Annotated in this window: 62 protein-coding genes, 1 tRNA gene and 1 riboswitch (2 of these 64 only partly in view); of the genes, 33 read left to right on the top strand and 30 right to left on the bottom strand. The window is 71.2% G+C overall.

Features of this window, described 5'->3' with window-relative positions:
* The 3 genes in view from araD to ACZ7CH_RS21860 are tightly spaced (each overlapping or abutting the next) and all read right to left on the bottom strand, a layout consistent with a single transcriptional unit that may run on beyond the window.
* A protein-coding gene (gene araD, locus ACZ7CH_RS21870; RefSeq protein WP_470370876.1) for an L-arabinonate dehydratase crosses the window boundary here: on the bottom strand, positions 1-509 show its start. Its footprint begins 1213 nt before the window's first position; only the first 509 of its 1722 coding nucleotides appear in the window; its start codon is at positions 507-509; the stop codon falls past the left edge of the window.
* Positions 506-1411, bottom strand: coding sequence for a dihydrodipicolinate synthase family protein (locus ACZ7CH_RS21865; RefSeq protein ID WP_470374703.1), 906 nt, complete (start codon positions 1409-1411; stop codon positions 506-508). The genes araD and ACZ7CH_RS21865 overlap by 4 nt, the downstream gene beginning before the upstream one ends.
* The gene (locus ACZ7CH_RS21860; RefSeq protein ID WP_470370878.1) at positions 1398-2045 is read right to left on the bottom strand and encodes a GntR family transcriptional regulator; all 648 of its coding nucleotides are present in this window, start codon (positions 2043-2045) and stop codon (positions 1398-1400) included. Before ACZ7CH_RS21860 ends, ACZ7CH_RS21865 begins: the two co-directional genes overlap by 14 nt.
* Before the next feature lie 291 nt (positions 2046-2336).
* Here ACZ7CH_RS21860 and ACZ7CH_RS21855 point away from each other — a divergent pair, with 291 nt between their 5' ends.
* From ACZ7CH_RS21855 to ACZ7CH_RS21840, 4 genes are all read left to right on the top strand, one after another.
* A complete protein-coding gene (locus tag ACZ7CH_RS21855) occupies positions 2337-2720 on the top strand; it encodes a hypothetical protein (protein ID WP_470374702.1) in 384 nt (127 codons plus the stop codon).
* Positions 2721-2834: 114 nt separating this feature from the next.
* Positions 2835-3776 (top strand): DUF1996 domain-containing protein, encoded by a 942-nt coding sequence (locus tag ACZ7CH_RS21850; protein ID WP_360392475.1) that lies wholly within the window; start codon positions 2835-2837, stop codon positions 3774-3776.
* Positions 3777-3918: 142 nt separating this feature from the next.
* Entirely contained in the window at positions 3919-4470 is a 552-nt protein-coding gene (locus ACZ7CH_RS21845; RefSeq protein WP_360392473.1) for a sigma-70 family RNA polymerase sigma factor, read from the top strand.
* Entirely contained in the window at positions 4467-5180 is a 714-nt protein-coding gene (locus tag ACZ7CH_RS21840; protein WP_360392470.1) for an anti-sigma factor family protein, read from the top strand. The genes ACZ7CH_RS21845 and ACZ7CH_RS21840 overlap by 4 nt, the downstream gene beginning before the upstream one ends.
* A 49-nt stretch (positions 5181-5229) precedes the next feature.
* On the opposite strand, the gene ACZ7CH_RS21835 is transcribed toward ACZ7CH_RS21840, so the two are convergent.
* The 4 genes from ACZ7CH_RS21835 to speB form a co-directional block, all read right to left on the bottom strand.
* Positions 5230-6174, bottom strand: a complete 945-nt coding sequence (locus tag ACZ7CH_RS21835) for a zinc-binding dehydrogenase (protein WP_470374701.1) — start codon at positions 6172-6174, stop codon at positions 5230-5232.
* Positions 6175-6219: 45 nt separating this feature from the next.
* A complete protein-coding gene (locus tag ACZ7CH_RS21830) occupies positions 6220-7608 on the bottom strand; it encodes an aminobutyraldehyde dehydrogenase (RefSeq protein WP_470374700.1) in 1389 nt (462 codons plus the stop codon).
* Positions 7605-9212: a thiamine pyrophosphate-binding protein gene (locus ACZ7CH_RS21825; RefSeq protein ID WP_470374735.1), complete on the bottom strand. Its 1608-nt coding sequence runs from the start codon at positions 9210-9212 to the stop codon at positions 7605-7607. Before ACZ7CH_RS21825 ends, ACZ7CH_RS21830 begins: the two co-directional genes overlap by 4 nt.
* A gap of 180 nt (positions 9213-9392) precedes the next feature.
* Positions 9393-10331, bottom strand: a complete 939-nt coding sequence (gene speB / locus ACZ7CH_RS21820) for an agmatinase (RefSeq protein ID WP_470374699.1) — start codon at positions 10329-10331, stop codon at positions 9393-9395.
* A gap of 169 nt (positions 10332-10500) precedes the next feature.
* Here speB and ACZ7CH_RS21815 point away from each other — a divergent pair, with 169 nt between their 5' ends.
* The 9 genes from ACZ7CH_RS21815 (at position 10501) to ACZ7CH_RS21775 (ending at position 17007) form a co-directional block, all read left to right on the top strand.
* Complete coding sequence (locus ACZ7CH_RS21815) at positions 10501-11850, top strand: PucR family transcriptional regulator (protein ID WP_470374698.1); 1350 nt, start codon at positions 10501-10503, stop codon at positions 11848-11850.
* Positions 11851-11993: 143 nt separating this feature from the next.
* Positions 11994-12065: transfer RNA gene (locus tag ACZ7CH_RS21810), tRNA-Glu, on the top strand.
* A 119-nt stretch (positions 12066-12184) separates the two neighbouring features.
* Positions 12185-12862, top strand: a complete 678-nt coding sequence (locus ACZ7CH_RS21805; RefSeq protein ID WP_360392455.1) for an SAM-dependent methyltransferase — start codon at positions 12185-12187, stop codon at positions 12860-12862.
* A 26-nt stretch (positions 12863-12888) separates the two neighbouring features.
* Positions 12889-13017, top strand: a complete 129-nt coding sequence (locus tag ACZ7CH_RS21800) for a hypothetical protein (RefSeq protein ID WP_360392453.1) — start codon at positions 12889-12891, stop codon at positions 13015-13017.
* A complete protein-coding gene (locus ACZ7CH_RS21795) occupies positions 13014-13316 on the top strand; it encodes a hypothetical protein (protein WP_470374697.1) in 303 nt (100 codons plus the stop codon). The genes ACZ7CH_RS21800 and ACZ7CH_RS21795 overlap by 4 nt, the downstream gene beginning before the upstream one ends.
* A gap of 36 nt (positions 13317-13352) precedes the next feature.
* Positions 13353-14015, top strand: coding sequence for a DUF4383 domain-containing protein (locus tag ACZ7CH_RS21790; protein WP_470370884.1), 663 nt, complete (start codon positions 13353-13355; stop codon positions 14013-14015).
* 107 nt (positions 14016-14122) lie between these two features.
* Complete coding sequence (locus ACZ7CH_RS21785; protein ID WP_470374696.1) at positions 14123-14806, top strand: M50 family metallopeptidase; 684 nt, start codon at positions 14123-14125, stop codon at positions 14804-14806.
* 88 nt (positions 14807-14894) lie between these two features.
* Positions 14895-16628, top strand: a complete 1734-nt coding sequence (gene argS / locus ACZ7CH_RS21780; protein WP_360392443.1) for an arginine--tRNA ligase — start codon at positions 14895-14897, stop codon at positions 16626-16628.
* Positions 16629-16710: 82 nt separating this feature from the next.
* Positions 16711-17007 (top strand): WhiB family transcriptional regulator, encoded by a 297-nt coding sequence (locus ACZ7CH_RS21775; protein WP_360392440.1) that lies wholly within the window; start codon positions 16711-16713, stop codon positions 17005-17007.
* 113 nt (positions 17008-17120) lie between these two features.
* Here ACZ7CH_RS21775 and ACZ7CH_RS21770 read toward each other — a convergent pair whose 3' ends face one another.
* Together ACZ7CH_RS21770 and ACZ7CH_RS21765 are read right to left on the bottom strand one after the other, a co-directional pair.
* Positions 17121-17852, bottom strand: coding sequence for a SigB/SigF/SigG family RNA polymerase sigma factor (locus ACZ7CH_RS21770; protein WP_360392696.1), 732 nt, complete (start codon positions 17850-17852; stop codon positions 17121-17123).
* Positions 17853-17989: 137 nt separating this feature from the next.
* Positions 17990-18370, bottom strand: coding sequence for an ATP-binding protein (locus ACZ7CH_RS21765; RefSeq protein ID WP_360392437.1), 381 nt, complete (start codon positions 18368-18370; stop codon positions 17990-17992).
* 176 nt (positions 18371-18546) lie between these two features.
* Between ACZ7CH_RS21765 and ACZ7CH_RS21760 the strand changes: the two genes are divergently transcribed.
* On the top strand, positions 18547-19230 hold the full coding sequence (locus ACZ7CH_RS21760; RefSeq protein WP_360392435.1) for an ATP-binding protein: 684 nt from the start codon (positions 18547-18549) through the stop codon (positions 19228-19230).
* A gap of 80 nt (positions 19231-19310) precedes the next feature.
* Here ACZ7CH_RS21760 and ACZ7CH_RS21755 read toward each other — a convergent pair whose 3' ends face one another.
* Together ACZ7CH_RS21755 and ACZ7CH_RS21750 are read right to left on the bottom strand one after the other, a co-directional pair.
* Positions 19311-19661, bottom strand: a complete 351-nt coding sequence (locus tag ACZ7CH_RS21755; protein ID WP_360392432.1) for an STAS domain-containing protein — start codon at positions 19659-19661, stop codon at positions 19311-19313.
* Between the two features lie 147 nt (positions 19662-19808).
* Positions 19809-20477: an ANTAR domain-containing protein gene (locus ACZ7CH_RS21750; RefSeq protein ID WP_360392430.1), complete on the bottom strand. Its 669-nt coding sequence runs from the start codon at positions 20475-20477 to the stop codon at positions 19809-19811.
* 253 nt (positions 20478-20730) lie between these two features.
* Between ACZ7CH_RS21750 and ACZ7CH_RS21745 the strand changes: the two genes are divergently transcribed.
* From ACZ7CH_RS21745 to gcvP, 7 genes are all read left to right on the top strand, one after another.
* Complete coding sequence (locus ACZ7CH_RS21745) at positions 20731-20934, top strand: hypothetical protein (protein WP_360392427.1); 204 nt, start codon at positions 20731-20733, stop codon at positions 20932-20934.
* Positions 20935-21055: 121 nt separating this feature from the next.
* A complete protein-coding gene (locus ACZ7CH_RS21740; protein ID WP_360392425.1) occupies positions 21056-21637 on the top strand; it encodes a CDP-alcohol phosphatidyltransferase family protein in 582 nt (193 codons plus the stop codon).
* 42 nt (positions 21638-21679) lie between these two features.
* Entirely contained in the window at positions 21680-22063 is a 384-nt protein-coding gene (gcvH, locus tag ACZ7CH_RS21735) for a glycine cleavage system protein GcvH (protein ID WP_360392422.1), read from the top strand.
* Positions 22064-22176: 113 nt separating this feature from the next.
* Positions 22177-22635 carry a glycogen accumulation regulator GarA gene (gene garA / locus ACZ7CH_RS21730; RefSeq protein ID WP_360392419.1) on the top strand — a complete coding sequence of 153 codons (459 nt, stop codon included), beginning with the start codon at positions 22177-22179 and terminating at the stop codon, positions 22633-22635.
* 424 nt (positions 22636-23059) lie between these two features.
* Positions 23060-23533 (top strand): bifunctional nuclease family protein, encoded by a 474-nt coding sequence (locus ACZ7CH_RS21725; protein ID WP_030468959.1) that lies wholly within the window; start codon positions 23060-23062, stop codon positions 23531-23533.
* Between the two features lie 306 nt (positions 23534-23839).
* On the top strand, positions 23840-24406 hold the full coding sequence (locus ACZ7CH_RS21720; RefSeq protein ID WP_360392417.1) for a MerR family transcriptional regulator: 567 nt from the start codon (positions 23840-23842) through the stop codon (positions 24404-24406).
* Between the two features lie 98 nt (positions 24407-24504).
* A riboswitch (glycine riboswitch) is annotated at positions 24505-24600 on the top strand.
* Positions 24601-24750: 150 nt separating this feature from the next.
* Positions 24751-27642, top strand: a complete 2892-nt coding sequence (gcvP, locus tag ACZ7CH_RS21715; protein WP_470374695.1) for an aminomethyl-transferring glycine dehydrogenase — start codon at positions 24751-24753, stop codon at positions 27640-27642.
* 45 nt (positions 27643-27687) lie between these two features.
* Here the strand turns inward: gcvP and ACZ7CH_RS21710 are convergent, their stop codons facing one another.
* From ACZ7CH_RS21710 to ACZ7CH_RS21695, 4 genes are read right to left on the bottom strand one after another with little or no spacing between them, the layout of a single operon-like run.
* The gene (locus ACZ7CH_RS21710) at positions 27688-27870 is read right to left on the bottom strand and encodes a hypothetical protein (protein ID WP_360392411.1); all 183 of its coding nucleotides are present in this window, start codon (positions 27868-27870) and stop codon (positions 27688-27690) included.
* Positions 27871-27882: 12 nt separating this feature from the next.
* On the bottom strand, positions 27883-28488 hold the full coding sequence (locus tag ACZ7CH_RS21705) for a class I SAM-dependent methyltransferase (protein ID WP_458430956.1): 606 nt from the start codon (positions 28486-28488) through the stop codon (positions 27883-27885).
* A 9-nt stretch (positions 28489-28497) separates the two neighbouring features.
* Positions 28498-29157 (bottom strand): maleylpyruvate isomerase family mycothiol-dependent enzyme, encoded by a 660-nt coding sequence (locus ACZ7CH_RS21700; protein ID WP_360392406.1) that lies wholly within the window; start codon positions 29155-29157, stop codon positions 28498-28500.
* A gap of 4 nt (positions 29158-29161) precedes the next feature.
* The gene (locus ACZ7CH_RS21695) at positions 29162-29539 is read right to left on the bottom strand and encodes a DUF3224 domain-containing protein (protein WP_360392403.1); all 378 of its coding nucleotides are present in this window, start codon (positions 29537-29539) and stop codon (positions 29162-29164) included.
* A 49-nt stretch (positions 29540-29588) separates the two neighbouring features.
* On the opposite strand from ACZ7CH_RS21695, the gene ACZ7CH_RS21690 reads away from it, so the two are divergent.
* Both ACZ7CH_RS21690 and ACZ7CH_RS21685 read left to right on the top strand, forming a co-directional pair.
* Positions 29589-30560: a helix-turn-helix transcriptional regulator gene (locus tag ACZ7CH_RS21690; RefSeq protein WP_458430958.1), complete on the top strand. Its 972-nt coding sequence runs from the start codon at positions 29589-29591 to the stop codon at positions 30558-30560.
* Positions 30548-31360, top strand: a complete 813-nt coding sequence (locus tag ACZ7CH_RS21685) for an aldo/keto reductase (RefSeq protein ID WP_360392398.1) — start codon at positions 30548-30550, stop codon at positions 31358-31360. Before ACZ7CH_RS21690 ends, ACZ7CH_RS21685 begins: the two co-directional genes overlap by 13 nt.
* A gap of 39 nt (positions 31361-31399) precedes the next feature.
* Here ACZ7CH_RS21685 and ACZ7CH_RS21680 read toward each other — a convergent pair whose 3' ends face one another.
* Positions 31400-31966: a TetR/AcrR family transcriptional regulator gene (locus ACZ7CH_RS21680; protein WP_360392395.1), complete on the bottom strand. Its 567-nt coding sequence runs from the start codon at positions 31964-31966 to the stop codon at positions 31400-31402.
* Positions 31967-32073: 107 nt separating this feature from the next.
* Between ACZ7CH_RS21680 and ACZ7CH_RS21675 the strand changes: the two genes are divergently transcribed.
* Positions 32074-32775 (top strand): SDR family NAD(P)-dependent oxidoreductase, encoded by a 702-nt coding sequence (locus tag ACZ7CH_RS21675; RefSeq protein WP_470374694.1) that lies wholly within the window; start codon positions 32074-32076, stop codon positions 32773-32775.
* Positions 32776-33418: 643 nt separating this feature from the next.
* On the opposite strand, the gene ACZ7CH_RS21670 is transcribed toward ACZ7CH_RS21675, so the two are convergent.
* Positions 33419-35125, bottom strand: coding sequence for a substrate-binding domain-containing protein (locus ACZ7CH_RS21670; protein ID WP_470374693.1), 1707 nt, complete (start codon positions 35123-35125; stop codon positions 33419-33421).
* Positions 35126-35190: 65 nt separating this feature from the next.
* Positions 35191-36063 (bottom strand): 3-methyladenine DNA glycosylase, encoded by an 873-nt coding sequence (locus ACZ7CH_RS21665; RefSeq protein ID WP_470374692.1) that lies wholly within the window; start codon positions 36061-36063, stop codon positions 35191-35193.
* Between the two features lie 19 nt (positions 36064-36082).
* On the opposite strand from ACZ7CH_RS21665, the gene ACZ7CH_RS21660 reads away from it, so the two are divergent.
* A complete protein-coding gene (locus ACZ7CH_RS21660; RefSeq protein WP_470374691.1) occupies positions 36083-36523 on the top strand; it encodes an iron chaperone in 441 nt (146 codons plus the stop codon).
* Here ACZ7CH_RS21660 and ACZ7CH_RS21655 read toward each other — a convergent pair.
* Both ACZ7CH_RS21655 and ACZ7CH_RS21650 read right to left on the bottom strand, forming a co-directional pair.
* The gene (locus tag ACZ7CH_RS21655) at positions 36520-36765 is read right to left on the bottom strand and encodes a hypothetical protein (protein ID WP_360392385.1); all 246 of its coding nucleotides are present in this window, start codon (positions 36763-36765) and stop codon (positions 36520-36522) included. The genes ACZ7CH_RS21660 and ACZ7CH_RS21655 overlap by 4 nt on opposite strands.
* Positions 36766-36822: 57 nt before the next feature.
* A complete protein-coding gene (locus tag ACZ7CH_RS21650) occupies positions 36823-37269 on the bottom strand; it encodes a winged helix-turn-helix transcriptional regulator (protein ID WP_470374690.1) in 447 nt (148 codons plus the stop codon).
* 79 nt (positions 37270-37348) lie between these two features.
* Between ACZ7CH_RS21650 and ACZ7CH_RS21645 the strand changes: the two genes are divergently transcribed.
* The gene (locus tag ACZ7CH_RS21645) at positions 37349-38005 is read left to right on the top strand and encodes an SDR family oxidoreductase (protein ID WP_470374689.1); all 657 of its coding nucleotides are present in this window, start codon (positions 37349-37351) and stop codon (positions 38003-38005) included.
* 82 nt (positions 38006-38087) lie between these two features.
* On the opposite strand, the gene ACZ7CH_RS21640 is transcribed toward ACZ7CH_RS21645, so the two are convergent.
* Together ACZ7CH_RS21640 and ACZ7CH_RS21635 are read right to left on the bottom strand one after the other, a co-directional pair.
* Complete coding sequence (locus ACZ7CH_RS21640) at positions 38088-38678, bottom strand: dihydrofolate reductase family protein (protein WP_470374688.1); 591 nt, start codon at positions 38676-38678, stop codon at positions 38088-38090.
* Between the two features lie 96 nt (positions 38679-38774).
* Positions 38775-39455, bottom strand: coding sequence for a DUF2848 domain-containing protein (locus ACZ7CH_RS21635; protein ID WP_470374687.1), 681 nt, complete (start codon positions 39453-39455; stop codon positions 38775-38777).
* 46 nt (positions 39456-39501) lie between these two features.
* On the opposite strand from ACZ7CH_RS21635, the gene ACZ7CH_RS21630 reads away from it, so the two are divergent.
* On the top strand, positions 39502-40833 hold the full coding sequence (locus ACZ7CH_RS21630) for an MFS transporter (RefSeq protein WP_360392374.1): 1332 nt from the start codon (positions 39502-39504) through the stop codon (positions 40831-40833).
* Here ACZ7CH_RS21630 and ACZ7CH_RS21625 read toward each other — a convergent pair.
* Positions 40794-41456, bottom strand: coding sequence for a GntR family transcriptional regulator (locus ACZ7CH_RS21625; protein ID WP_458430967.1), 663 nt, complete (start codon positions 41454-41456; stop codon positions 40794-40796). The genes ACZ7CH_RS21630 and ACZ7CH_RS21625 overlap by 40 nt on opposite strands.
* On the opposite strand from ACZ7CH_RS21625, the gene ACZ7CH_RS21620 reads away from it, so the two are divergent.
* The gene (locus ACZ7CH_RS21620) at positions 41455-42231 is read left to right on the top strand and encodes a carbon-nitrogen hydrolase family protein (RefSeq protein WP_470374686.1); all 777 of its coding nucleotides are present in this window, start codon (positions 41455-41457) and stop codon (positions 42229-42231) included. The two genes, ACZ7CH_RS21625 and ACZ7CH_RS21620, sit on opposite strands and share 2 nt — an antisense overlap.
* Complete coding sequence (locus ACZ7CH_RS21615; protein ID WP_470374685.1) at positions 42231-42575, top strand: cupin domain-containing protein; 345 nt, start codon at positions 42231-42233, stop codon at positions 42573-42575. Before ACZ7CH_RS21620 ends, ACZ7CH_RS21615 begins: the two co-directional genes overlap by 1 nt.
* A 391-nt stretch (positions 42576-42966) precedes the next feature.
* Here the strand turns inward: ACZ7CH_RS21615 and ACZ7CH_RS21610 are convergent, their stop codons facing one another.
* The 3 genes from ACZ7CH_RS21610 to ACZ7CH_RS21600 form a co-directional block, all read right to left on the bottom strand.
* Positions 42967-43992 carry a hemolysin family protein gene (locus ACZ7CH_RS21610; protein ID WP_360392362.1) on the bottom strand — a complete coding sequence of 342 codons (1026 nt, stop codon included), beginning with the start codon at positions 43990-43992 and terminating at the stop codon, positions 42967-42969.
* Positions 43989-45296, bottom strand: a complete 1308-nt coding sequence (locus ACZ7CH_RS21605) for a hemolysin family protein (protein ID WP_360392359.1) — start codon at positions 45294-45296, stop codon at positions 43989-43991. The genes ACZ7CH_RS21610 and ACZ7CH_RS21605 overlap by 4 nt, the downstream gene beginning before the upstream one ends.
* 108 nt (positions 45297-45404) lie before the next feature.
* Positions 45405-46427 carry a LacI family DNA-binding transcriptional regulator gene (locus tag ACZ7CH_RS21600; protein ID WP_360392357.1) on the bottom strand — a complete coding sequence of 341 codons (1023 nt, stop codon included), beginning with the start codon at positions 46425-46427 and terminating at the stop codon, positions 45405-45407.
* A 122-nt stretch (positions 46428-46549) separates the two neighbouring features.
* Here ACZ7CH_RS21600 and ACZ7CH_RS21595 point away from each other — a divergent pair, with 122 nt between their 5' ends.
* Genes ACZ7CH_RS21595 through ACZ7CH_RS21585 form a run of 3 tightly spaced genes read left to right on the top strand, consistent with a single transcriptional unit; the run spans position 46550 to position 49492 of the window.
* Positions 46550-47692 carry a Gfo/Idh/MocA family protein gene (locus ACZ7CH_RS21595; RefSeq protein ID WP_470374684.1) on the top strand — a complete coding sequence of 381 codons (1143 nt, stop codon included), beginning with the start codon at positions 46550-46552 and terminating at the stop codon, positions 47690-47692.
* Positions 47685-48704: a dihydrodipicolinate synthase family protein gene (locus ACZ7CH_RS21590; RefSeq protein WP_470374683.1), complete on the top strand. Its 1020-nt coding sequence runs from the start codon at positions 47685-47687 to the stop codon at positions 48702-48704. The genes ACZ7CH_RS21595 and ACZ7CH_RS21590 overlap by 8 nt, the downstream gene beginning before the upstream one ends.
* On the top strand, positions 48686-49492 hold the full coding sequence (locus tag ACZ7CH_RS21585; protein ID WP_470374682.1) for a sugar phosphate isomerase/epimerase family protein: 807 nt from the start codon (positions 48686-48688) through the stop codon (positions 49490-49492). The genes ACZ7CH_RS21590 and ACZ7CH_RS21585 overlap by 19 nt, the downstream gene beginning before the upstream one ends.
* Before the next feature lie 214 nt (positions 49493-49706).
* On the opposite strand, the gene ACZ7CH_RS21580 is transcribed toward ACZ7CH_RS21585, so the two are convergent.
* Positions 49707-50741: a serine hydrolase gene (locus tag ACZ7CH_RS21580; RefSeq protein ID WP_470374681.1), complete on the bottom strand. Its 1035-nt coding sequence runs from the start codon at positions 50739-50741 to the stop codon at positions 49707-49709.
* A 50-nt stretch (positions 50742-50791) separates the two neighbouring features.
* Here ACZ7CH_RS21580 and ACZ7CH_RS21575 point away from each other — a divergent pair, with 50 nt between their 5' ends.
* A complete protein-coding gene (locus ACZ7CH_RS21575; RefSeq protein ID WP_458434349.1) occupies positions 50792-51475 on the top strand; it encodes an SDR family oxidoreductase in 684 nt (227 codons plus the stop codon).
* Positions 51476-51497: 22 nt separating this feature from the next.
* Here the strand turns inward: ACZ7CH_RS21575 and ACZ7CH_RS21570 are convergent, their stop codons facing one another.
* The 3 genes in view from ACZ7CH_RS21570 to ACZ7CH_RS21560 are tightly spaced (at most 10 nt apart) and all read right to left on the bottom strand, a layout consistent with a single transcriptional unit that may run on beyond the window.
* Positions 51498-52301 (bottom strand): alpha/beta fold hydrolase, encoded by an 804-nt coding sequence (locus tag ACZ7CH_RS21570; RefSeq protein WP_470370897.1) that lies wholly within the window; start codon positions 52299-52301, stop codon positions 51498-51500.
* Between the two features lie 10 nt (positions 52302-52311).
* Positions 52312-52743 (bottom strand): cupin domain-containing protein, encoded by a 432-nt coding sequence (locus tag ACZ7CH_RS21565; protein ID WP_470374680.1) that lies wholly within the window; start codon positions 52741-52743, stop codon positions 52312-52314.
* Positions 52740-53847, bottom strand: partial view of a diguanylate cyclase domain-containing protein gene (locus ACZ7CH_RS21560; protein WP_458430974.1) — the 3' portion only. 380 nt of this gene lie beyond the right edge of the window; only the last 1108 of its 1488 coding nucleotides appear in the window; the start codon falls outside the window, past its right edge — the gene reads right to left on this strand; its stop codon occupies positions 52740-52742. Before ACZ7CH_RS21560 ends, ACZ7CH_RS21565 begins: the two co-directional genes overlap by 4 nt.

Raw genomic sequence — 53847 nt, 5'->3', positions numbered from 1 at the left:
CAGAACCGCCACATGTCGGTGCCGGAGGCGAGCCGCTGCCCGCGCCAGTTCCCGCGCAGCATCGGCCCGGCCGGCACGAAGATCGCGGGCAGACCGGCGGAGGCCGCCCCCATCAGCAACGCCGGCGTGGTCTTGTCGCACCCGCCCATCAGCACCGCGCCGTCGACCGGGTAGGAGCGGAGGATCTCCTCCACCTCCATGGACAGCATGTTGCGGTACAGCATGGGCGTCGGTTTCTGGTACGTCTCCGACAGCGTGGACACCGGGAACTCCACCGGGTACCCGCCCGCCTGCCACACGCCGCGTTCGACCTGCTGCGCGCGCTCCCGCAGATGCATGTGGCACGGGTTGATGCCGCTCCACGTGTTCAGGATCGCGATGACCGGCTTGCCGAGGTGCTCCTGCGCGTTAAGCCCGAGCTGGCGCATCCGGGCGTTGTGCGAGAACGCCCGCAGCCCCTCGCCCTCGAACCACGCGGCGCTGCGCAACCTCCTCCCGGAAGGCGTCACAGCAGGCTCCACGAGCTCAGCACCACACCCACGGCCGACCGGCCTGCCTCGTCCAGCACGCTCGCGGGCGGGCGCACGTCCCGGCGGCACACACCCAGCTGCGCCAGCGCTTCCTTCACCACGGACACGTTGTTCGCCGACCCGTCCGCCGCCCGCAGCTCCTCGAACCCGCGCACGAACTCCCAGAGCTGCATCGCCGCACCGGGCTCACCGGCCTGCAGGCAGCGCAGCAGCTGCACGGCCAGCTGCGGGGACACGTTCGCGAGCCCCGAGGTGAAACCCGTTGCGCCGACGGCGAAGCAGGCCGGTGCGGACAGCTCCGCGAGCCCCGCCACCCAGGTCAGCCGGTCCAGGCCCGCGTCCCGCGCCACCGCGGCGAACCGCACCGGGTCCGGCACCGCGTACTTCACGCCCACCACGTTCGGGCACGCGTCCGCGAGCGCGGCGATCTGCTCGCCGCCGATCCGCGGGTCCCGCACGTACGGCACCACGCTCAGCTCGGGCACGGCGTCCGCGATCACCCGGTGGTAGCCGACCCACCCCTCCAGCGACAGGTACGGGTGCACCGGCTGGTGGACCATGACCCCGTTCGAGCCGTGCGCGTCGGCGAACCGGGCGGCCCGCACGGCGGTGTCCAGGTCGTGCCCGACACCGGCGAGCACCGAGGCCCGTCCGGCGGCGGTGTCGACGGTGACCCGCAGCACGCGTTCGGTCTCCGCCGGGGACAACGCGTAGAACTCGCCGGTGTTGCCGTTCGGCGTGACGACGGTGATCCCGCCGTCGACCACCCGGTCGACCACGGTCGCGCAGGCCTTCTCGTCCACGGCCCCCTCGGCGTCGAACGGCGTCACCGTGACCGCCACGACGGACGCGAGCTGTTCGGACAGGTCATCGAACGACATCGGCGAGCTCCTGGGTCACTCGGTCGGCGAACGTCTTCAGGTGGTCGCGCAGCAGCACGGCGGCGCGGCTGCTCTCACCGGCCACGGCGGCGGCGAGGACGGCGCGGTGCTCGGCGGCCTCGGCCTCCCAGGTCGGGCGGATGCCCCACCCGGCGACGGTGACGAGCGCCGCCTGGTCGTGCAGCCCGTCGAGGATCTGCACCATCAGCGGGTTGCCGCAGCCGGCGTAGAGGGCGCGGTGGAACCGCCGGTTGGCGAGGCTGCGGCGCGCGAGGTCGCCGGTGTCCTCCAGCGCGAGCCCGGCCTCCTCGAACGACGCCCCGAGCACCACCGCGCGGCGCAGCGCCTCGGGTTCCAGCTGCACCCGCACGTCGTACACCGCGGTGGCCAGCGCGGCGTCGACCGTGCGCACGGCGACGCCCTTGTACGGGCTCTGGACGACCAGCCCGGACCCGGCCAGGGTCTTCAGCGCCTCCCGCACCGGCGTCTTCGACACGCTCAGCCACGCGGCGAGATCTGTTTCCACGAGCGCCTGACCGGGCTTCAGGTTTCCGTTGAGAATTGCTTCTTTGATCGATTCCAGAACGAAGTCCGTGCGCGACGCGGGAGGTGCTCCCGGCCGGTCATATATCATATATGACACCGTATGGCCTGCTCAGCGGCTTGGTCAAGAACGCACATCCGGCCTGATCACCTCTCTGTGCCCACGGTGAACCAACTTCCTCCGCGACCCGTTCTGAAGGTGTCGGTCACCGCGAGAGCGCGGTACTGCGGAAGAGGAGAAGAAGTGCGGCGTTCCCGCGTTCCGTGCCCGTTGCCGAGGGATGAGCTACCACCGGAGGCCTCGCTCGACGGTCCACCGCCGAACGCGGACCACGTCCTGCAGCGCACGTTGGGCACGGTTCGCCAAGAGAGAGATCACGCCGTGCGGCGCCGAGGACGCATCACGGCACTGACGACGACCTTCGTGGTCACGGGTGTGCTGGCTGGGGGAGTGTGGCTGGGACACGGCTCCGAGGCCGCTGACGCGGTCCTGCGGGGCACCTCGTCCGAGGGGGCGCATCTGGCCGTGGCGGTCACCGACACCGAGGGCGGGCTGCGGCTCGTCGCGACGGTCGACGGCGTGCCGGACGGGAAGGCCTGCTGGCTGGTCGTGCACACGACGGACGGCCGGACGTTCACCGCCGGCTCCTGGCGTGCGGACGAGGGCGAGGTCACGCTGGCCGGGTCGGCGATGGTCCGCGCGGCGGACGTGTCCGGGGTGAGCGTGGTCGACCACGACCGGCAGCCGCTGATCACGGCGGGCTGACCTCGGCGTTCCTGACCGCACGGGCGGATCTCCCACGCCACCCGGCCGGTGTGGGAGACCCCGGGGCGGAACCCCGGTCTGTCGCCGCCGCACCGCACAGGGCAGGCTGGTGCCGTGGCACCGACCAGACCGACGACCGTCGTCGTCGCGGTGCTCGCGGTGATCGTCGTCGTGGCCGCCGGGGTCGTGCTCCTGGGCGGCACCTCGAACGGCACGCCCGGCGCCGACATGTTCGTGAGCGAGCTCGACCACGCGTGGACCGAGCCGGACACCCCCGGCGTGGTGATCCGCTGCGGCACCAACGAGAAGCGCCACCTCAACGCCGACAACCCGGTCGTGTCGCCCGGCATCCCGTTCGGCGCGCACCACACCCACGAGTACGTGGGCAACGAGTCGGCCGACGCGATGTCGACGAACGCCTCTCTCGCGCAGGCCTCGTCCACGTGCGAGGAGGACGACCGCTCCACCTACTACTGGCCGGTGCTGCGGCTCACCGACGGAACGGGTCACGACGCGCACGCCGACGGCGGTGGCCTGCACGGCAACACCGGCGAGGTGCTGCCCCCGGCGAGCGTGGAGGTCCGCTACGACGGCAGCCCGGTCAGCGACGTGCTGCCGATGCCGCGGTTCCTGCGCCTGATCACCGGTGACCCGACCGCGTTCACCACCGGCTACGGCCCGAACGCGCGGGCCAGGTGGGGCTGCGCCGACCAGCCGGACCGGTACACGACGAAGTACCCGCTGTGCGCGCCGGGCGTGCGGACCCTGCGCACCTACGACTTCCCGAGCTGCTGGGACGGCAACAACACCGACAGCGCCTCGCACCGCACGCACGTGGTGTTCGCGTCGGCCGGGGGCGCGTGCCCGCCCAAGACGTTCCCCGTTCCGCGCCTGCACGTCACCGTCGGCTACGAGATCCCCGCGGGCCGCCCGTTCGCGATCGACAGCTTCGCCGAGGAGCTGCGCGACCCGGCGACCGACCACGGCATGTTCATCAACGTCATGCCCGACGCGGCGATGCGGGAGCTGGCCGCGCACCTGAACCGGATGCGGTGAGCCGCGGCACCGCCACCGCTACCATCCGCCTCACTTTCGTCGGAACTCCGTTGAACCGAAGCCCGTGCCCGCTCGTGTGTCGGCTGAGGTCTTGGAACAGGACGCCCACACGAGGTGTTCGTGGGCGGGGAGGAGTGGGTGGATGGCGGCTTTGTTCTCCCGCAAACGGGAGACAGCGGCCGACGAGGCACTGATCCGGTCGCTCTACGAGGAGCACGGTCGGGCGCTGCTGGCGTACGCGACGCGGTTGACCGGCGACCGGGCGGCGGCCGAGGACGTGGTCCAGGAGACCCTCGTCCGCGCGTGGCGCCACCCCGACGCCCTCGTGAACGGCAAGGGATCGGTGCGCGGCTGGCTGTTGACCGTCGCGCGCAACATCGTCACCGACCGGGTGCGCGCGAAGGCGGCGCGCCCGCAGGAGGTGGCCGAGTCGCCGGCCACGCCCCCGGTCGAGCGCGACCACGCGGACCAGGTGGTCGACTCGGTGGTGGTGCTCGAAGCGCTCGACCGGTTGTCGTCCGACCACCGGGACGTGCTGATGGAGATCTACTTCCGCGGCCGCAGCGTCACGGAGGCGGCACAGGCCCTGGGGGTGCCACCGGGAACGGTGAAGTCCAGGTCGTATTACGCGTTGCGGGCCCTGAGGGAGACGTTCGGCGGTCAGCAGGTCGCACTGAAGGGGGTGGCCGGATGACCACGCAGCACGATCCGCAGCTGCTCGGTGCCTACGTCCTCGGAGCACTCGACGAGCAGGAGGTGCGCGAGGTGGAGCAGCACCTGGCGTCCTGCCCCGGCTGCACCCGTGAGCTGGAGGACCTCCGCGCCATGGAGGCCTTCCTCGGCGAGGTGCCACCGGAGGCGATGCTCGACGGCCCGCCGGAGGGCGGAGATCTGGTGTTGCAGCGCACCTTGCGCCAGGTGCGCTCGGAACGCGGTGGTGTCGCCCGCCGCCGTCAAATCACCCTGGGAGCCGCCGCCGCGGTGGTGGCCGCCCTGGTCCTGGGTGCCGGTGTCTTCGTCGGCAAGGCCACCTCGCCCGGCGGCGACGGCGGCATCGCCCAGCCGACCCAGAGCGTCGCCCCCGACCCGGCGGGCACGAAGCTCGCCACGGCCACCGACGCGGTGACCGGTGCGTCGATGACCGTGAAGGTCGTCCCGGCCACCGGCTGGGTGCGGACCAACTTCGCGATCGCGGGCATCCCCGAGGGCGAGAAGTGCCGCATCTTCGTGGTGGCCAAGGACGGCACCCGGCAGGAGGCGGGCTCCTGGCTCGTCTCGAAGAAGGGTGCGGCCGAGGGCACGAACCTCGACGGGTCCGCGCTGGTCGCGCCGAACGACGTCAAGTCCGTCGTCGTCGAGAACACCGCGGGCAAGAAGTTCGTCGAGGTGCCGGTCCAGGCCTGACGGAGCGCTGGTGCAGGGGCCGTTCCCGTTCGCGGGAACGGCCCCTGCTTCACGGCTTGAGCACCACTTTGCCCACGGTGGCACGGGACTCCAGCGCCTCGTGCGCCCGTGCCGCGTCCTTGAGCGCGAACGGCGGGTTGACCGAGGGCACGAACCGCCCGCTCGCCAGCCCGGCCATCGACTCGTCCTCCAGCGCCCGCAGCCCGCGCCGCAGCAGCCCCGGCCCCAGCGCGACCACCGCGGTCAGCGACTTCGGGTACAGGTTGTCGACGCTGGTGTCGGTGGCCGTTCCGGACGCCCAGCCGTAGATGATCGTGCGCCCGCCGACGCCGAGCGTCCTCAGCGCCGCCGTGCCGACCTCGCCGCCGACGCCGTCGAGCACGACGGTGATGTCCTTGAGCGCGTCGCCCCAGCCGGGCCGGGTGTAGTCGATGGCGGCGTCGGCGCCGTTGGCCATCACGTGGTCGAGCTTCGTGCCCGACGCGAGCCCGATCACCTGGGCGCCGATGGCGCGCGCCTCCTGCACGAACAACGTGCCCATGCCGCCCGCCGCGGACGTCACCAGGACCACGTCGTCCGCCGTCAGCCGGGCCACGTCCAGCACGCCGACCACCGTGCGGCCGGTGCCGATCATCGCGACGGCCGCCTCGAACGAGACGTCGTCGGGCACCGGGTGCAGCGCCTCCACCGCGGCGACGGCGAGCTCGGCGTACCCGCCACCGCCCATGCCGAGGTGGGTCACGACCCGGCGCCCGACCCAGTCGCTCGTCACCCCGGCACCGACCGCGGTGACGACGCCCGCGACCTCGCGCCCCGGGGTCGTCGGGAAGTCGACGGGCCCGAACGCGCCCTTGCGGATGATGGTGTCGACGAAGTGGACGCCGGCGGCGGCCACGGTGACGCGCACCTGACCGGGACCGGGCTCCGGGTCGGGCACCTCCTCGAAGCGCAGGTTCTCCGCCGGACCGAACTCGTGCTGCCGAATCGCGAACATGGCACGAACGCTAGGAGCTCCAGCTAAGTGGAGGTCAACAGCGCGTCAGTGCGCGATCATCACGTGCTTCACGCGCGTGTAGTCCTCCAGGCTGTGCACCGACAGGTCCTTGCCGTAACCGGAAGCCCCGAACCCGCCGTGCGGCATCTCCGACGCCACCAGTCCGTGCGTGTTCACCCACACGATGCCGAAGTCGAGCCGGGCGCTCACCGCGGTGGCACGGCCGACGTCCCGCGTCCACACGGACGACGCCAGTCCCTGCGGGACGCCGTTGGCCAGCGCCACGGCCTCGTCGTCGGAGGTGAACGGCTGCACGGTGATCACCGGCGCGAACGCCTCCTCCTGGACGAGCTCGTCGTCCTGGGACAGGCCGGACACCACCGTGGGCTCCAGGTGGAACCCGGCAGAGCCGTGCCGCTTCCCTCCACAGTGGACCGTCCCGGTGGTCCGGGAGAGCAGCCCGAGCACGCGGTCGAGCTGGGCCTGCGAGTTCAGCGGTCCGAAGTCCGTTCCGGGCACCTGTGCCGAGGCGGCCCGCACCAACGCCGTGACGAGCTCGTCGTGCACCGCGGTGTGCACCAGCACGCGGGACGCGGCGGTGCAGTCCTGCCCGGCGTTGTAGAACGCCGCTGCCACAACGCCTTCCGCCGTCGCGGTGACGTCCACGTCGTCGAAGACGAGCACCGGCGCGTTGCCGCCGAGCTCCAGGTGCAGGCGCTTCACCGTCGTGGCCGCGGACCGGGCCACCTCGACGCCGGCGCGGGTGGAGCCGGTCAGCGACACCATCGCCGGGACCGGGTGCTCGACCAGCAGCCGGCCGGTGTCGCGGTCGCCCAGGACGACGTTGAACACGCCCGGCGGCAGCACCCGTGCGGCCAGCGACGCGAGCAGCACCGTGGACGACGGGGTGGTGTCGGCGGGTTTGAGGACCACCGTGTTGCCCGCGGCCAGCGCCGGGGCGATCTTCCACACGGCCATCATCAGCGGGTAGTTCCACGGGGTGATCTGCGCGATCACCCCGACCGGCTCGCGGCGCTGGTAGGAGGTGTGGCCCGGCAGGTACTCGCCGGCCGCGGCGGTGCCCAGCGCACGGGCAGCGCCCGCGAAGAAGCGGAGCTGGTCGGCGCACTGGGGGACCTCCTCGTCCAGCAGCACCGAGCGGATCTTGCCGGTCTCGCGGACCTCGGCGTCGGCGAGGGCCTCCGCGTTCGCCTCGACCAGGTCGGCGAGTTCCAGCAGGGCCCGCTGGCGGTCCGCCGGGGTGGTGCGCGACCAGCCGGGGAACGCGGCGGCGGCAGCAGCGACGGCGGCGTCGACCTCGGCGGCGCGGGAGACGGCGGCGCGGCCGGTCTCCAGGCCCGTCGCGGGGTCGACGAGCGGCGAGGTGGCCGCGGCCGGGGCGGAGGTGCCGTTGACGAGGTTCGCGACGATCACGGGTGCTCCAGGTGCGTGGGGGCGAACATGCGCAGCACGGCGGGCAGGACCACCACGTGCGGGCCGCCGTCCGCGAAGGCCTTGGCGAGGTCCTCCCGCAGCGTCCCGGGGGTGCTGCGGGTGGCGGGCACGCCGAACGACGCGGCCAGCGCGACGAAGTCCGGGCGGGCCAGCTCGGTGCCGGTGGCCTGGCCGAAGGCGTCGGTCATGTACTCGCGCAGGATGCCGTAGCCGCCGTCGTCGACGATCAGCCACACCACGCGCGACCCGTGCTGGGCGGCGACCGCCAGCTCGGAGATGCCGTACATGGCACCGCCGTCGCCGGAGACCGCGAGCACCGGTCCGCCGCCCGCCGCTGCGACCCCGAGTGCGGCGGGGAAGCCGTAGCCGAGGCCGCCCGCGCCCTGGGCGGAGAGCTGCGCACCACCGCGCGGGTCCCAGGCCGACCAGGCCCAGTAGCCGAGGATCGTCATGTCCCAGCAGGTCGGGGTGCCGTCGGGCACGGCGGCGCGCACCGCGTGCAGCACCTCCAGCTCCAGGTCGAGGTCCTGACCGCGCAAGCGTTCGCGCACCCAGGACAGCAGCTCGGCGACGCGGCGCTCGGCAACGCCGTCGGCGGCCCTGGCCGTGACACCGGAGACCAACGCGCGCAGGGCGAGGCGTGCGTCGGCGTGGATGCCCAGCGCGGGGTAGTTCGCCTCCAGCTTGCCGAGGTCCGCCTCGACCTGGACCACCGTGCCGCGCGGCCGGAACGTGCGGTAGTTGCTGGACAGCTCGCCGAGGCCGGAGCCGGCCACCAGCAGCACGTCCGCGTCGGCCAGGAACTCCGTGGTGTGCCGGTCCTCCAGCCACGACTGCGCCGACAGCGGGTGCTCCCACGGGAAGTTGCCCTTGCCGCCGAACGTGCTGACGACCGGCGCGCGCAGCTTCTCGGCCAGCTCCACCAGCTCCGGCCCGGACGCTCCACCGCCGGCCAGGATCACCGGCCGTTCAGCACCGTCCAGCAACCGCACCGCTTCCGCGACCAGCTCCGGCCGCGGGGGCAGCGCGCGCGGCGACCACGACACCGACGTCACCGGCGGAACCCCGGCCGGTCCGAGCAGCACGTCCTGCGGGATCTCCAGCCACACGGGCCCGTGCGGTGCCGTCAGCGCGATCTCCCACGCTTCGGTCAACGCCGACGGGATCTGCGACGCACGCCGGACAACGCGCGCGTGCTTCACGATGTGGCGGAACGACGCCAGCTGGTCCGTCAGCTCGTGCAGGTACCCGCCGCGCACGCCACCAAGGCCCGCCAACGGGATCTGCGACGAGATGCCCAGCACGGGCGCCGATGCGGCCGCTGACTCCTGCAGTCCGGCCAACGTCTGCAGGGCACCCGGCCCGGTCGACACGAGCAACGGCGTCACGGACCTCGTGATCCGCGCGTGGCCGTCGGCGGCGAACGCGGCGTTGACCTCGGTCCGGCTGCCGACGTACCGCAGCTTCGAGCGCCGCACCGCGTCGAACAGGCCGAGGGCGTGCTGGCCGGGGATGCCGAAGACGGTGCTCGCGCCCAGAGCCTCCAACGTCTCGACGACGACATCACCGCCGTTGCGGGACACGGTCACGCGCTCTCCTTCAACGACATCAGCGACACCAGGTCGTAAGCCACCGTGTGCACTGTCTGCCACAGACGTGATGGTCGCGTGGTGATCACGTGCTCTCCTTCAAGGACATCAGCGACACCAGGTCGTAGGCCACCGTGTGCACTGTCTGCCACAGACGCGATGGTCGCGTGGTGATCACGCGCTCTCCTTCAAGGACATCAGCGCCACCAGGTCGTAAGCCACGTGCGAGGCTGCCACAGACGTGATGTCCGCGTGGTCGTAGGCCGGGGCGATCTCGACCACGTCCGCGCCGACCAGGTTCAGCCCCCGCAGCCCGCGCAGGACCTCCAGCAGCTCCCGCGACGTCATCCCGCCGGCCTCGGGCGTCCCGGTGCCGGGGGCGTGCGCCGGGTCCAGCACGTCGATGTCGATCGACACGTACACGGGTCGTGCCCCGATGCGGTGCCGCAGCGCGTCGACCGTCTCGTCGACACCGCGCCGCAGGACGTCCGACGACGTGATGATGCCGAACCCGAGCCGCCGGTCGTCCTCCAGGTCCTTCTTGCCGTACAACGGCCCGCGCGTGCCGACGTGGGAGATCGCCTCCGTGTCGAGGACCCCTTCCTCGACCGCGCGGCGGAACGGCGTCCCGTGCGTGTAGGGCTCGCCGAAGTACGTGTCCCAGGTGTCGAGGTGCGCGTCGAAGTGCAGCAGCGCAACGGGTCCGTGGATGCGTGACACCGCCCGCAGCAACGGCAGCGCGATCGTGTGGTCACCGCCGATGGTCACCAGCCTGGTGCCCTCGGCCTGCAACGCCGATGCCGCGCCCTCGATCGTCTCGATCGCCGCGCCGATGTGGAACGGGTTCACCGCGATGTCCCCGCCGTCCGCGACCTGCACGCGTTCGAACGGCGACACGTCCAGGCCGGGGTGGTAGGGCCGCAGCAGCCGGGACGCCTCCCGCACCGCCGCCGGGGCGAACCGCGCGCCCGGCCGGTAGGAGACACCGGTGTCGAACGGGACCCCGACCACCGCGACGTCCGCGTGCGCCACCTGGTCCAGGCGCGGCAGCCGGGCGAAGGTCGCCGGGCCCGCGTACCGGGGGACCTGCGAGGAGTCGACGGGGCCGATCATGGCTTCACCAGTTCCTTCCCTGTTGCGCGTCCTGCCACCCACCGGAGATCCCGAGCACGTGAGCGGCGATCACCGCGTGGTCGAGAGCCACTGCCGGACCTCCTCGGGGTGCAACAGTAGGAACGCGGGCTGGCGCCGGTAAGCGGTTGCTCTGCACAATCCCGGGCTTGTGGTTGTGCAAACCGTCCCGTTGCGGGCGCTCGTGGCGCGTGCCGAGCTCGGGCTGACCGTCCTGTGCGGATCGTCCGGGCTGGACCGGCCGGTCCGCTGGGCGCACGTGTCCGAGCTGGCCGACCCGGCGCCGTACCTGGTCGGCGAGGAGCTGCTGCTCACCGCCGGGGTGCGGTTCCCGGGCGACGTGCCCGCCTACGTGGCCGGGCTGGTGTCCTCCGGTGTCACCGCGATCGGGTTCGGCGTCGAACCGGAGTTCCCGGCGGTGCCGCCGTCGCTGGTGCGAGCGTGCGCGGACCAGGGGATGCCGCTGCTGGCCGTGCCGCCGTCGACGCCGTTCCTGGCCGTGTCGCGGGCGCTGGGCGCGTTGCTCGCGGAGATCGCCGTGCGGGAGCAGCGGATGCTGGCCGAGGGCCAGCGCGCGCTCACCCGTGCCGCGACCCGCGTGCGGCCGGTGGAGTCGGTGCTGGCCGTGCTCGCCACCGTGCTGGGGTGCCGCGCCGAGCTGGTGGACCCCGCGACCGCACCGGACGACGTGGCGTCCCTCGTGGACCGGGTCGCGTCGGGCACCGGCCCCCGTTCGGCCTCCACCAGGGTGGGTGACGACCACGTGACGCTCGACCCGGTCGAGGCCGCGGTGCTCGTGGTGCGCAGACCGGTGGCGCTCTCGCCGGCCGAACGGGCCGTCGTCGCCGTCGCGCTCGCGTTGCTGGGGCTGCTGCGCCGCGACGTCGAGGGGGAGCGCGGGCGGATCGCGCGCCTCGCGGCGGCGGCCCTGCTGCGCGAGGAGGCCACCGGCGTGGAGGACGTGCTGGGGCCTGGCCCGCACCGGGTGGTGGCGGGGCGGTCGCGGGAGGACCACGACGTGCTGGCCCGGCGGTACGGGCCGCTGGTGTCGAAGCTCGGGGACGGGTTCCTCGCGCTGGTGCCGGCCGGGTTCGCGGTGTCCGGTCCGGTCGGCGTCTCCTCGCCGGTGCCCGCCGGCGTGCCGTCCGCCGCGGCCTTCGGTGCCGCCGCGGCCGAGGCCTCGGGGCTGCTGGCACGCGCATTGGCGACCGGTTCCCCCGCCCTGCCCGCGTCCGATCTGACGTCCCTGCTGGACCCGGCGGTGGCGGCCGCGTTCGCCCGCAGGGAGCTGGCGGCGCTGCTCGGAAGGCCGGAGCTGGTCGAGACGCTGAGGGCCTGGCTGGGCCGGCACGGCAGCTGGGACCGCACCGCCGAGGTGCTCGGCGTGCACCGCAACAGCGTCCGGCACCGCATCGCCCACGTCGAACGGCTGCTCGGCCGCGACCTCGGGTCAGCCGACGCGCGGGCCGCGCTGTGGCTCGCGCTGACGTGGCTCGATTAATTCCTTTGCGGCGCCGTCAGGTGGTCGGTCATGATTGTTGCATGATCCGAGCAGATGAATGGACCGGAGCTCCGGCCAAGCTGTGAGCAGCTGAAACGCCTTCTACGAATTACCTTCGAGCATTTCTTTTAATGCTCGTCCTCGGCGTGTTCGTCCAGTGGTCAGGACGTCGGACTCTCAATCCGGAAACACGGGTTCGATTCCCGTGCGCGCTACGTGGCCCGGTCTCCGTGGGGTGGACCGGGCCCGCCGTCAACCGGGTGAATGTCAGACGGACCCAAAGAATCTTCGAAAACTTCGCCCGAATGGTCTAGGCGCCAGTTACGCTCTGCGAATGGCTGCGGTCCCCGCCTTCGCGCGTTACGAGGTCGACGTACGTCGGCCGAACGCCGCGCGGATCCACGACTACTACCTGGGTGGCGCGCACAACTACGCCGCCGACCGCGCGTTCGCCAAGCAGGCGGTCCGGATCGACCCGGAGCTGCCGCTCGTCACCAGGGCCCACCGGCTCTTCCTGCGCCACGCCGTCCGGCACTGCTGGGAGTCCGGCGTCCGCCAGTTCCTCGACCTGGGCTCCGGCATCCCGACGTGCGGCGCGACGCACCAGACGCTGCCCGACGCCCGCGTGGTCTACGTCGACTCCGACCAGGTGACCGCCACGTTCGCCCGCGGCCTGCTGCGCGGCGAGCCGCGGGCGTGCGCGATCCAGGCCGACCTGCGCCGGCCGGAGCAGGTGCTGCGGCACCCCGGCGTGCTGTCCCACCTGGACCTGCGCGAGCCCTACGCCGTGCTGATGGTGGACGTCCTGCGCTACGTCGACGACGCCACCGGCCCCGGCCGGGTCGTCCGCCGCTACCGGCACGCGCTGCCCGCGGGCGGCTTCCTCGTCGTCTCCCACCCGCAGCCGGTCGAGGCGCTGCTGGACGGGCTGGAGGTCGAGGCGCCGTGCGTGGTCCCCGGCGCGTACGCGGGCATCGGGCGCAAGCCGCAGGCGGTGCCCGGCCGTATCTGACGACCCGTGCTGTCCTCTTTGAGTACGTGCGAGTCGGCATCGACGTTGACGACGCGGCGATCGACGGGCAGGACGCGCTGCTCGCCGCGCGCACCGGAGCCGTTGCACCTCAGCCGCGTCACGCGGGGCCCACCACCGAGGAGACCGCCGCATGAACCCGACCGATCCTCCCGCCGGCACCGAGCTGTGGGCCGTCCTGCACGTCGACGAGTTCCAGTTCCGGCTCGTCAAACCGTGGAACCTCGACACCCTCGCCGCCGCGCTGCGCAACGCCGCCGCACGCGGTTCGCAGGTCGAGGTCCGCGTCCACACCGACCTCGACGCCGAGGCGACCGTGCTGGTCAACCCCGCGCGTGCGCGCGTCGTGCACGTCGCCAAGCGCAACGTCGTGGTGCCGCGCAACGGGGTGCCCGGCGTGGCCGCGCACGGTTTGGCCGAGGTGATGGCGGGGTAGTTCTCCGGCGACCAAGTACGGAGCCTGGAGGGCGTCATGACCCACCGCGTCACTGTCAAGGTCGCCGGTCTGCAACCGGTGCAGGTGCTGGCGGCGCTCGCCGGCATCGCGTTCATCGTGTTCGGCGTCGTGGGCTTCACCCGCACGGGGATCGGCGACTGGACCGCGCACTCGTTCGTGCTCGGGTTCTCCGTGAACGCGCTGCACAACCTGGTGCACGTGGTCGTCGGCGTGCTCGGCCTGGTGATGGCACTCGGTTCCGGCCTCGCCCGGCTGTACGGGTGGCTGCTCTTCCTCGGTTACGGCGCCCTGTTCGTGTGGGGCCTGATGATCACCGGGATCGTCGCGCAGAACCCCGTGTCCGCGGCCGGCAACCCGTTGGCGCTCAACACGAACGACAACTGGCTGCACCTCGGCCTCGCCCTGTTCGGCCTGCTGCTCGCGGTCATGCCCGCCCGCCGCAAGCTGATCGAGGAGGAGCCCGAGCTGCCGGAGCCGCGCGAGGCGCACGACAACCGCCACGACCACGTCCCCGGCACGGTTGCGCACGACCACCTCGGCGACGACCGCCGGATCGAGCCCGTCGACCCGGCCGTCAGCCCGCGCACGCAGGAGCCCATCACGAAGGAGCAGGCCGTGGTGGACCCGAAGACCGACCGCGTGGACCGCGACAAGATCTCCGACCGGATCAAGCACTAGCCACAACTCCCATCCGGGCGGACGGACTCCCACACGCACTGTCCGGAGCCGACGCGCCGTGAGCAGCCCACATGCGGCTCTCACGGCGCGTCTGTTTCGATGTCGCGATGCTCTCGGACGAACTGCTCACGCACGAGGTCCTGATCACGTGGGGCACCGCGCTGGCCGCGTTCCTGGCCGTGGCCCCGTCCGCGGTCTGGCGCCTCACCCGCAACGTCATCACCATCGCCCACGAAGGCGGCCACGCACTGGTCGCGGTGCTCACCGGCCGCAGCCTCAGCGGCATCAAGCTGCACTCCGACACCAGCGGCCTCACCGTCTCCCGCGGCAAACCCCGCGGCCCCGGCATGGTCTTCACCGCACTGGCCGGCTACACCGCCCCATCACTGCTCGGGTTCGGCGCGGCCCTGCTCATCACCAACGACCAGATCCGCCTGATGCTCTGGATCACCATCGCGTTCCTCGCGGCGATGCTCATCATGATCCGCAACGTCTTCGGCGTGCTGTCCGTCGTGGTCACCGGCGGCGCGTTCTTCTTCATCTCCTTCTACGCCCCACCCGAGGTGCGCGACACCGCCGCGTACGTGTTCGCGTGGTTCCTGCTGCTCGGCGGGGTGCGCCCGGTGTGGGAGCTGCAGGTCAAGCGCTGGCGGCGGCAGGCTCCGCGTTCCGACGCGGACGTGCTGGCGTGGCTGACCGGCGTGCCGGCGCTCGGGTGGGTGACGGTGTTCGGGGCGGTGAGCCTGGCGGCGCTGGTCGGGGGCGGGGCGCTGCTGCTCGGGCGGTGGTGACGCGCGGGCAGCCGGAAGCCTCGGTGCCCTTCTCGTTTGCGGCGGGTGAAATACTGGGAGGCAAAGCCGCGGTCGAGAGGTGGGTTCAGTGCTGCGTGGGGATGTCGGGCTCGAGCTGGGCCAGCGGGTGGCGCGGGCGTTGCGCGCCGCTCTGGACGTGGACATCACCGCGGAGGAAGCGCTGATCCGACCGTCCAACCGAGACGGTGCCGACTACCAGTGCAACGTGGCCATGAGCCTCGCCAAGAAGGTCGGCCGCAACCCCCGCGAGGTGGCGCAGCTGATCGTCGAGCACCTCGACTCGGCCGACGCCGTGGAGACGCCGGAGATCGCCGGGCCGGGGTTCATCAACCTGCGGCTCACCCGCGGGTGGCTGGAGCAGCAGGTCGCGGGTCTGAAGGGGGACGACCGGCTCGGTGTGCCGGTCGTGGAGGAGCCGCGGCGGATCGCGATCGACTACAGCAGCCCGAACGTGGCCAAGGAGATGCACGTCGGCCACGTCCGGTCGACCGTCATCGGGGACGCGTTGTCGCGGCTGCTGGCGTTCGCGGGCCACGAGGTGATCCCGCACAACCACCTGGGCGACTGGGGCACGCCGTTCGGCATGCTGATCGAGCACCTCGTGGACCTCGGGTTCGACGACGAGTTCGAGATCAGCGACCTCAACGGCTTCTACCAGGCAGCGCGGGTCAAGTTCGACAGCGACCCGGCGTTCGCCGACCGGTCGCGGCGGCGGGTCGTGCTGCTGCAAGGCGGGGACGAGGCGACGCTGAAGCTGTGGCGGGAGCTCGTCGCGGAGTCGCAGCGGCACTTCGACCACATCTACGACGTGCTCGGCATCAAGCTCACCGCCGCCGACACCTACGGCGAGAGCTTCTACAACCCGTTCCTCGCGGACACGATCACCGAGCTGCGGCAGAAGGGGCTCGTCGAGGAGTCCGACGGCGCGCTGTGCGTGTTCCCGCCCGGCTTCAAGGGGCGCGAGGGCGACCGTCAGCCGTTGATCGTGCGCAAGAGCGACGGCGGGTACGGGTACGCGACCACCGACTTCGCGACCGTGCGGTACTGGGTGCGCGAGCGCGAGGTCGACCAGCTGATCTACGTCGTCGGCGCGCCGCAGACGCTGCACTTCCAGATGATCTTCGCGACGTCCCGGCAGGCCGGGTGGCTGGACGACGCGCACACGGCGGTGCACACGCCGTTCGGCACGATCCTGGGCGAGGACGGCAAGACCATCCGCACCCGCGCCGGCGGCACGATCAAGCTCGTCGACCTGCTGACCGAAGCCGTGCAGCACGCCGAGAAGGCCATCCCGGAGACGTCCGAAGTGGAGGGTGCAGAACGCGAGGAGCTCGCCCGCGTCCTCGGCATCGGCGCGGTGAAGTACGCCGACCTGCACAACGACCGCGAGAAGGACTACGTCTTCTCGTGGGAGAAGATGCTGGCCAAGACCGGCGACACGTCCGTGTATGTGCAGTACGCCAACGCGCGCACGCACTCCATCGCGCGCAAGGTCGGTCGTACGGCCCCGCAGGACGCCGCCATCACGCTCGCCGAACAGGCCGAACGCGACCTGGCGCTGAAGCTGTTGCAGCTGCCCACGGCGGTCAGGGCGGCCATCGAGGACCTGGCGCCGCACAAGCTGACGGCCTACCTGTTCGACACGGCCACGGCGCTGTCCACGTTCTACGAGACCTGCTCGGTCATGAAGGCGGAGACGCAGGAGCTGCAGGACTCGCGCCTGCACCTGCTCGCCCTCACGAGCCGCGTGCTCACCCTGGGTCTCGACCTGCTCGGAATTTCCGCCCCCGAGCGGTTGTGACCTGGGCCGAACAGGTTTACCGCCGCACGAGCAGAGGTACGCAGTGATCGCAACTCTTCCGCCCCAGCCTTAGGGAGTCGCGATGACCTGCACGACCCGCCTGCCCAAACCGGTCACCGACGTGTGGGACTGGCAGATGGAGGGGCTGTGCCGCGGCCAGAACAGCGCCATCTTCTTCCACCCCGACAACGAGCGCGGGTACGCCAGGGCAGCGCGTGAGGAGAAGGCCAAGGCCATCTGCTCGCACTGCCCGGTGCTCGCGCAGTGCCGTGCGCACGCCCTCGAGTCCCAGGAGCCCTACGGCGTGTGGGGTGGCATGGGCGAGGACGAACGCCGTCAGATCATCTCGGCGGCCCGCCGCCGTGTCCGCGCCGCCTAGCTTCGCCGCGACCGCAAGTCTGCTTTGCGTCTTCCGGGGCAAGTGATGACGAAACCCCGCGCCCTCGTTTCGGAACGAGGACGCGGGGCCGTGGGAACAACAGCTGTAACCGGTCATTCCTCCAAGACGTCGCGCAGCTGCCGCAGCGTCTTCGCCAGCAGCCGCGACACGTGCATCTGCGAGATGCCGACCTTCTGCGCGATCTGCGTCTGGGTCATGTTGCCGAAGAACCGCATGATCACGATCTTGCGCTCGCGCTCGGGCAGCTTCTGCAGCAGCGGGTGCAACGCCTCCCGCTGCTCGATCATCGCGATCTCCGGGTCCTCCTCGCCGATCGTGTTCCCGAGGGAGATCGACGAGTCGTCCGACATCAGCATGTCGTCCAGGGACGCGCTCTGGTAGGCGTTGCCGGCCGCCAGCCCCTCGTGGACCTCTTCGCGGCTCAGGCCCAGGTGCTCGGCCAGTTCGGACGGCGTCGGCGCGCGACCCAGCGACTGCGACAGCCGCGAGGTGCCCGCGTTGATCGCGAGGTGCAGCTCCTTGAGCCGCCGCGGCATCCGCACCGACCACGACGAGTCGCGGAAGTACTTCCGCACCTCACCCATGATCGTGGGCACCGCGAAAGACAGGAAGTCGCTGCCGCGCTCGGGGTCGAACCGGTCGACCGCGTTGATCAGGCCGACCGTCGCCACCTGCACGAGGTCCTCGTGCGGCTCACCGCGGTGGCCGAACCGGCGCGCGATGTGCTGGGCGACCGGGAGGTGCTCGGTGACGAGCCGGTCCCGCAACGTGTCGCGCTTCGGGCCGGCGGGCGTCGCGGCGAGCTCGGCGAACAACGGCGCCAGGTGGTCGTAGTCGCCACCCTTGCCGCTCGTCGACCCGGTCGAGGACTCAGCGGCCTCAGCCGGCTCGGTCGTGGCCGCCGTGCCCTGCGCGTTCTCAGCGGTCTCCGAGGCCGTGGCGGTCGCCTCTTCGGAGCCGGTCACTCATCCACCGCCCCTGCCGAGGACTTCACGAGGTCGATGTGGACCACGAACCCCTCGGTCTCGGCGGCGTCGTCCTTCACGGAAGTCTCCACCGAGTCCACCAGCGCGGTCAGCACGCGCCAGCCGAAGCTGCCCTCGTCCGGGCCCGCTGCCGCCTTGGCCGACACCTTCGCGCTCACCCGGACCGCACCCGCGGCGTCGACCGCGAAGTGGCAGCTCAGGACCGCGTCGTCGGCGGCGAGCGTGATCAACGTGGAGCACGTCTCGTCGACCGCGAGCTTGAGGTCCTCGATCGCGTCGAGGTCGAAGTCCTGCCGCATCGCGATGTCCGCGGCTACCGCGCGCGCGATGGAGAGCTGCGTCGGGTCCACTGCCATCCGCAGTTCGACCCCTGACAATTGCGTCACACCCACCTCGTAGTCCGTTCTGCTCTGAAGGCTCTCTGGGCCGGCATGTCACTGCCTTACCCGAACCGATCTCATTTCACACGTGTACTGACCCCGTGCCCAGGGAAATCACCTGCTGGAGGCAGGAGATCAAGGGGAGGAGAGTCGTGCTGGTGCGAGAGGACTTCCTGGCCCTCCGCTTCCCCGCGGACGCACACGAGGTCGGGCCCGTTCGGCACCGGCTGCGTGACTGGTTGCGAGGCGGCGGGTTCACCGACGACGAGGCCGACGACCTCGTCCTCGCGGTGAGCGAAGCGGTCAACAACTCCGTCGAGCACGCCTACCCCGGTTCCGAGCACGGCACGGTCGAGGTGCGCGCCCGCATCGAGAGCGACGGCACGACCGTGGTGGACGTCATCGACCACGGCCGGTGGCGCGTGCCACCACCCGCGCTCACCACGCGCGGCAGGGGACTCCTGCTCATGCGGGAGAGCGTGGACGACGTCGAGATCCACCGCTCGCCGAACGGCACCACCGTGCGGCTGCGCAGGACCCGGTCGCCCGTGCCCGCGACGTACGACACCGCACCCGACTGCCACGTGCATGCCTACGAGACCTCCTCGGGCGTGGTGGCGGTGGTCCGCGGTGACGCGCCCGCCGAGGCGGGACCGTCGTTGCGGCGGAGGCTGGTCACCGCCGCGCGCGGCGGCACCGTGCCGCTGACCGTCGACCTGAGCGGTCTCGGCCCGCGGCGCGAAGGCATCGCGCACGCACTGGCCGAGGTCGCGTCGGCGCTGGCCGCGGCGGGCAACCGGCTCACCGTGGTGCCGGAAGCCCCGCAAGCCCCCTGAGCCCGATGGGTCTCGGCTCAGGCCGGCACGCGCAGTCGTCGTAGTCGTCCTGGGCCGGGTTCGTCCCAGGTCAGGTGGTCTCAGCTCAGGGCGGCGTCCACCGAGTCGTGCACGGCGAGCACCTCGCCCAGCCCGGTGGCCTCCAGCGGACGCGTCACCGCGCGCTTGGTCGCCACGACCTTCAGGGTCGCGTTGCGCTGGGGGGCCAGCCGCGCCGCCTCGACGAGCACGGCGAGTCCGGCGGAACCCAGGAACGTCACGCCGGTCATGTCCACCACGAAGGTGCCACCGTCGGTGAGGCCGTTCACGAGGGCGTCGCGCAGCGTCGGCGCGGACACCATGTCCACCTCGCCGGACACGGCGAGCACCGTGACGCCGTCGGACGGCTGCCGGGCCGACAGCTCAATGGTCTGCGGGTCCTGCACAGTCACCGATCTTCTCCCTACTCGGACCACGGGGAGCCGCCACAGCAGCGGTCCCCACCACGCGGCTGCTGGCTCAACCGCTGCGACATCACCGTACGGGAGAGGTCGCTCGACAGGACAGGTCGCCGCTTCCGTACCCCGGTCGCCGAAGACTCAAACCTGCAACTCCGCCCAAAGTTCGCGAGCGGTGTCATAGGCGGTCCGCGGCGGCACCGTGACGTCCTCACCAGTGTCCTCCAGGTCCCCGCCGACCACGAGCACCAGGGCCGCCGCGACGTCGCGGAGCTTCACGTTCGCGTGCTGGCTGGCTCGCACGAGCAGCTCGAACGCCTCGCCCGGCCGGCATCCCCGCGCACCCACCAGCAGCCCCTTGGCCTGCTCGATGTAGCGCCGGTGCTGCACCATCCGCACCATCTGGTCGGCCCGCAGGACCTCGCCGGCGCAGAACTGCACCACCGCGGCCGCCGTCGCGAGCAGCGGCTCGATCTCCTCGACCACCTTCAGGTCCTCGATGCCAGCCGGGTGGTCCAGGTAGACCGTCAGCACTATCGGTCCGCTGTCACCCCAGCTCCCCGGCACCGCCACCACGTGGTGACCGCCGAGCTCGGCGGTCACCTGCCGCTCGTCGCGGGAGGCGTCGACGAGTGGTCCCTCCCCGGCCTCCACCTGCGCCCGGTCCAGTTCCTGCGCCACGCCGACCGCCCGCAGCACCGCCCCGTCGGGCCACACCGACAGGCCCACCCCGCGGCAGCCGTCGAGCTGCGCGCCGAGGTGGTCGAGCAACCGGGAGAGGAGCTCCGGCCCGAATTTCACCTGGTCCACGCGGACACGTTAGGCCGCGCCGATCGGACTGACGAGATGGGTGGTCATCGGCGCACGACGAACGGTTGCGCGAGCAACGACGTGGCCATCCGCCGCGCTTCGGCCCCGAACAGCTCGGCGCGGCATTTGATCCAGTTAACGCTCCGGACCCGGAACGGACACGTGTTCTGAACCACAGTCAGCCAGAATTCGTTCACAGGGATAACGCCGGAGCCCCGGTGGCCGACATCCCTGATGTCACGGAGGGACTGAGATGAGAACCGCCATGGAGACCGAGCCGCAGCCGGCCGAGCAGCTGCCCACCGCGCCGTGCAGCGTGGTGTGGAGCCGGGGCCACGCGTACGTGCTCGAGGGTTTCCGCGCCCGCTGGGTGGGCCGCGACGACCGCGGTCGCCCGTGCTCGCTCACCGGTGCCGAGATGCAGCGCCGCGGCTGGACGTTCACCCGGACGGCCTGAGCTCCCTCCACCCCACCGGGCCCCGTCCCCCGACCGGCCGCGCAGCTCCTGCGACCACCCGCACCGCGTGCCGTGACGCCATCCGGCAGCCCGTGCGCGGCCACTCGTTTAGAGTGCGGGTGTGCGTGACCCGGCTGATCGCCTGCTGACGATTCCGAACCTGCTCAGCGTGTTGCGGCTGGCCGGTGTTCCGCTCTTCCTGTACCTGTTGCTCGGACCCCGCGCCGACGGCTGGGCGCTGCTCGTCCTCGTCTTCGCGGGCCTGTCCGACTGGCTGGACGGCAAGCTCGCCCGCTGGCTGAACCAGATGAGCCGGCTGGGCGCGCTGCTCGACCCGGCCGCCGACCGCCTCTACGTGTTCTGCACGCTGCTGGCGTTCGTGGTCAGGGACATCGTGCCGCTGTGGATCGCACTCGTGCTGGTCGGGCGCGAGGTCGTCGTCGGCATCTGCCTGCTGGTCCTGCGGCAGCGCGGCTGGGGCCCGTTCGAGGTCACCTACCTGGGCAAGGCCGCGACCTTCAACCTGCTGTACGCGTTCCCCCTGCTGCTGCTCGCGCAGGGCGACTCGGCGTGGGCGCAGCTCGCACTCCCGTTCGCCTACGCGTTCACCGCGTGGGGTGCAGCGCTGTACCTGTGGTCGGCGCTTTTGTACGTCTACCAGTTCTTCTCGGCCCTGCGGGTCACTCCCGGAAAGGCCGCGTGAAAAGATCACCCCATACAGGTTCAGCACGAGGAGCGCAGTCAGTTGATTCCCGAGGAGCTTCGTTACACCGAGGAACACGAGTGGGTCGCCACAACAGGTGAGAACACCGTGCGCGTCGGCATCACCGACTACGCCCAGGAACAACTCGGTGACGTGGTCTTCGTCCAGCTGCCCGAGGTCGGCCACACCGTCTCGGCCGGCGACACGTTCGGCGAGGTCGAGTCCACCAAGAGCGTGTCGGACCTCTACTCGCCGCTCGACGGTGAGGTCGTCGCGATCAACGACGCCCTGGTGCAGTCGCCGGAGTCCATCAACTCCGACCCGTACGGCGAGGGCTGGATGGTCGAGCTCCGCCTGAACGACCCCGAGGCGGTCGAGGGGCTCTTGGACGCCGACGGGTACAAGGCGTTGGTGGAGAAGGAGTGACGTCGATCTTTCGCCGGATCTTCGGCCGGAAGGGGAGCCGCTCCTCGGGGGGCGACTCGAACGCGATAGGTTTTACCGGAAACGACGGACCCAGCAGCAGGAGGAGAGCTCAGGTGAGCACGAACGACGGCCCAGGCGTTCCGCCGGAGCAGTCCCCGGAGCGGACCTCCGTCTTCCGGGCGGACTTCCTCCAGGAGATGGAAGGCGGCGCCGAGGCGCCCGCACAGGAGCCGGCCGTTGCCGGTGTCGACGCCCTTCCCGCCGGTTCCGCGCTGCTCGTGGTGAAGCGCGGCCCGAACGCCGGTTCGCGGTTCCTGCTGGACCGCGACACGACGAGCGCGGGGCGCCACCCCGACAGCGACATCTTCCTCGACGACGTGACGGTCTCGCGCCGCCACGCCGAGTTCCGCCGGGAGGGCGGCGAGTTCGTCGTGATCGACGTGGGCAGCCTCAACGGCACCTACGTCAACCGCGAGCCGGTCGACCAGGCCGTCCTCGCGAACGGCGACGAAGTCCAGATCGGCAAGTTCCGCCTGGTCTTCCTGACCGGTCCCGGCTCCGCGGGAGCCTGACGGCCTGGGACCGGCCGGTCCCGGGTCTGCGGGATGACGAGCGTCGGGGCGGTGCTCACGCAGCTCCGCCCCGAGTTCCACCGTGCAGTGCTGTTGCCGTCTTCTCCACTGTTTTGCGTCATTGAGCAGTTCGCCGCGCTCCGCGGGAGTTTTCCTGCGTCGAGCCCGAACGCACTCGTGCGCTGACCGCCGTTGCGCGGAACTCCTCCCGGTTCGCCGTGCTTTCCGGGAATCGGCCGCCCTCTTCCGCTCGTTGTACCCGGTGCGGGGAAGAGCGGGTTCGAGCGGCCATCGTCTTGATCACGTTCTGCCCGCAACGATTGAGCACACGGCCCGCTTGGCGGGTAGCGTCGAACGCGTGTGCCGGGGGATGCTCGGAGACGTTCCGGGTACTCCCCAACGAGTCAGAGGGAGGCGAGACCCGATGAGCGAGATGCGTGTCGTGGGCGTCCGGGTGGAGCTGCCCCAGAACCAGCCGATCCTCCTGCTGCGCGAAACCGAGGGTGAGCGGTACCTGCCGATCTGGATCGGCTCGGTCGAGGCCACCGCGATCGCGCTGGAGCAGCAGGGCGTGCGACCGGCCCGCCCGCTCACCCACGACCTGCTCAAGGACGTCATCGGGGCGCTGGGCCGCAACCTCGAACAGGTGCGGATCACCGACCTGCAGGAGGGCACGTTCTTCGCCGAGCTCGTGTTCGACGGCGACGTGCGCGTGTCCGCCCGCCCGTCCGACTCGGTGGCCCTCGCGCTGCGCGTCGGCGTGCCGATCCACGCGGAGGAGTCCGTGCTGGCGGAGGCCGGTCTGATCATCCCGGACGAGCAGGAGGACGAGGTCGAGAAGTTCCGCGAGTTCCTCGACTCCGTGTCTCCCGAGGACTTCCGGGGCGCCGACACCTGAGTTCCCCCGACTGTCGCTGACCGTCTTGTTCGGACCCGGCGCCGATCGGTGGGGTGTCCCTCGATCGGACTACTTTCCGCACATCATGGCCGCTAAACAATCACTAAACGTCACCTGAACGTCCTAGTTCGGGTGACGGTGCGGACCCCCGCCTCAGGTTGGGGGCCAACACTCCCCGCGCGTCGCGTTGACCTGCCCTCGGAGCGGTCTTACCGTCGAACTCGAGTGGACGTCGCCGGTCTGCGCGAGTGGACCAGGCGGCTTGACGGCCCCGACTTTCGTGGCCGTTGGCGAGGGGAGGCAGGCGTGGTCGAGGAAGCGCCCTTGCGGGCCGAATCCGGGCAGCAGGGTGAGCTGTTCCCGGACTCCTCGCTGCCGGACGAACTCGTCGGCTACCGGGGACCCGCGGCGTGCCAGATCGCCGGGATCACCTACCGGCAGCTCGACTACTGGGCCAGGACCGGCCTGGTCGCGCCGACGGTGCGGATGGCGCACGGCTCCGGCAGCCAGCGGCTCTACTCCTTCAAGGACATCCTCGTCCTGAAGGTCGTGAAGCGGCTGCTGGACACCGGGGTCTCGCTGCAGAACATCAGGGTCGCCGTCGACCACCTGCGCCGCCGCGGCGTGCAGGACCTGGCGCGGATCACGCTCTTCTCCGACGGCACGACCGTCTACGAGTGCACCTCCCCCGAGGAGGTCGTCGACCTGCTCCAGGGCGGGCAGGGCGTGTTCGGCATCGCGGTGAGCGGTGCGATGCGGGAGATCAGCGGGACCATCCACGAGTTCCCGGCCGAACGTGCGGACGGCGTGGAAATCGCGCCGATGACCGAGGACGAGCTGACCCGCCGCCGCCGGGAGCGCGCCACCGGCTGACCCGCTGTCGCCGGCTCAGCCGGTCCCGTCGCTGAGACGTAGGTCGCGTCGGTGGGGACTGGCGGGCCTGCCTGCGGGTACTCTTCACGGGTAGTCGCTGAACTCAGGCGGGAGAGACCGGGTGCTGCACCCGGCGCCGAAGGAGCAAGTTCCTCCCCGGGAACCTCTCAGGCACCCAGGACCGCGTGAGCGAGACGCCTCTGGAAAGCGGATCTCTCGAGATCCCGCCGACGGTGAAAGCCCGCTCTCGTGGCGGGTGAACCTCTCAGGCGCCCGATGCCGGGTACGGACAGAGCGGGGAGGGCACCAGGACACGTGTGCCCGCAGCCCCCCGGAGGCGTTAGATGACGCAGGACCGCATTCCGCTCGCCGCTCTCGAGCACGGCACCCCGTTCGCGGACCGGCACGTCGGCCCGCGCCCCGCCGAGCTCGCCCGCATCCTCGACGTGATCGGTGTCGGATCGCTGGAGGAGCTGGCGCAGCACGCGGTGCCCTCGTCCATCCACGAGCGCGACCTGGTGCTGGACCTGCCGGCGCCCGCCACGGAGACCGAGGCGCTGGCCGAGCTGCGCGCGCTCGCCTCCCAGAACCGGCCGATGACCCAGATGATCGGCCTGGGCTACTACGACACCGTGACGCCGGGCGTGATCCTGCGCAACGTCCTGGAGTCGCCCGCCTGGTACACCGCGTACACGCCGTACCAGCCGGAGATCTCGCAGGGCCGCCTGGAGGCGCTGCTGAACTTCCAGACGATGGTCGGCGACCTGACCGGCCTGCCGATGGCCAACGCGTCCATGCTGGACGAGTCGACCGCCGCCGCCGAGGCCATGACCCTGGTGCGCCGCGCGGGCAGGGCGAAGTCGAACAAGTTCGTCGTGGACGCCGACACGCTGCCGCAGACGCTGGCCGTGATCGAGACCCGCGCCGAGCCGCTGGGCATCGAGGTCGTCGTCGCCGACCTGTCGCAGGGCATCGAGGGCCTGGGCCTGGGCGGTGACTTCTTCGGCGTGCTGCTGTCCTACCCCGGTGCGTCCGGTGTGGTCCGCGACCAGGCCGCGCTGGTGGAGGAGATCCACGCCGCCGGCGCGCAGGCCGTCGTCGTCGCCGACCTGCTGGCGCTGACGCTGCTGCGCCCGCCCGGTGAGATCGGCGCGGACGTCGTCGTCGGCACCACCCAGCGCTTCGGCGTGCCGATCGGCTTCGGCGGCCCGCACGCCGGCTACATGGCCGTCCGCTCCGGCCTGGAGCGCCAGCTGCCCGGCCGCCTCGTCGGCGTCTCCGTCGACGCCGACGGCTCGCTGGCCTACCGCCTGGCGCTGCAGACCCGCGAGCAGCACATCCGCCGTGAGAAGGCGACCTCGAACATCTGCACCGCGCAGGTGCTGCTCGCCGTGATCGCGTCGATGTACGCGGTCTACCACGGCCCCGAGGGCCTGCGCGCCATCGCGACCCGCGTGCACCGCCTGGCCACCGTCCTCGCGACGGGCCTGTGCGAGGCCGGTCTCGACGTCGTGCACGGCGAGTTCTTCGACACCGTGCAGGTGCGCGTCGAGGGCCGTGCCGCCGAGGTCGTCGCGAAGGCCCGCGAGCTCGGCATCAACCTGCGCCTCGTGGACGCCGACGTCGTGGCGGTCGCTTGCGACGAGAAGACCACGCGTGCGCACGTCGTCGCCGTGTGGGAGGCGTTCGGCGTGACCGGGTCCGATGTGGACGCGATCGACACCGACACCGCCGACGGCATCCCGTCGGACCTGCGCCGCACCTCGGACTACCTGACCCACCCGGTCTTCCACGCGCACCGCTCCGAGACCGCGCTGCTGCGCTACCTGCGCGCACTGTCCGACAAGGACGTCGCGCTGGACCGCAGCATGATCCCGCTCGGCTCCTGCACGATGAAGCTGAACGCGACCGCGGAGATGGAGTCCATCACCTGGCCCGAGTTCTCGACGCTGCACCCGTTCGCGCCGGTCGAGGACGCGAAGGGCCTGCTGACGATCGTGTCGGACCTGGAGGCGTGGCTGGCCGAGGTCACCGGCTACGACGCCGTGTCGCTGCAGCCGAACGCCGGCTCGCAGGGCGAGTTCGCCGGCCTGCTGGCGATCCGCGCCTACCACCGCGCCAACGGCAACTCCGCCCGTGACGTCTGCCTGATCCCGTCGTCCGCGCACGGCACGAACGCCGCGTCCGCCGTCATGGCCGGCATGCGCGTCGTCGTCGTGAAGTGCGACGACAAGGGCAACATCGACATGGGCCACCTGCGCACCACGGTCGCCGAGCACGCCGACGACCTGGCCGCGATCATGATCACCTACCCGTCGACCCACGGCGTGTACGAGGACACCGTCCGCGAGGTCTGCGGCCTGGTCCACGACGCGGGCGGCCAGGTGTACGTCGACGGCGCGAACCTCAACGCGCTGATCGGCCTGGCCCGCTACGGCAAGTTCGGCTCGGACGTCTCGCACCTGAACCTGCACAAGACGTTCTGCATCCCGCACGGCGGCGGCGGCCCCGGCGTCGGCCCGATCGGCGTGAAGTCCCACCTCGCCCCGTTCCTGCCGAACCACCCGCTGCAGCCCACCGCGGGCCCCGAGACGGGCGTGGGCCCGATCTCCGCGGCCCCGTGGGGTTCCGCGTCGATCCTGCCGATCTCGTGGGCGTACGTGCGCATGATGGGCGGCGACGGCCTGCGCCGCGCGACCCTGACCGCCGTGGCCGCGGCGAACTACGTGGCGCGCCGCCTGGACGAGCACTACCCAGTCCTCTACACCGGCGAGGGCGGCTTCGTGGCCCACGAGTGCATCCTCGACCTGCGCCCGATCACCAAGGCCACCGGCGTGACGGTCGACGACGTGGCGAAGCGCCTGGCCGACTACGGCCTGCACGCCCCGACCATGTCGTTCCCGGTCGCCGGCACGCTGATGGTCGAGCCCACCGAGTCCGAGGACCTGGCCGAGATCGACCGGTTCATCGACGCCATGATCGCCATCAAGCGCGAGATCGACCGCGTCGGCGCCGGCGAGTGGCCCGTCGAGGACAACCCGCTGCGCAACGCACCGCACACCGCGGCCTGCGTGACCGTCGGCGAGTGGGACCACCCGTACACCCGCGAGGAGGCCGTGTACCCGGCCGGTACCGGTGCTCCGAAGATCTGGCCGCCGGTCCGCCGCATCGACGGCGCGAAGGGTGACCGCAACCTGGTCTGCTCCTGCCCGCCCCTCGAGGCCTACAGCAGCTGATCCACACCGCGGAGGAGGGGCGCACCCAGGGGTGCGCCCCTCCTCTCATGCTCCGACCGGACAGGTCTCGTCGCCGCAGTTCTCCTGCTCGGTGATGCCCGGCCTGGTGAGGTCGTGCTCGAACGCGAAGTGGAAGCAGTCCGGGTGCATCCGCTCGAACAGCTCGAAGTCCTCCGGGGCCAGCTCCACGGCCTCACCGCACCGCTGGCACGTCTGTTCCTCTGCCACGGTGGAATGGTCTCACCCGCGCCGGGCGAACAGCACCGCGCCGTCCTCGCCGAGCAGCCACTGCGCCTCGACCGCGAACCCGGCGTCGCGCAGCCACGCCGCCACCCGCTCCGGCCGGCGCAGGTGGACGTGCACGCGCATCGGGTGCCCGCCGTAACCCCGCGTCTTCAGGTTCGTGCGGTCGCCGACGTGGAAACCCAGCTGCAGCAGCCCGCCCGGCCGCAGCGCGTCCCGGAAGTGCCCGAGCACCACCGGGACCAGCTCGTCCGGCACGTGGATCAGCGACCACCAGGCCAGCACCCCGCCGACCCGGTCGCCGAGCGGGTCGGTCATCGACCCGACCTCGAACCGCAGCCCGGGGTGGTTCCGCCGGGCGAGCGCGACCATGGCGGGGGAGAGGTCGATCCCGAACGCGTCCGCGCCGAGCCCGTGCAGCAGCGCCGTTACGTCGCCGGGACCGCAGCCGACGTCGGCGACGGGACCGTCCACCTCCTCGGCGAACAGCCGCAACGCCGCCCGCAGGTGCGGCATCCCGTCCAGCAGGCCGCGCGTGTAGTCGGCGTAACTGGCGGCGACCGTGTCGTAGGACTCGCGGGTGTCTGCCAGCCAGTCGGTCACGCCGGGAACCTACTCCTCGAACGGCTCCGCGCGGTGCCTTCCGGACAACGCCAGCGACGAGATCCACGTGTCCGGGTCACCGTCCCAGTCCATCGCCCTGATCTGGTCCACCGACCGCCGCCCGCCGATGGCCCGCATCAGCTCGAACGACGTCGTGCGCAGCGTCCCCTCCGGCTCGCCGTGCCCGAGCACGCGGTCGCCGTGCTCCAGCACCACCCGCAGCGCGGGCACGTCGTTCTCCCGCATCCGCTGGTCGAGCTGCTGCAACGGCCGGGTCAACGCCGCACGCACCACCTGCGGGTCCCGGTCGCCGGGCACGCCCAGCGCGGCGCGCAGGTCGTGTTCGTGCGCCACGACCTCGGCGATCAGCACCGAGCCCATGGGCGTGTCGAAGAGCGGAGCGGCCAGCTCCCGGTTCGCGTCCCACTCGGCGAAGGCGTCGTCGAGCGAGTTGCCGCGGCGGTCGCGCACCTGCCGTTCACCCCACTCGCCGGACTCGACACCGTCGAACCGGCGGTCCGCGAAGTCGCGCAGACCGCCGGCCAGGTGCGCCACCACGTCCTTGACCGACCAGCCGGGAGTCGCCGCGACGGGCGTCTGCGGGTCCCGGCCGCGCACCAGCTCGGTGATGCGCTGCTGGGCGGCGTCGTAGACGGGGGCGTTGGTCATGGGCTCAGACCTCGTACTCCAGCGCGTAGGTGCCGCTGCCATCCTCCGCCCAGTCCACGGTCACCGCACCTTTCGCGCCGAGGAACCGCCCGGTGCCGTCGACGACCTCGATCGACCCCTCCACAGCGGACCGGTAGGCGCCGACGTGCCGCAGCACCAGCGTGCCCTCGTCCGTGGTGACCTCCTCGATCGCGGTCGTCCACGCCACGTCGTCGCCGTAGTACATGAGGTACCGGCAGCTGCCCGTACCGCTGATGTCGCCCGCGTACCCGAACTGGACGTGCGCCTCGGTGAGCTTGCGGCCCTCGACGTCCCGGTAGGACCGGCCGTCCCAGGTCTTCTCGTCCCAGCTCTTCACTTCGATGGTTCCGGTTGCCTTCATGGACCCCACCCTGCTGGCAGAACCTGACAGTTCATGTCAGGTTTGTGGCATGAAGTCGAGCCGGCTCATCCAGGTGCTCCTGCTGCTCCAGTCCCGCGGCCGGATGACCGCCGACGAGCTGGCGGCCCGGCTGGAGGTCTCGCCCCGGACCATCTACCGCGACGTCGAGGCCCTCGGCGCCGCCGGCGTCCCCATCTACGCCGACCGCGGCCCGGCCGGCGGCTACCGGCTCGTCGACGGCTACCGCACCCGGCTCACGGGACTGACCTCCGGCGAGGCGCGGTCGCTGTTCCTCACCGGCCTGCCCGGTCCCGCCCAGGAGCTGGGCCTCCAGGAGTTCGCCGCCGCGGCCCAGCTCAAGCTCCTCGCCGCGCTGCCCACCGAGCTGCGCGCCAGGGCCGAGCAGATCCGGCAGCGGTTCCACCTGGACACCCCGACGTGGTTCCGCGGCGACGAACCGACCGCGCACCTCGCCACCATCGCCGACGCCGTCTGGGAGCAGCGCCGCGTCCGCATGACCTACCGGCGGTGGGGGCAGCAGACCGTCACCCGCGAGGTCGACCCGCTCGGTCTCGTCCTCAAGGCGGGCACCTGGTACTTCGTCGGCAGCCTGCGCACCTACCGGGTGTCGCGGGTGCTGGAGCTGGAGGTCCTGGACGAGACGTTCGACCGGCCGGACGACTTCGACCTCGCCGCCTTCTGGGCCGGGTGGTCCGAGGAGTTCGAGGCCCGCATGTACGGCGAACGCGTCACCGTGCGCATGACCAGTGCCGGTCTCGACAAGGCGCGGTACCTGCTCAGCGGCCACCAGGCCCGGGTCGTCGCACAGCTCGCACCGCAGCCGGGGGAGGAGTTCGGCTTCCCGACCGAGTCGCTCCGGCACGCCCTGCCCGACCTGCTCAAGTTCGGCCCCGACGTGGAGGTCGTGGCACCCGACGAGCTGCGCCGCGAGGTCGTGGCCGCGATCGAGGCGATGCACCGGCTCTACAACGGTGCGAAGCTACCCGCATGGTTCCGCTGATCTCGCTGAACAACGGAGTACGGATCCCCCAACTCGGCTTCGGCGTCTTCCAGGTGCCGGAGGACCAGGTGGCCGGTGCGGTCACGACCGCCATCGAGGCCGGCTACCGCAGCATCGACACGGCCGCCGCCTACCGCAACGAGTCCGGTGTCGGCGACGCGATCGCGGGCGTGCCGGACCTGTTCGTCACGACCAAGCTGTGGAACTCCGACCAGGGCTACGACTCGACGTTGCGCGCGTTCGACGCGAGCACGCGCCGCCTGCGGCGCGACGTGCTGGACCTCTACCTCATCCACTGGCCGACCCCGCGGCGCGAGCTGTACCCGGAGACGTGGCGCGCGCTGGAGCAGCTCTACGCCGACGGCCGGGTGCGGGCCATCGGCGTCTCCAACTTCCACACCCGCCACCTGCAGCGCCTCTTCGACGAGTTCCCGACCACCCCGGCGGTGAACCAGATCGAGCTGCACCCGTTGCTGCAGCAGGAGGAGATGCGCAAGGTCCACGTGACCCACCGCATCGTCACCGAGGCCTGGTCACCGCTCGCCCAGGGCGCGCTGCTGGGCCGCCCGGAGATCACCGGCCTGGCCGAGAAGTACGCGAAGACCCCGGCCCAGATCGTGCTGCGCTGGCACGTCCAGCTCGGCAACGTCGCGATCCCCAAGTCCGTCACGCCCTACCGGATCAGGGAGAACATCGACATCTTCGACTTCGAGCTGGCCCAGGACGACATGACCGTGATCGCCGAGCTCGACAACGGCACCCGCACCGGCCCCGACCCGGACCGCTTCAACGTCGCGTGACCGCACCGGCCGAGCCACCGGTGTCCCCGGTGGCGCGGTTCACCCGGCCGTGCGCAGCCCGTCGAGGTAGAACCGCAGGAACCGCCGCCACCGGTCCGGTTCGGTGTCGACCGACTCCCTGATCACCTGCGACATCGCCCACGTCAGCGTCACGAGGTCCGCGAGCTCGAAGTCCGCGCGCAACACCCCGGCGTCCTTGGCGCGCTGGATGATCCGCTCCGCGTGCCCCATGCCGCGCCCGCACGCGCTGGTGGCCTCCTCGGACGGCACCAGCCGCCGGGCGATCGCGTCGTTCAGCCCGTGGTCCTGCGCCTGCAACGCCACCGTGCCCTCGACGAAGTCCGCGAAACCCCGCCACGGGTCAGGCGCGGCCAGCGCGGCCGCGCCGATGTCGTCGAGCACCGCCAGCCGGCTCGGGAAGATCGAGTCGATGAGCACCTGGCGCGTGGGGAAGTGCGCGTAGAGGGTGCCGATGCTGACCTGGGCCCTGCGGGCGATGTGCTCCAGCGCCGCATCGAGCCCTTGCTCACCGAACACGTCGACGGCCGCCGCGAGCAGCTTGGCGCGGTTGCGAGCGGCGTCCGCGCGCAGGGGCCTGGTTGCCATGGCGGCATTCTACAAACGCCCCCTAAGTCGAGCCTCCCCTCGACTTCTGTGATACCGTCACTCCCACAAGTCGAGGACACCCTCGAATTAGCCGGAAGGTGCAGCTCATGTCCCTCGCAGCAGTCATCGGCGTCGGCCCCGGTCTCGGCATGTCCATCGCGCACCGGTTTGGACGAGAGGGCCACGACGTGGCCCTGGTGTCCCGCACCGACACCCGGCACAGCCGCTACCTCGCCGAGCTGGCGCAGGCCGGCGTGAAGGCAGAGGCGTTCACCGCTGACGTGCGCGACCGCGACCAGCTCCTGTCCACCCTGGACCGCATCGGTGGCGAGGTCGAGGTGCTCTACTACGGCCCTGGCGCGGCCGACCCAGACCTGCCGATGAAGCCGATCACCGAGATCACCGCCGCGGACGCCCAGAAGGCGCTGACCTGGCTGTACCCGGCCCTCGACGTCGTGGGCCACGTCCTGCCGGGCATGCTCGACCGCGGCAGCGGAGCGCTGCTGTTCGCAGGCGGCCTCAGCTCAGTCGTGCCCATGCCCGGCTTAGGCGCGCTCACGATCAACGCCGCAGCCCTGCGCAACTACGCGGTGACGCTCAACGCGGCACTGGCCGACAAAGGCATCTACGCGGGCACGCTCACCATCGGCGGTCTGATCGAGCGCGGCGACATCCACCGCATGATCACCGCAAACCCCGGCCAGTACGGTGAGATCCCCACGCTGAACCCCGACGACATCGCCGAGGCGGCGTGGCAGCTGACCGCCGAACGGAACCGCGCGGAGGCCGTCTTCAACGTCCTGGTCTGACCACTCAGGCGCTGTTCGCCGCGCCTGCGAGGCCGCCGCGCCGCCAAACTCCGGCTCCGGCGCTGAACCCCGGCCCCGCCAAGCCCGCGCGGCAACCCGCCACCGCACCCAGCTGCGCACCACCTGGCCACCGCACCCACCCCGACACCCAACCCCGGCCCTCGCCGGACCCGCGTGGCAACCCACCACCGCACGCAAACCCCGCACCACCTGGCCACCGCACCCGAACCACGCAACGACTCACCGTCGCCCGCGCCCATCCCGACGCCGAATCCCGGCCTCGCCAGGCCCGCGTGGCAACCCGCCACCACACCCAACCGCGCGACGACCACCGTCGCCCAAGCCACCCCGACACCCTCGTCCACGACCTGGACCGACGTCCCTGTCCGCGCTACCGCGATGCCCTTGCCCGCGACCCGCCCCAACGCGCTTGTCCACGACCTGGACCGACGTGCGCGCCGACGTCCCCGTCCGCGCCAACCCCGACGCCCTCATCCACGACCCGGACCAACGCTCTTGCCCACAACCTGGACCGACGCCCGCGCCCACCCCGACGCCCCCGCCCGCGTCCGCCCTGACGCCCGCGCCCGCCCGATGCCCGCGCCAGCCCCGATGCCCTCATCCCACAACCCGAACCAACCACTCAGGCGGTGGTCGACAGCACCTGCCCGAGCGCGGCCTCTACACCGTTCTCGTCCTCCACCACGGACACGCTGCCCCCGGTGCTCTCCGCGATGTCGGTCAGCGCCGCCTTGTCCACCTCACCGCCGATCGCGATGAAGCTGACCGGCAGGTCCTTGCCCTTGAGTCGGGACTTCAACGCCGCCAGGTCGATGCCGCCGTCCGAGGTGCCGTCGGTGACGACCACGACCCGGTTGACCCGCCCGGCCACGAAACCGTCGTGCGCCGCCTCGTAACAGGCCCCCAGCGCGGTGTAGAGCTGGGAGCCGTCGACAGTCTTGAGCCCGTCGATCGCCCTGCGCAACGCCTCGCGCTTCTCCACGACCGGACCGGTGCCCACGAGCTGCTTGTAGGGCTTGGCGCCGTCGACGGACCGCGCGAACTCCCACAACCCGAACGACCCGGACACCGACCTGTCCACCTGCCCGCGCAGGGCGGCCTTCACCTTGTCCAGCCTCGGTTTCATCGAGGTGGACACGTCCGCGAGCACGGTCACGACCTGGCCGCCGCGGTCCGCCGACGCCCATGCCGCCGACAGCTGCTGCGTGGTCGTCGCGTCAGCGGCGACCAGGTTCTCGGTCACCGCCGCCCACGACACACCAGGAGAGGGGGACGGTCGGTCCTGAGTGGACTCGACACGCAAACCGCCGTGCGCCAAGATCTTCTGCTGGTCTGGCTCGGTCATGAACTCGCGGAACGCCTGCGCCGCGCGTTCCTCCGCCTCACCGACCTCGGGGCCGGACAGCGCCACGTACGGGAAGTCCGCCACCGGTGTCGGGCCGACCGGCAGCACGCCGACGAGCGGTTTGGACGGTGCCTCCTTGCCGGTGTTGTGCTTGTAGAGGTCCACTTCGGACACCGGCGTCACGCTGAAGCCCGCCGCGTTCACCGTCGCGCTGTCCCCGAGCCGCCGCAACGCCTCGCGCGTCGTGGTGGGCACCTCGGGTGGCACGGTGGCCGCGAGCTTGGTCAGGGTCGCCTTGGCGGCGTCGGAGTTCAGCGTGTCCGCGGTGACCGGGCCCTTGCCGCCGGCCAGTGCGGACTGGATCGCGAGCGCGGAGGCCGTGTTCGCGGCCGGGTCGGGCATGGCGACGCTGAACCGGCCCCAGTTCGGGCCGAACCTCTGCCAGTCGGTGACCTCGGGCATGTCCGTCCAGCGGAAGTCCTTCAGCACTGGCGCACCCGCCTCGGGTGCGGCGAGCAGCACCGGCGACGTGCCGATGGACTTCGGCGTGCCACCGACCAGCTTGGCGTTGAGCGCGGACAACCGGTTCGCCCACAACACCGAGTCCGGCACCCAGGCGTGCGGTCGCTGGCCGAGCTTCTCGGCGTCCCAGGTCCCGGTCAGACCGTCGAGCACGGCGGAGGAGTCGGCGGAGGTGACCTCGACCGCGATGCAGTGGTCGTAGACGACGGGCCGCGTGGCGCTCCAGGCCCGCGCGACCTCCGCGACGGCCTCGGCCACGCTCGGTGTCGCGGACACCCGCAGCACCGCGTCACCCTCGTTGCAGTCCTGGGCCTGCGCCTGCGCTCGCTTGTCGAGCACGCCGCCGATCCACGACCAGGCGCCCCAGCCGAGCGCGATCAGCGCGACGACGGCCACGATGGCGACGGGCCACTTGGCGATCCCGCGCCGCACCTTCGCGCGCAGCGAGCGGTGTCGAGACATCGATCCCTCTCACAACTACTCAGCGGCCCCCGACGACCGGCAGCCACGCTAACAGGAGAGAACGGTCAGCGATGTGAAGTCACTCCCAGTACCGACTGGCACACGGTGACGAGTCGTTCCCGCAGCGGTTGCGACCTCGCGGCGAACTCCGCCTGCCTGCGCACGTACTCCGCGCGGCCCTCCGGCGTCTCGATCCTGACCGGCTCGTACCCGAGTCCCGCCAGGTCGTAGGGCGAGGCCCGCATGTCGAGCTCCCGCACGTCGACGGCCAGCTCGAAGCAGTCGGCGACCAGGTCGGACGGTGTCGCGGGCTCCAGCTTGTAGGACCACTTGAACAGGTCCATGTTGGCGTGCAGGCAGCCCGGCTGCTCGTTCTCGACCTGCCCCTCACGGGTGGGCAGCAGGGTGTTGAGCGGCCGCGCGGGCCCGGTGAAGAACCGGAAGGCGTCGAAGTGCCCGCACTGGATCTTGCTGGCCTCGACCACCTGGTCGGTGCCGTCGCTGCCCAGGCGCAACGGCCACGCGTTGTGCCGCACCTCCTCGGGCTGCTGCCGGTAGACCATGGCCCACTCGTGCAGCCCGAAGCACCCCAGCCGCGCCGGCCGCCGCATCGTCGCCGTGAGCAGCTCGCGCACGAAGTCGATGGTCTTGGCCCGCTGAGCGGCGAAACTGCCGACGTCGAGCGTCACGCCGCCGCTCGTGGCCCGGTAGTGCGGGAACTCCAGGTACTCGCCGGCGTCCTCCAGGACGATCCCCGGCCCCGGATGCCACCGTTCGAGCCGCACGGGCCGATGGCTGTAATAGGTGAAGAGGAAGTCCATGACGGGGTGCTTCTCCTTGCCGGCCTTCCGCTCCAGGTGCGGGCCGGTGAAGCGCCTCATGCGCGCGACGTGCCGGTCGCGCAGCTCATGCCATTCGGCTCGGGTCAGGACCTCCACGAGCGGCTACCGTACGCGCATGGTGCGGAGCAAGGCCGCCACGGTCGACGAGTACCTCGACGAGCTGACCGCAGAGCAGCGCGCCGAGATCACCGCCGTGCGCGACGTCGTCGTCGCGCACCTCCCCGCCGGCTACGCCGAGGGCGTGCTCTGGGGGATGATCACCTGGTACGTGCCGATCGAGGTCAGCGGCCCCACCTACAACGGGCAGCCGCTGAGCTACGTCGCGCTGGCCGCCCAGAAACGCCACTGCTCGCTCTACCTGACCACGGCCATGGCGCCGGGGGAGTCGTTCCGCGAGCGCTACCTCGCCACCGGCAAGAAGCTCGACATGGGCAAGTCCTGCGTGCGCTTCACCCGCGCCGCCGACCTGGCCCTCGACGTCATCGGCGACGAGATCGCCCGCTACCCGGTGGCGGAGTTCGTCGACCACGTCCAGCGCGTGACGGTCAAGCGCTAAAGCGGCGGCACCAGCCCGGTGAACGTCCGCGCGCCGTTGCAGTGCGGGCACTCGCGCCCGTTGTCGACGGTCCGCGGCGCACCACCGATGATTGCCAGCGTCGGCGCCGCGATGTAGCTCGCGCCCCCGCACAGATGGCACACCGTGCGCGGCTCCGGCGTGACGGCGAAGAGGTCGTCCGGGTCTTCCTCGTCCTCGAACTCGTCGTCCTCGGCGAACTCGTCCTCGTCGTCCTCACTCATGGTCGTCAACCTACACGGACAGCGACCGGCGACCGGTGCGCGACCACGGGTTCCGGATCAGGTCGCCGAGATCGGATCGCCCGGTGTCGTGGCGGCCCGCGTCAACGACTCCGGCGTCGCCTCACGGCCGCAGTGCGCGCACACGACCAGTGGTTCCAGCACGTTGCCGCACGAGTGCTCCCACACGAGCGGGAGGGGCCCCTTGGTCACGTAGGTGTCGCCCCACTCCTTGAGCATCAGCAACACGTTGTTCAGCGCACGGCCCGACTCGGTCAGCACGTACTCGTGGCGCGGCGGGTGCTCGGAGTACTGCCGCCGCTCCAGCACGCCGAACGCGACGAGCTTCTTCAGGCGCGCGGTCAGCACGTCGCGGGAGGCGCCGGTGTTCGCGGCGATCTGGTCGAAGCGGTGGTTGCCGAAGAAGACCTCGCGCAGCGCCAGCAGCGACCAGCGCTCGCCGACGACCTCCAGCGCGTTCGCAACGGAGCAGGTTCGCGGAGCCATGTGACCACGGTATCAGTCGGTTGGGAAATCAAACTCGACCTGCCACAGTTGGTTTGAAATACCAACTTAGGAGGTTGTCATGGACTTCAAGGGTCAGACGGTGCTCGTGACCGGCGCGAACCGCGGACTGGGCCGTGCGTTCGCCCAGGAGCTCGTCAAGGCGGGCGCGAAGGTCTACGGCGGCGCGCGCAAGGTCGAGACCATCACCGACGAGGGCGTGGTCCCGGTGCGGCTCGACGTCACCGACGACGCGTCGGTCGTGGCGGCCGCCAAGGAGCTCGGTGACACCACGATCGTGGTCAACAACGCCGGCGTCCTCGTCGCGGGTGACGACGTCGACAGCATCAAGGCGGAGTTCGAGGTCAACTTCTACGGCCTCGTCCGCACGACGGACGCGTTCGCGCCGGTCCTGAAGGCCAACGGCGGCGGCGCGATCGTCAACGTGCTGAGCATCCTGTCGTTCGTCGGCAGGGCGGAGTGGCGCGGCTACGCGGCCTCCAAGGCAGCGGGCTGGTCGTTCACCAAGTCCTCCCGTGAGGCGCTGCGGGAGCAGGGCACGCGCGTGATCGGCGTGCACGCCGGGTTCATCGACACCGACCTGACCGCCGGCATCGACGCGCCCAAGATCACCCCGCAGGACGTCGTCGCGCAGGTGCTGCGGGCGCTTGAGAACGGTGACGACGAGGTGCTGGCCGACGAGCGCACCCGCGCCGTGAAGGCCGCGCTGTCCGCCTGAGGGACGTCAGTCCCGGCGCGCGGGGGAGTGCGGCGGCGGCCTCGGTGAACTCAGGCCGCCGCGGCGCCCCACCGCGTCGTCCTCACCCGGCTTCCGCGTAGTGCACTTTGTAGCGCAGGTGCGTGACCTCGACGCCTTCGACGACCGAGAGCGGCCCTGCGAGCTGGTAACCCTGGCCCGGTGCGAAGAACGGCATGCCACCGCCGAGCAGCACGGGCACCAGGTCGAGCCAGATCTCGTCGACCAGCCCGGCGTCGATCGCCTGCCGGGCGACCTCGCCGGAGTTCAGGCCGACGGCCTTGTCGCCCGCGTGCGACCGGGCGATCTCGACGGCCTTCTCGATGCCGTCGCCGCAGAACGTGAAGTGCTCGGTGTTCTCCAACGGCCGATGGGTGAGCACGACGGTGTGCACGCCCATCGGGTGCCGGCCGCCCCATGCGTTCGTGTGGTCGTAGAGCTTGCGGCCCACCACCAACGCGCCAGTCGCCCGGATGAGGCCGTCGAAGTGCGCGGCGCTGGCGGGGGTCAGGTGGACGGTCATCGCGCCGGTCGGCATCGTGTACGCCACGTCGCCGGACTCGTACCAGCGGAACAGCCGGTCGAAACCGGAGAAGTCCGGGCCCGAGACGTAGCCGTCGATCGAGGTGCTGGCGCCGGTGTAGACCTTGCCCATGGCGGGTGCCTCCCCTGTGTCGGTCAGTCACCCCTGCGTCGACTGCGCGCCGGGGATTTCGACCCGGTTCCGGGGACGCATACCGGCGTGCGCGGCTCAGCCGATCGGTTCCGGCAGCGGCGCCACCTCGTAGTCGCAGTCCAGCACGTCACCGGTCGCCGGGTCGCGCAGCTCGACGCGCCACTTCGACGCGAACTGCTCCACGCCGTGGTGCATCGGGATCGTGCCGGACAGCAGCACCGTGCCGGGCCGCAGCAGTCCCAGCTCGCGCAGCCGGTCCACCCAGTAGGCCGGCGTCAGCAGCTCGGCGAGCGTGCCGCGCTGGATCTCCACGCCGTCGGCCCACGCCGTGAGCTCGATCGCGTCGATCCGGTCGGCCACCTCGGACAACCGCCACGCCCTGCGGCCCAGCACGTCCGGGCTCGCGTTCTTGCTCCACGCGACGCCGTGCACCTCCAGCGCGCGGTCCGTGTGGTCGCACGCGACGGTCAGCAGCACGTCGTCATCGGTCACGACCAACGCCCACTCGGCCTCGCCGGAGGTGCGTGCGTGCTGCACGGGCACCACCGCGGTCTGCTGTGCGAGGTAGGGCGAAACGGGGTAGAGACTCGGCGTGACCGACGGCGCCGGAACGCCCAGTTCGGCGAGTTCGCGCACGTGAGCGGCCACGTCTTCCTGGCTGCGGCCGGCGTACCCGCCGTTGAGCAGGGTCGTCACCGCGACCTCGGTGACGGTGCCGTCGGGGAGTTCGAAGGACAGTGTGCAAGCGGTGGACATGCGGTACTCCTTGCGCATACGAGTTGTATACAGGCAGTATTACCGCATGCCGCCTGCTTCAGCAACGACAGACGTACCGCGTTCCGCGCTGGTCCGCGCGTTCGTGGCCTCGCTTTCCGGTACCGCGCTCGAGTGGTACGACTTCGCCATCTACAACGTGGCCGCCGCCGTGGTGCTCGGCCCGTTGTTCTTCCCGAGCTCCGAGCCGCTGACGGCGACGCTGCTCGCGTTCTCCACGTACGCGGTCGGCTACCTGTCGCGGCCGCTCGGCGGGTTCCTGTTCGGCCGGCTCGGCGACAAGATCGGCCGCAAACGCGTGCTGGTGACCACGTTGCTGATCACCGGCATCGCGACGCTGCTCATCGGCCTGCTGCCCACGCACTCCGCGATCGGCCCCGCGGCCGGTGTGCTGCTCGTGCTGCTGCGCTTCGCCCAGGGCGTCGGCCTCGGCGGTGAGTGGGGCGGCGCGGTGCTGCTGTCCAGCGAGTACGGCGACCCGGCGAAACGCGGCTTCTGGGCGTCGGCCGCGCAGATCGGGCCGCCCGCCGGCAACCTGATGGCCAACGGCGTGCTCGCGCTGCTCGGCGTGGCGCTGTCCGATGCGGCGTTCATGTCGTGGGGCTGGCGCGTGGCGTTCCTGCTGTCCGCGGTGCTGGTCGTGTTCGGCCTGTGGATCCGGGTGAAGCTGGAGGAGACCCCGGTCTTCAAGGCGATCCAGGAACGCGGCGAACGCCCGTCCGCGCCCGTGAGCGAGGTCTTCCGCACGCAGACCCGCCCGCTGGTCGCCGCCGTCCTCTCCCGCGTCGGCCCGGACGTGCTGTACGCGCTGCACACCGTCTTCGTCCTCACCTACATCACGACGCAGCTGGGCATGTCGCGCAACGTCGGCCTCATCGCCGTGCTGATCGCCTCCGGCTTCCAGTTGTTCCTGATGCCGCTCGCGGGCTGGCTGTCCGACCGGGTCAACCGGCGCGGCCTCTACGCGGTGGCCGCGGTCTGCGGCGCGGTGTGGCCGTTCGTGCTGTTCCCGTTGGTGGACACCGGTTCCGTCCCGCTGATCGTCGTCGGCGTGGTCGTCGGCCTCGCGTTCCACGCGTTCATGTACGGCCCGCAGGCGGCGTTCATCGCCGAGCAGTTCACCGAACGCCTGCGCTACACCGGCAGCTCACTGGCCTACACGCTGGCCGGCGTGATCGGCGGTGCCGTGGCGCCGTTGCTGTTCACCTGGCTGTTGGCGGAGTTCGGCACGTGGGTCGTCGTCGGCATCTACGTCTCCGTGGCGTGCGTGGTGACGCTGATCGGCCTGCGCCTGGGCCGCGACCCGGAGGACGCCGACGCTCAGCCGTTGAGCAGCACCTTCAGCGTGGTGTCCAGGTGAGCGGTGATCGCCGCGGTGGCCGCGCCGACGTCCCCGGACTCAAGCGCGGCCACGATCGCGTTGTGCTCGTCGATCACGGCCTGCTGCCGGTTGTTCGCACGGAACAACGCCACCACACCCGCGCGCACCTGCCGTGCGCGCAACCCCTCGTAGGTCTTCGTCAGCAGGTCGTTGCCGGTCGCCGCCACGAGAACGGCGTGGAACTGCCGGTCGACGTCGATGAACTCACGTGGGTCGTGCTGCTGCACGCGCTGTTCCTCGATGTACGCGCGCATGGTCTCCAACGGAACAGTGCCCTCGGTCATCGTGCGCTCCGCGGCATACCGCTCGATAACGCCCCTCAGCTCCATGAGCTCCGTGATCTGCCGCGACGACAACGGCGCGACATACGCACCCTTCTTCGGCACGAGCTGCACCAGGTCTTCGGCCGCCAGAAGAAGAAGAGCCTCACGAATCGGCGTGCGCGACACACCGATCTGGTTGGCCACGTCCTGCTCGCTGATGAACCGCCCCTGCATCTCCGGGGCGGCGAGGATCGTGTCCTTGATGAACTCGTAGGCCTTCTCCCGGCCTGACAAGCTGTCCGCGACCTGCATACAACATGTATACCAGAGGAGGATCATGCGCATCGCCCTGTGCCAGATCAGCTCGACCGCCGACCCCGCCACCAACCTCGCGACCGTCCGCACCGAGGTCACCCGCGCCGCCGAGGCGGGCGCGCGCATCGTCCAGTTCCCGGAAGCCACCCACTGCCGCTTCGGCGTCCCCCTCACCCCGGTCGCCGAACCCCTCGACGGCCCCTGGGCGACCGCGGTCCACGACATCGCCACCGAGGCGGGCGTCGTCGTGGTCGCCGGCATGTTCACCCCCGGCACCGGCGGCCGCGTCGCCAACACGACCCTCGTCACCGGCGCCGACCTGCACCTCGGCTACGACAAGATCCACCTGTTCGACGCCTTCGGCTTCCGCGAGTCCGACACCGTGACCCCCGGCGACAAGCCGGTGACCTTCACCGTCGACGACCTCACCTTCGGCCTCGCCACCTGCTACGACGTCCGCTTCCCCGAACTCTTCCGCACCCTCGCCGACACCGCGCAGGCCATCCTGCTCGGCGCCTCCTGGGGCGCCGGCCCCGGCAAGGCCGACCAGTGGGACCTCCTGGTCCGCGCCCGCGCCCTGGACTCCACCGCATGGCTCCTCGCCTGCGGCCAGGCCCTGCCCACCACCGACCACGGGCCGGCCCCGACCGGCATCGGCCGCAGTACCGTCGTGACCCCACTCGGCGCAGTCGCCGCCAGCCTGGCCGACGCCCCCGGCACACTCGTGTCCGATGTGGACGCCTCCTCGGTCGACGAGGCCCGCCGCACCCTGCCCGTGCTGGCGAACCGGCGGCTGTGATGCGCACACAACACGAGTTCTTCCCGGTCGCCGACCTCCCGTGGCACCCGGCCGAACCGGGCGTCACCGAACGCGTCCTCAGCCACGACCCGGCCACCCCGACCCTCACCCGCCTGGCCCGCTGGCAACCGGGCCTGGAGACGTCCGGCGTGATCCGCCACGACTACCACGAGGAGGTGTACCTGCTGGAGGGCGACCTCACCGACCTGACCCTCGGCGAGACGTTCACCGCGGGCCACTTCGCGAGCCGCCGGCCGGGGATGCCGCACGGGCCCTACCGGACCGATGGTGGCTGCCTGATGCTGGAAATCCGCACCGCGGCGGGGGGTGAGCCGGGGCGCTGAGCTGGGGCGTTGAACCGTGGCGCGCCTTGCGCTCGTCGAGGCTGCTCACCTGCGCCCGACTTACCCGCGCCCACCGCGCCCGGTCCAGCCGCGCCCGGTCCACCCGCGGCTGGTCCACCCGCGCCCGACCCACCGCGCCCGGCGCGACCCGTCCGCATCGGACCCCGATCTCGCCCGGCCTTCACCCCACCCGAGCCAGCCCCGGCCGAACCAACCCGAACCCCGCCACTCCCTCCCGACCCACCTCCGCCCCCCGCGCTTCCTCCCTACGCAGGGCGGCCGAACCGGCAAATCAGGACATCACGATCGGGTGAATCCACACGGACCGAACCCCAGTGCCGAACCCCAGCGCCGGATCTCCAACGCCGGATCCCCAGCGCCGAATCCCCAGCTACACCCACCGCACGTGCGTCCCATCCCGCACAGTCCCGACGTACTCCTCCACCAGGTCCTCCAACGCCACCACCCCACGCACCCCACCATCAGCCCCAACAGCGCGAGCGAGGTGCGACTGGGCCCGGCGGAGGGCCGTCAGGGCCTCGTCCAGGCGTGCGTCCACCGGCACCTCGGGCAGGCCGCGCACGCGGGCGCGGGGCACCGGGGTCGCCGCGCCCTCCAGGTCGAGGATGTCCTTGACGTGCAGGTAGCCGACCAGGCGCGCGTCGGACTTGACCGGGAAGCGGGAGAAGCCGGTGGCCGCCACCGCCGCCTCGATCTCGCCGACGGTGGGGGCGGCGGACACGGTCGTCACGCGGTCCAGCGGCACGAGGACGTCGGCGACCGTGCGGGAGACCGAGGTCAGCGTCTGGGTCAGGCGCCGGTGTTCGGAGACCTCCAGCAGGCCCTCCGAGCGGGACTGGCCGATCAGCAGGGCCAGCTCGTCGGGGGTGTAGGCGGACTCGAGCTCGTCGACGGGTTCCACGTCGAAGCGGCGCAGCACCCAGCGGCCGACCGCGTTGAACAGGGCCAGCACCGGCGCGATCATGCGGCTGAACCCGTAGTGCACGGGCACCAGCCACAGGGCGGCGCGTTCGGGGCCGGCGATGGCGAGGTTCTTCGGCACCATCTCGCCGAGGATCGTGTGCAGGGCGACGACGATGACCAACGCCACCGCGAACGCCACGCCGTGCACCACAGCAGCGGGCAGGCCAACGGCGCCGAGGGGGCCCTCCAGCACTGTGGCCAGCGCCGGCTCGGCGATGGCACCCAGGCCGAGGGAGCACAGTGTGATGCCGAGCTGTGCGCCGGCGATCAGCAACGGCAGTTCCTGCGACGCCTTGATGGCCGTGCGTGCGCGCGAGGAACCCTTGTCGGCCAACGCCTCCAAACGGTCGCGCCGCGCGGTGATGACCGCGAACTCGGCGCCGACGAAGAAGGCGTTGCCCGCCAGCAGAAGGACGACAACCAGGAAGTTCACGCCGACACCACCCGCAGTTCGGCCACGCGGTGGCGGTCCATCCGCATCACCGTCACCCGCCAGCCGTCGACCCTGATCTCGTCACCGACGTCCGGAATCCGGCCCAGGCGCGTCAGCACCAGGCCGGCCAGCGTCTCGTAGTCGCCGTCCGGCATCCGGAAACCCGTCGCCTCGGCCACCTCGTCGTCGCGCAGCAGGCCCGACACCAGCCAGCTGTCCTTGCCCAGCGACCGGACCGGCGGTGCCTCGCCGCGGTCGTGCTCGTCGCGGACGTCGCCGACGATCTCCTCGACCACGTCCTCCAGCGTCACCATGCCGGCCGTGCCGCCGTACTCGTCGACCACCAGCGCCGTCTGCAGGCCCGAAGCGCGCAGGCGGTCCAGCAGCGCGTCACCCTCCAGCGTCTCCGGCACCGATGTCACCGGGCGGGTCAACGCCGACAGAGGAGTCGTCCCGCGCAGAGCGGCGGGCACGGCGAACGCCTGCTTCACGTGCACCATGCCGCGCACCTCGTCCAGAGAACCGTCATGCACCGGAAAACGCGAAAAGCCGGTGTCACGCGCCTTCTGCACGAGGTCGTGCACGGTCGCGTCGGCGCGAAGGGCCTCCACGCGCATGCGAGGGGTCATCAGCTCGCCGGCTGTCCGGTCGCCGAAGCGCAGCGAGCGGTCGAGCAGCACCGCGGTGCCCTCGTCCAGCGTGCCGTGCTCGGCGGACGTGCGGACGAGCGCGCCCAGCTCCTCCGGTGACCGGGCGGATGCCAGCTCCTCGACCGGCTCCACGCCGAAACGGCGCACGAGCCAGTTCGCGGAGCCGTTCATCGCCGTGATCAGCCACCGGAACACGGTCGAGAAGCCGGCCTGCAGGCCCGCCACCGCCCGCGCGGTCTCCAGCGGCTTCGCGATCGCCAGGTTCTTGGGCACGAGCTCGCCGAACACCATCGACAACGCCGTGGCGATGGCCAGCGCGAGGGCCAGCGACAACCCGCCCGCGACCGTCGGCGGCACGCCGAGCGCGTTCAGGCCCGGCTGGATCAGCGAGGCGATCGCGGGCTCCGCGATGTACCCGGTGATCAGCGTGGTCAGCGTGATGGCGAGCTGTGCGCCGGAGAGCTGGAACGACAACGTGCGGTGCGCGCGGTCGATGGTGCGCGCCTTGGCGTCACCGACCTCGGCGAGGTGCCGTTCGACGGTGCTGCGTTCCAGCGCGGTCAGCGAGAACTCCGCCGCCACCGCGATGAAGGTGCCCGCTGTCAGCGCCACGACGGCGAGCAGACCGAGCAGGCTCAACAGGGTTCCGGTCACCTGCGTGCTCCCGAGCGACGGGGGACCGGGTTGGTATGCCAGCCGGGGCCAGTACCCACGGGGACGGCTCAACTCCTCATGACTAAGTACGTGAACAGCCAGACGAGTCTAATTGTGGGCAGTCGAGGCCCGCAGCACCACCTCACCGGCGACGCGGACGGTGCGGGCCTCGTCACCCCCGGCGTCCAGCACGAGACCTGCGGCGATCTCACCCATCCGCTCCAACGGCAGCCGCACGGTCGACAGCGCCGGAACCGTGTCGCGCAGCGTCGGGATGTCGTCGAACCCGGCGATCGACATGTCCTCCGGCACCCGCACGCCCCGCTCGCGCAACGCGGCCATCGCGCCCATCGCCATCACGTCGGTGACGGCGAACACGCAGGTCGCACGGGCCTGCCTGCGGGTGGCGAGCAGTTCCAGCGCGGCCTCGTAACCGCCGTCACGGGTCAGCGGGCCGTTGACCACGACCGGCGGGGCGACCCCGGCGTCGGCCAGTCCCGCCTTGAACCCGGCGAGCCGGTCGCGGGCCACCACGAGGTCGGAAGGACCACCCAGAACGGCGAACCTGCGGTGCCCGAGCGCAGCCAGCTCACGGGCCAGCGCGCGACCGCCGGCCCGGTTGCCCGGCACGACCGTGTCCGTCCCGAGCTTCGCCTGCGACACGCACGCCACCCGGCCGCCCTGCTCGGTGAACGCGTCGATCTCCGCCGCCAGCCTGGCCTGCGCGGCCCGGTCCGTGGTCCGCGAGCCCGCCAGCACCACCGCGCGGGCTCGGTGCGCGCGCAGCGTCGAGAGCAGCTCCACCTCGCGGTCCGGTGACCGGTTGGTCGTGCCGAGGACCACGACCAGGCCGTTCTCCTCCGCCACCCGCGTCACCCCGGCCGCGATGCAGGAGAAGTACGGGTCGGTGATGTCGTGCACGACCAGCCCGACCAGGGAGCTCGAGTTGCGGGCCAGCGCCTGCGCGGACGCGTTCGGCACGTACCCGAGCTCCTCCGCGGTGCGCAGGACCCGGTCGCTCAGCTCCTCGCTCACCTGCCGCGTGCTGCCGTTGAGCACGCGCGAGGCGGTCGCCAGCGACACACCCGCCTGCTTCGCCACCTCGGCGAGCGTCACCTGTCGGGCGGACACGACCACCTCCGTCTAGTGCGTGTGTGGACGGGAGACTAGCTCCCACGGAGGTTGACGGCCGCGAAGTACCGCTATTAGCGTGGCGGGAAAGCGCTTTCCAGCGCTGCTACCAGGGAGGTGCGATGGCGGTTCGGACCATCGGAGTGGCGGTCAACGGCGTCACCGGGAGGATGGGATATCGCCAGCACCTGGTCAGGTCCCTGCTCCCGCTGCGCGACGAAGGCGTGCGGCTGCCGGACGGCACCGTGCTCAAGGTCGAGCCGGTGCTCGTCGGCCGCAACGCCGACAAGCTCAAGGAGATCGCCGAACGGCACGACCTCGCGCGCTGGACCACGGACCTCGACGGCGCGCTCGCGGACCCGGACGTGCAGGTCTACTTCGACTCGCAGGTCACGTCGAAGCACGTCGAGTCGATCACCAAGGCGATCGAGGCCGGCAAGCACGTCTACACGGAGAAGCCGGTCAGCGAGACCGTCGAGCAGGCGCTGCGGCTGGCCGCGCTCGCCGACGAGAAGGGCGTCAAGCACGGCGTCGTGGCCGACAAGCTCTACCTGCCGGGCATCCGCAAGCTCAAGCGGCTGGTCGACGGCGGGTTCTTCGGCCGCGTCCTCAGCGTGCGCGGCGAGTTCGGCTACTGGGTCTTCGAGGGCGACTGGCAGCCCGCGCAGCGCCCGAGCTGGAACTACCGCGCCGAGGACGGCGGCGGCATCGTCTCGGACATGTTCTGCCACTGGAGCTACCTGCTGCACAACCTGTTCGGCCGGGTGGAGGCCGTGACCGCGCGCGCCGTCACGCACGTGCCGACGCGCTGGGACGAGCAGGGCACCGAGTACGCCGCGACCGCCGACGACGCCGCGTACGGCATCTTCGAGCTCGAGAACGGGATCATCGCCCAGATCAACTCGTCCTGGTGCGTGCGGGTGCGCCGCGACGAGCTCGTCGAGTTCCAAGTGGACGGCACGGAGGGCAGCGCGGTCGCCGGGCTGCGCGAGTGCTTCGTGCAACCCCGCGCGGTCACGCCGAAACCGGTGTGGAACCCGGACCTGCCGGTCACCCACCCGTTCCGCGAGCAGTGGCAGGCGGTGCCGGACAACGAGGAGTTCGACAACGGCTTCAAGGTGCAGTGGGCGGAGTTCCTGCGGCACGTCTGCGTGGGCACGCCGTTCCCGCACGACTTCCGCGCCGGCGCACGTGGTGTCGCGCTGGCGGCCGCAGGGCTGCGGTCCTCTTCGGAGGGTCGCAGGATCGAGCTCGCCGATGTCTAGCCGGGTGGTCTTCGCCGCCGCGCACGTCGTCGCGCGGGACGAGCGCACGGTGGACTGGGACGCGACGCTCGCGTTCCGGCACCACCTGTGGTCGCACGGCCTGGGCGTCGCCGAAGCCATGGACACCGCCCAGCGCGGCATGGGCCTCGACTGGTCGGCCGCCGCCGAGCTGGTCCGCCGCAGCGCCGCCGAGAAGGCCGGGCGGATCTGCGCCGGCGTCGCCACCGACCACCTCACCGGCGCGGCCGGCCTCGACGACGTGCTCCGCGCCTACCTGGAGCAGCTGGAGGTCGTGCAGGACGCGGGCGCGCAGCCGGTGCTCATGTGCTCGCGGCAGCTCGCCGCGTGCGCCCGCGGGCCGGAGGACTACGCGAAGGTCTACGGCACGCTGCTGGACAACGTCAGCGAGCCGGTGGTCCTGCACTGGCTCGGCACCGCGTTCGACCCGGCGCTGGCCGGCTACTGGGGTGCCGCCGACGTCGCGCAGGCCACCCGCAACTTCCTGGAGGTCGTCCACTCCCGGCCGGACAAGGTCGACGGGGTGAAGGTCTCGCTGCTCGACGCCGGCCACGAGATCGGGCTGCGGCGGGCGCTCCCACCCGGCGTGCGCTGCTACACCGGCGACGACTTCCACTACCCGGACCTGATCGCGGGCGACGAGCACGGCCACAGCGACGCACTGCTCGGCATCTTCGACCCGATCGCACCGGTGGCAGCCAAGGCGCTGCGCAAGCTCGACGAGGGCGACACCGCGGAGTTCCACCGGATCATGGCGCCCACGATCCCGTTGTCGCGCCATCTGTTCAGCGCACCGACCTACTACTACAAGACCGGCGTGGTGTTCCTGGCGTGGCTGGCCGGGCACCAGGACCGGTTCCTGCTGCTCGACGGCCTGCAGACCGCCCGCGGCGTCGAGCACCTGGCCGAGGCCAAACGGCTCGCCGAGGTCGCCGGCGTGGTCGAGCCCGAGTTCGCGGAACGGCGGTGGCAGCAGTGGCTCGCCTCTCGCTGAACCAGGCCACGATCAAGCGAGCGACCGTCGTGGAGGCCGTCGAGGGCTGTGCTCGGCACGGCATCACCTCGATCGGCCTGTGGCGTGAACCGGTCGCCGACCACGGCCTCGACCGCACCGCGAAGCTCGTCGCGGACGCGGGACTGCGCGTGTCGTCGTTGTGCCGCGGCGGGTTCCTCACCGCCGTGGACAACCGCGCCGCGCTGGACGACAACCGCCGCGCGATCGACGAGGCGGCGGCGCTGCGCACGGACACCCTGGTGGTGGTCGTCGGGGGAGTCGCCGCCGACAAGGACCTGACCGGCGCACGTCACCGGGTCGCGGACGCGGTCGCGGAGCTGTCCGGGTACGCGGCCAAGGCGGGCGTGACGCTGGCACTGGAGCCGATGCACCCGGTGTTCTGCGCCGACCGCGGCGTGCTGTCGACGCTGGCGCAGGCCCTCGACCTCGCCGAGCAGCACGTGTCCGCCGGAGTCGTCGTCGACGCGCTGCACGTCTGGTGGGACCCCGACGTCGACGCGCAGATCGCCCGCGCGGGCCCGCTCATCGCCTCGTACCAGGTCTGCGACTGGCTCACGCCGGTGCCCGCCGACGTGCTGCTCGGCCGCGGCTACCCCGGCGACGGCGTGATCGACCTCGACCGGCTGACCAGGCAGGTCGCCGCGACCGGGTACGCGGGGGACGTCGAGGTGGAGATCTTCAACGCCGAGATCTGGGCCGCGGACTTCGACGAGGTGATCGGGGAGGTGTCGCGGCGGTACCACTCCATTGTGGAACCGGCCCTCTGAGCACCTGGCCAGAAGCCTTGCCCGCCCCCTCGTTGCCGCCCAGGCGTCTGCAAGTACCACCAACACGTGATCAAATCGCCGCTGACATCTGGCGACCTGCTCAGCGACGCGGGGAAGCCGGTCGTCGACGGCGGCGACGACCGACCCCGGCGCTGGTACGTGTATAGCCGAGAAGCACTACCCGGTGACCCGGTTTTCGAACAAAATTCAGGAATCAGCCGCCGTTGAAGAACCTGTAAACCTTTGCGCGGTGTTTCGGCTTGCTGGTCGTGATCTTGATGACCGCGTCGAACATGGACCGGCCGAGCTCCGCGCGGGCCGCGACGGCCGGGTGCGTGGTGCTGAAGTCCTGGTCGTTCTGCGCCTTGTCGCCGCTGAACGCGCCGGAGGCGAACATCGAGTACACCAGGATCGCCCGGTTGTCCTCGCTGAACATGATCCCGGCCTCGTTGCGGCCGTCCTCGTACCAGCCGGCCTTCGTCGCGACGCGCAACCGCTCGTTGGTGGTGAGGTTCAGCCGCACGCCGTCGGTGAAGCTCGCCGTCGCCCGCAGGATGTTGAGCAGGTACGCCGTCGACGCTGGCGAGAGCAGCTCGCCGTCGACCAGCTTCTGCAGCAGCGCGTGCGTCTCCCGCGCCGTCGTCGTGCCGAGGAAGAACCGGTTCGGGTTGACGACCGGCACGACCTGGGTGTGCACGAAGCCCTTGGAACGCAGGATCTCGTTGAGCTCCAGCGCCGGGACGACCAGCCCGCACAGCCGGACCGCGGTGTTGTCCGAGACCGTCAGCAGGTTCGCGAGCGCGTGCCCGACGGTGACCTCGCTCGGGTACGCCCCGTCGAGCGCGAAGATGCCGTCGGTGTCCTGGATGACGATCGCGGCCGACACGGTGACCGTCTGGTCGAGCCTGACCAGCCCGCGGTCCACCTTGTCCAGCACCGCCACGGCGACGGCGACCTTGTTGACGCTGTAGGCCTCGACCACGGCGTCCGCGTTCTCGTCGACCGCGGGCCGGGTGTTGCCGTCCAGGTCCGCGACCGTGATGTACGACGACCACGTGCCGCGCGCCTTCTTCACCTGCCTGCGGTAGACCTGCGCGACGCGCTTGCGCGACCGTTCGGCGGTGGTCGGGAAGCGTTCGATCTCGACCTCCGCCTCCTCCTGCGCCTGTGCTGTGCCGGTGGGCCCGAGCACGGCCGTCGCGGCCGCGACGGTGCCCAGCCCGAACACGGACCTGCGGTTCAAAGTCATGCGGCTCATCAAAACAGGCGCCGCTGACATCTCCCTGACTAGGGTTGCCGATCATGGAACAGGTCTTCGTGGTGACCGGCGCGTCCCGCGGCATCGGCGCGGCCACCGCCTCCTTGGCTTCGGAAGCGGGCTATCGCGTCGTGCGCGCCTCCCGTTCTGCCGAAGAATCTGTCGGCGATCGCGGCTGGGACGCCAAATGCGACGTGTCTTCGTGGGATTCCGTGCAGGACCTCATGTCCCGGGTGGAGTCCCGCTGGGGCCGCATCGACGTGGTGTTCGCGAACGCCGGCGCCTCGGTCGACACCTCGTTCACCACTTCGGGTGGTGCGGAACCAGCCGAATGGACGGCCATGGTGGTGACGAACGTCTGCGGTCCGGCCTTCACCGCGCGCGCCGCGATGCCCGCCCTGCTGCGGTCCGGCGGCCACCTGGTGCTGACCGGGTCGGCGGCGGGGCGCGGCGTGCGGCCGGGGAGCCTGTACTCGGCGACGAAGTGGGCGACCACGGGTCTGGCGCAGGCGATCCGCGCGGAGGCGGTCGGGACCGGCGTGCGGGTGACCGTGGTGCAGCCGGGACTCGTCGACACGGAGGCGATCCCGGCGTCGCGTGTGGACGACCCGAAGCTGGAGCCCGCCGACGTGGGGCGCGCGGTGCTCTACGCGGTGTCACAGCCGTCCACTGTGGACGTCAACGAGATCCTGCTCCGGCCGACCGGCCAGGCCGCGCACCGCTGAAGCCGTCCGGGCGCCGGCCGCCTCACGCGCCACCGAGGAACTCGACCAGCAGCCGGTTCACCTCGTCGGGCCGCTCCAGGTACCCGATGTGCCCGCAGTCGGCCACCTCGGCGTACCGCGCGCCGGGGATCGCGTCCGCCACCTCGCGCGACAGCCGGGCCGGCAGGACGCGGTCGTCCGCGAACCCGATCACGAGCGACCGGACGGTGATGCCGCGGTAGGCCTCGACCCGCGGCGTGAACTCGCCCAGCGCCAGCTGCGCCCGTTCACCCGCGGTGGGCATCGTGGCCGCGAACTCGTACATCTGCAGCCAGTCACGCGCGATCACCGGGTCCGCCAGCGTGGCCGGCGCCAGGTTCCGCGTGACCGAGGCCGCCGCGTAGAACGACGCCGGCAGCTCGATGCCCTTGTCGTGCAGCTCCCGCAGGCCGCGCGACCACAGCTGCTGCACCGGGTCGGGCCGCCCGGTGGTCGCCATCAGCACCGCGCTGCGCACCAGCTCGGGACGCGCCAGTGCCAGCTCCTGCACGACGCGCGCGCCGAGCGAGGTGCCGACGACGTGCGCGGGACCGCCCAGGTGCGTGATCAGCGCCGCCGTGTCGGCGACCATGTCGGTGATCGTGAAGCCGTCCGCGCACTCCGACGACGGCTTGATCCCGCGGTTGTCGAAGTAGGCGACCCGGTAGCCGGCCTTCACCAGCGCGGGCACCTGGTAGGTGCGCCACACCCGGCCGGGGCTGCCGGTGCCCATCACCAGGACGACGAGGTCACCGGTGCCCTCGGTCTGGACGTTCAGCTCGATGCCGTTGAGCGGGACAAGCGCCATTCCGGAGATCTTAGAAGCGGCACAAGCCCCTGATCTCCGAAGCGTGAGACGGGTAACGCGCGCACAGGTCGTCCGCGTGGCCGAACGACACGATGTCGTCGGTGTACGGCGGCACCACCACCGTGCCGACCAGCGACCACTCGCCGGCGGGCGCGCTGCCCTGCCACACGCCCGCGGGCACCACGACCTGCGGGTTCGACTCCGACAGCAACGGCTGCGACACGGAGCCGCCGGGGTGCAGCAGCAGCATCCGCAGCGGAGACCCGGCGTGGAAGCTGTAGATCTCCACGTGCTCCAGCACGTGCATGCCCGAGAAGTCCGGCCGCCGCAACAGGTACGCGATGGCCGACACCTCCTCCGAGCGGTGCGTCTGCGCGAAGTGGCCGCCCTCGACCGGCAGCTCCTGCATGCCGAGGTCCTCGATCAACTGCTCTGGGGTCACGTCATCTCCGGAAGAGGGGCGCCGTGCACGACGACCATGCCCTTGCCGAGCCGCTTCGCCGTGTACATCGCGGCGTCCGCGGCTCCGAGCACGTCGTCGGCGGTCACCGAGGGGTCGTGGGAACGCCGTTGTGCCACACCGATGCTGGCACGCACCCGGTGGACGCGGCCGTGCACCTCGTGCGGGTGGGTCAGCGCCGCGAGCAGCCGTTCGCCGAGCTCCTCCGGGTCGCCGCCGTCGACCAGCACGCCGAACTCGTCGCCGCCGAGCCGCGCCACCGTGTCCTCCGGCCGCACGCTGTGCTCCAGCCGCGCCGCGACGTTGCGCAGCACGACATCGCCCTCGGCGTGGCCGTAGTTGTCGTTGACCGACTTGAACCCGTCGACGTCGATGAACAGCAGGATCAACGGCGTCGACCGGTCGCGCACGGCCAACGCGCGTTCCAATCGCTCACGGAACAGCGAACGGTTCGCAACACCGGTCAACGGGTCGTGTGACGCCTCGTGCCGCAGCTGCTCTCTGCTGAGCCGAAGCTGGTCCATCAGCCTGACGTTGTCCATCATCGTCAACAGCTGCCGCACGATCACGAGGCACACGACCGCGAGCCCGACGTAGATCTCGACCGGGTTCAGCCGCCCGCCGGTCGCGGTGTTCCACAGCACGAAGAGCCCGGTGACCGCCAGCGGCAGGTACGGCACCAGCAGGTGCAGCATGTCGGCCATCCGGATGCGGCCGGGCGTCGCCGGGGCGTCGCGCGCCGGTGCCAGCGCGCTCAGGAAGAACAGCGCCGGGCACAACATGAACCCGATGTCCGCCGACGCCGGGATCGCCGTGATGCCCTTCGAGATGTGGAACGCGAAGACCCACCCCGACGACGACTGCGCGACACCGGCCAACGCCACGAACACCATCGACCACTGCCGCACGGACTGATGGGTCCACGACGTCACCACGATCGTCACGAGCAGCACGAGGTACGCGGCCGGATGCGCGACCACCGTGATGAACCCCGGCCCCTGCTGCGCCCACGGCCGGGTCAGCGACTCCAGCGCCGACACCCACGTCAGCACGAACAGCGACCCGATCACGATCAACCCGTCGAGC

It is taken from the genome of Lentzea sp. NPDC037011, from assembly GCF_055607425.1.
Note: the sequence above shows the minus strand (reverse complement) of the source record. Positions and strands in the feature narration are given on the sequence as shown.

Bases quoted from the DNA above. Each gene is read 5' to 3' on its own strand.
- ACZ7CH_RS21645 (WP_470374689.1), top strand. From the start codon at position 37,349: ATGGACTTCAAGGGTCAGACGGTGCTCGTGACCGGCGCGAACCGCGGA.
- ACZ7CH_RS21580 (WP_470374681.1), bottom strand. From the start codon at position 50,741: ATGACTTTGAACCGCAGGTCCGTGTTCGGGCTGGGCACCGTCGCGGCC.
- ACZ7CH_RS21660 (WP_470374691.1), top strand. From the start codon at position 36,083: ATGGTGCGGAGCAAGGCCGCCACGGTCGACGAGTACCTCGACGAGCTG.
- ACZ7CH_RS21790 (WP_470370884.1), top strand. From the start codon at position 13,353: ATGACCCACCGCGTCACTGTCAAGGTCGCCGGTCTGCAACCGGTGCAG.
- ACZ7CH_RS21690 (WP_458430958.1), top strand. From the start codon at position 29,589: ATGAAGTCGAGCCGGCTCATCCAGGTGCTCCTGCTGCTCCAGTCCCGC.
- ACZ7CH_RS21625 (WP_458430967.1), bottom strand. From the start codon at position 41,456: ATGATCCTCCTCTGGTATACATGTTGTATGCAGGTCGCGGACAGCTTG.
- ACZ7CH_RS21835 (WP_470374701.1), bottom strand. From the start codon at position 6,174: ATGTTCGCGATTCGGCAGCACGAGTTCGGTCCGGCGGAGAACCTGCGC.
- ACZ7CH_RS21615 (WP_470374685.1), top strand. From the start codon at position 42,231: ATGCGCACACAACACGAGTTCTTCCCGGTCGCCGACCTCCCGTGGCAC.
- ACZ7CH_RS21845 (WP_360392473.1), top strand. From the start codon at position 3,919: ATGGCGGCTTTGTTCTCCCGCAAACGGGAGACAGCGGCCGACGAGGCA.
- ACZ7CH_RS21650 (WP_470374690.1), bottom strand. From the start codon at position 37,269: ATGGCTCCGCGAACCTGCTCCGTTGCGAACGCGCTGGAGGTCGTCGGC.
- ACZ7CH_RS21630 (WP_360392374.1), top strand. From the start codon at position 39,502: ATGCCGCCTGCTTCAGCAACGACAGACGTACCGCGTTCCGCGCTGGTC.
- ACZ7CH_RS21640 (WP_470374688.1), bottom strand. From the start codon at position 38,678: ATGGGCAAGGTCTACACCGGCGCCAGCACCTCGATCGACGGCTACGTC.
- ACZ7CH_RS21675 (WP_470374694.1), top strand. From the start codon at position 32,074: ATGTCCCTCGCAGCAGTCATCGGCGTCGGCCCCGGTCTCGGCATGTCC.
- ACZ7CH_RS21785 (WP_470374696.1), top strand. From the start codon at position 14,123: ATGCTCTCGGACGAACTGCTCACGCACGAGGTCCTGATCACGTGGGGC.
- ACZ7CH_RS21670 (WP_470374693.1), bottom strand. From the start codon at position 35,125: ATGTCTCGACACCGCTCGCTGCGCGCGAAGGTGCGGCGCGGGATCGCC.
- ACZ7CH_RS21775 (WP_360392440.1), top strand. From the start codon at position 16,711: ATGACCTGCACGACCCGCCTGCCCAAACCGGTCACCGACGTGTGGGAC.
- ACZ7CH_RS21685 (WP_360392398.1), top strand. From the start codon at position 30,548: ATGGTTCCGCTGATCTCGCTGAACAACGGAGTACGGATCCCCCAACTC.
- ACZ7CH_RS21865 (WP_470374703.1), bottom strand. From the start codon at position 1,411: ATGTCGTTCGATGACCTGTCCGAACAGCTCGCGTCCGTCGTGGCGGTC.
- ACZ7CH_RS21860 (WP_470370878.1), bottom strand. From the start codon at position 2,045: ATGATATATGACCGGCCGGGAGCACCTCCCGCGTCGCGCACGGACTTC.
- ACZ7CH_RS21805 (WP_360392455.1), top strand. From the start codon at position 12,185: ATGGCTGCGGTCCCCGCCTTCGCGCGTTACGAGGTCGACGTACGTCGG.
- ACZ7CH_RS21840 (WP_360392470.1), top strand. From the start codon at position 4,467: ATGACCACGCAGCACGATCCGCAGCTGCTCGGTGCCTACGTCCTCGGA.
- ACZ7CH_RS21700 (WP_360392406.1), bottom strand. From the start codon at position 29,157: ATGACCAACGCCCCCGTCTACGACGCCGCCCAGCAGCGCATCACCGAG.
- ACZ7CH_RS21680 (WP_360392395.1), bottom strand. From the start codon at position 31,966: ATGGCAACCAGGCCCCTGCGCGCGGACGCCGCTCGCAACCGCGCCAAG.
- ACZ7CH_RS21765 (WP_360392437.1), bottom strand. From the start codon at position 18,370: ATGGCAGTGGACCCGACGCAGCTCTCCATCGCGCGCGCGGTAGCCGCG.
- ACZ7CH_RS21595 (WP_470374684.1), top strand. From the start codon at position 46,550: ATGGCGGTTCGGACCATCGGAGTGGCGGTCAACGGCGTCACCGGGAGG.
- ACZ7CH_RS21695 (WP_360392403.1), bottom strand. From the start codon at position 29,539: ATGAAGGCAACCGGAACCATCGAAGTGAAGAGCTGGGACGAGAAGACC.
- ACZ7CH_RS21745 (WP_360392427.1), top strand. From the start codon at position 20,731: ATGAGAACCGCCATGGAGACCGAGCCGCAGCCGGCCGAGCAGCTGCCC.
- speB (WP_470374699.1), bottom strand. From the start codon at position 10,331: ATGATCGGCCCCGTCGACTCCTCGCAGGTCCCCCGGTACGCGGGCCCG.
- ACZ7CH_RS21620 (WP_470374686.1), top strand. From the start codon at position 41,455: ATGCGCATCGCCCTGTGCCAGATCAGCTCGACCGCCGACCCCGCCACC.
- ACZ7CH_RS21725 (WP_030468959.1), top strand. From the start codon at position 23,060: ATGAGCGAGATGCGTGTCGTGGGCGTCCGGGTGGAGCTGCCCCAGAAC.
- gcvP (WP_470374695.1), top strand. From the start codon at position 24,751: ATGACGCAGGACCGCATTCCGCTCGCCGCTCTCGAGCACGGCACCCCG.
- ACZ7CH_RS21590 (WP_470374683.1), top strand. From the start codon at position 47,685: ATGTCTAGCCGGGTGGTCTTCGCCGCCGCGCACGTCGTCGCGCGGGAC.
- ACZ7CH_RS21635 (WP_470374687.1), bottom strand. From the start codon at position 39,455: ATGTCCACCGCTTGCACACTGTCCTTCGAACTCCCCGACGGCACCGTC.
- ACZ7CH_RS21570 (WP_470370897.1), bottom strand. From the start codon at position 52,301: ATGGCGCTTGTCCCGCTCAACGGCATCGAGCTGAACGTCCAGACCGAG.
- ACZ7CH_RS21795 (WP_470374697.1), top strand. From the start codon at position 13,014: ATGAACCCGACCGATCCTCCCGCCGGCACCGAGCTGTGGGCCGTCCTG.
- ACZ7CH_RS21655 (WP_360392385.1), bottom strand. From the start codon at position 36,765: ATGAGTGAGGACGACGAGGACGAGTTCGCCGAGGACGACGAGTTCGAG.